Source organism: Streptomyces sp. NPDC005281, from assembly GCF_040607495.1.
Taxonomy (GTDB): domain Bacteria; phylum Actinomycetota; class Actinomycetes; order Streptomycetales; family Streptomycetaceae; genus Streptomyces.
The window spans coordinates 1-45,057 of record NZ_JBEXGX010000047.1; the positions used below are offsets into that span (position 1 = coordinate 1).

Sequence of the window (45,057 nt, forward strand, 5' to 3'; positions counted from 1 at the left end):
TCTCCGGGGGGGGGCGGGGCTGTGCCGGTGCATCAGCCCGTCGCCGTCGGGTGAGGCGTGAGCGTCGGTGGCGACGGGCATCGATGTACCGGCACAGCCCCTCCCGCCGGATCCCGGCTGCGGGTGGACCGTGGCTCGGGTGCGGGTGTGAGTTTCAGCCCCTCCGGCCGGATCCCGGTTGCGGGTACGCCGTGGGAGGGGGCGAAAATCCCCTACACCCGCAGCGCCGCGAGCTGCTCCTCGAAGGGCACCACGTGGAAACCGTCCGCCCGGCCGGAAGCGGGCTGAGCGGGGACCGCGGCCGGAACCGGGGCCGGAGCCGAGGAGGACACCGGTGCCGAAGCCGCCGCCGGCACCTGCACACCCAGGACCGGCATCAGCGCAGCCAACTCCCCCGCCGCCCGCTCGACACGGTCGGCAAGCCCTTCCGCCCCCCAGTCCTCCGAAGCCGCGTACACCCCGGTCGGCACGACCACGGCCCGCAGATACGCGAACAACGGCCGCAGCGCGTGTTCGAGGACCAGCGAATGCCGCCCGGTCCCCCCGGTCGCCGCGACCAGCACGGGCTTGCCCGCCAGCGCGTCCTTGTCGAGCACGTCGAAGAACGACTTGAACAGACCGCTGTAGGAGGCGGAGAAGACAGGGGTCACGACGATCAGACCGTCCGCGGAGGTCACGTCGTCGATCGCGGCGGACAACGCCCGGCCGGGAAACCCGTTGGTGAGGTTGTGCGCGATCTCGACCGCGAGGTCGCGCAGTTCGACGACTCGAAGATCCACCGCATCGGACACCCGGCCGACGGCCGCGGCCGCCAGCCGGTCACCCAGCAGCCGCGTGGACGACGGAACACTCAGCCCCGCCGAGACGACGACGAGCTTCATACGGCGGTCACCTCTTCCTTCGCGGCGGCCACCCGGGCCGCGTGGGTCGGCGCGTCCGGCACGTCGGCCGGACGGTTCTTGGCGAACTCCTCGCGCAGCACCGGCACGACCTGCTCGCCGAGGAGGTCGAGCTGTTCGAGGACGGTCTTGAGCGGCAGCCCGGCATGGTCCAGCAGGAACAGCTGGCGCTGGTAGTCACCGGCGTACTCGCGGAACGCCAGCGTCTTCTCGATGACCTGCTGCGGCGAGCCGACGGTCAGCGGAGTCTGCTCGGTGAATTCCTCCAGCGACGGCCCGTGCCCGTAGACCGGGGCATTGTCGAAGTACGGCCTGAACTCCCGAACGGCGTCCTGCGAGTTGGACCGCATGAAGACCTGGCCGCCGAGGCCGACGATCGCCTGCTCGGCGGTGCCGTGCCCGTAGTGCGCGTACCGCTCGCGGTAGAGCTCGACCATCTTCTTGGTGTGGTCGGCGGGCCAGAAGATGTTGTTGTGGAAGAAGCCGTCGCCGTAGTACGCGGCCTGCTCGGCGATCTCGGGCGAGCGGATGGAGCCGTGCCAGACGAAGGGCGCGACACCGTCCAGCGGGCGCGGGGTCGACGTGAACGACTGGAGCGGCGTACGGAACTTGCCCTCCCACGTCACCACGTCCTCGCGCCAGAGACGGTGCAGCAGCGCGTAGTTCTCGACGGCGAGGTTGATGCCCTGCCGGATGTCCTGACCGAACCAGGGATAGACGGGCCCGGTGTTGCCGCGGCCCATCATCAGGTCGACCCGGCCGTCCGCGAGATGCTGGAGCATCGCGAAGTCCTCGGCGATCTTCACCGGGTCGTTGGTGGTGATCAGCGTCGTGGACGTGGACAGCACGAGCTTCTCGGTGCGTGCCGCGATGTAGCCGAGCATGGTGGTCGGGGACGACGGCACGAACGGCGGGTTGTGGTGCTCGCCGGTCGCGAAGACGTCGAGGCCGACCTCCTCGGCCTTCAGCGCGATGGCGACCATGGCCTTGATGCGCTCGCGCTCGCTCGGCTCCCTGCCCGTGGTGGGGTCCGGTGTCACATCGCCGACGCTGAAGATCCCGAACTGCATGGTCGCTCACCCTCCAAGTTGTTGACGTTTCAACTATACCCTCGAACCATCGCCCCTCCCCAGGTATTCCGCCGCTGTCAGTGGCCCGTCCTACGATCCCGGCATGGCCGCCCCACGCCGCGACACCCGAGGCATCGTCGACGCCGCGGAACTCTTCGCGCACGTCCGCTTCCGCCGCCACGAGCCCGCCGAACCGCTGCGCCCCTATCTGGAGCACTACTGGCTGATCGACTGGGACCTCACCCAGCCGTACGCCTCGCACGTGGTCCCGCACCCGTCGGTCAACGTCGTCTTCCAGCGGTACGCGGGACAAGACCCCTTCGGCGAGGTCGCCGGCATCGGACTCGGCCTGTTCACCCAGAAACTGGAGGGCAGGGGCCGGGTGTGCGGGATCCAGTTCCGCCCGGGAGGCTTCCGCGCCTTCGCGCCGGACCGCCCCCTGTCGTCCCTCACCGGACAGCGGCTCCCCCTCCCCGAGGTCTTCCCCGGCTCCGGAAGCGCCGTCGCGGCCGTCCTCGGCCCGGACGACGAGCGGGCCCGGGTCGCCGCCCTCGACGCCTTCCTCCTGGGCCTCAAACCGCGGCCGGACCCGCAGGTCACCCTGGCGACGGCCCTGGTCGACCGCATCCGCGCCGACCGCACGATCCGCAACGTCGGCACGCTCGCCGAGGCCGAGGGCATGACGGTCCGCGCCCTTCAGCGCCTGTTCTCCGCGTACGTCGGTGTCGGCCCGAAGTGGATCATCCTGCGCTACCGCATCCACGAGGCCCTGGAACGGGCCGAGAGCTCCGAGCAGGTGAACTGGGCCGCCCTGGCCGCCGACCTCGGCTACGCCGACCAGGCCCACCTGATCCGGGACTTCACCGCGACGGTCGGCGTCCCCCCGACGTCGTACGCGGCCGACCACGGACCCGCCTAGACGCCGGGCGAGCGCCTCCCCTCCGGGACTACGACGTGGACCGCGCGGCGGCGACCAGACCGCCCGTCCGGATCACCATCGGCAGCGTGGCCGCGTCGAACAGCCCGTCCCACAGCCTGGTGTCCAGAAGCCTGCCGTCGACCGCCACCGAAGGCGTTCCCGGCACCTTGTCCGCCTCGTAGGCCCGCTCCGACGCGGTCACGAAGTCGCGGTACTTCATGCCCCTGACGGCCGCGTCGAACTCCTTGTCACGCAAACCGGCGACCTCGGAGGCCATCCGCAGCAGGAAGTCGTCCGTGTAGCCGTCGACAACCTCCTCGGGCTGATGCGCGAAGAGCACGTCGTGGTACTCGATGAACCTGCCGCGCTCCAGGGCGGCGCGCAGCGCGTTGGCCGCACGCTCGGAGCCCTTGCCGCCGAGCCGGTCGTCCAGGAACGAGGCGAGCGTGTACTCGGTCCTGACCTCGCCGGACAGCGTCATGCCCCGCAGCGCCCCGCCGCCCCCGTCCTCCTCGAAGTCCTCGCAGACGGGACAGCGCATGTCCTCGTAGAGACGGACGACGGTGGCCGCGCTCTCCGCTCCCACGACGACGGTCGTGCCGTCGCCGGCGAGCCGTTCGGGCAGTTCCCCGGTGCTCCTGTAGGACGTGGTGACCACGTCCTCGCCGACTCCGGCGTCGGCCTTCGCCTGCTCACCGCACCCCGCCACCAGCACACCGGCCAGCGCCGTCCCCACGATCAGCACCGCCGTACGGCGGGTTCCGCCACCCGACATGGATCTCTTCCCTCCCCTGAGCTGGGGAGACCCTATGCGATCGGCGTGCGGGCGGCCTCGCCCGGCCCGGCACGGACGACGCACCGCCGGGCCGGGCGCGGGCACCCCCCACGCAGCCGGCCACCCGCCGGGGCCCTATCTCTCTTGACCGCACCCCACTCCATGCCGCATATTTATCTGCGTGACACAGACACTGCACGACGCAAACGAACCTGAAAGCCGCCCGATCCACTCACTCCACTCACTCCACCCAAGCCACCCTCCCGCCCGCGCCCGCTGGGCGATCCTCGGTGTCGTCCTCGCCGCCGACATCCTCGACCTCCTCGACGGCACCATCACCAACATCGCCGCCCCGACCATCGCCCACGACCTCGGCGGCGGCACCGCCCTCATCCAGTGGCTCGGCGCGTCCTACGCCCTCGCGCTCGGCGTGCTGCTCGTCCTCGGCGGGCGCCTCGGCGACAGATACGGCCGCCGCCGGCTCTTCCTGACCGGCCTCGCGGGCTTCACCGCCGCCTCGGCCGCCTGCGGCCTCGCCCCGACGCCGGGAACCCTCGTCGCCGCACGCCTGATCCAGGGCGCGTTCGGCGCGCTCGTCATCCCGCAGGGCTTCGGGATCCTCGGTGCGACCTGGCCCCGGGACCAGATCGGAAAGGCGTACAGCCTGTTCGGACCGGTGATGGGCCTGTCGGCCGTAGGCGGCCCGGTCCTCGCCGGATTCCTCATCGACGCCGACCTCGCCGGCCTCGGCTGGCGCCCGATGTTCCTCATCAACCTCGTCCTCGGCGGCGCCGCGGTCCTCGCCGCAGCCCGCCTGCTCCCCCACGACACCGGCGACCGCACGACCACCGTCGACCTACGGGGTTCCGCCCTCCTCGGCGCCACCATGCTCGCCCTGCTCACCGGGCTCATCGAAGGCTCGGCCCACGGCTGGAGCGCGCTCCCCGTCCTCCTCCTGCTCGCCGGACTCGCGCTCTTCGCCGGGTTCTGGCACCGCCAGCGCACCGCGCCCAGCCCTCTGATCCGGCCTTCTCTCCTGCACAACCGCGGCTTCACCTCGGGACTGCTCATCGGCGTCGTCTTCTTCGCCGCGGTCGCAGGCCTCCTGTACGTCGTCTCCCTCTTCCTCCAGCAGAGCCTCGGCCGCTCCCCCGCGGCCGCCGCGCTCTCCCTGACGCCCCTGTCCGCGGGCATCGTCATCGCCTCGATCGCCTGCTACCGCCTGATCGCCCGCCTCGGCCGCCGCCTGGTCCTCATCGGCTTCCTCGTCACCCTCGCCGGAACGGCCTACCTCCTCACCCTGATCACCGTCTCCGGCACGGAGACCGGCGGCTGGGCCCTGATCCCCCCGCTGTTCGTCGTCGGCCTCGGCATGGGCGCCTGCTTCGGCTCGCTCTACGACGTCACCATCGGCGACATCGCACCCGCGGAGGCCGGCAGCGCGGGCGGCTCACTCGGCGCCGTCCAGCAGCTCGCCAACGCGATCGGAGCCGCCGCCGTCACCACCGTCTACTTCCGGACCGACGGCGGCGGGACCCACGCCACCACCGTGAGCCTCACCGTCGTCGCCGCCATCACCCTCCTGTGCTGCCCCCTCGTACGCCTGCTCCCGCTCAAGGCACCGGAGCAGCACCACTAGAGGACCCCACCGGGCCGCCGGCCAGGACCTGCCCTAGGGCACGAGGACCAGCCGGCCCCGCAGCCCGCCCTCCGCGAGCCGCGCGTGCGCCTTGACGGCCTCGTCGAGCGCGTACGTCCCGGCGATCCGGGTCGTCAGCGCCCCCTCGTCAACGAGCGCCACGAGCTCCGCGAGCCGGGCCCCGTCGGCGGCGACCTCCACGGCACCGGTCCGCACCCCGCGCACGGACGCCGGATGGGCCCCCGGGATGACCCCCATGAAGGCGCCCCCGTCCCGCACCCACTCCAGGGCGTCCGCCCCCAGGATCGCCGCGTCCAGCACCGCGTCCACGCTCCCCGGCGCCACCCCGCCCGACACGAACCGGTCCGCCCCCAGGGCCCGTACGAGCTCCTCGTCGCCCTCACGGGCCAGCGCGGTCACGCTCACCCCCAGCCGGGCGGCGAGCTGCACGGCGTACCCGCCGACCGCCCCCGCGGCACCAGTGACCAGCAGGTTTTGTCCCGGCTCCAGGCCCAGCCCGTCGAGAGCCTGGGCCGCGGTCAGCGCGTTGAGCGGCAGGCTCGCCGCGTGCGCCGTGTCGACCGTGCGGGGCGCCGCGGCCACCGCACCGGCGTCGACCACCACATGGTCGGCGTGCGTACCGAGCGACTTGGCGGTCCCGTAGGCCAGCGCCACCACCTCGTCGCCCACGTTCCAGCCCGCCGCGACCCCGGCCGCGTCCACGACACCGGCCACGTCCCAGCCGAGCCCCAGCCGCTTCCCTGCGCCCCCGAAGACACCGGCACGCACCCCGGCGTCCACGGGGTTGACCCCCGCGGCCGCCACCTTGATCCGCACCTGCCGGGCCCCGGGCTCCGGCAGCGCCACCTCGACGATCTCGACCGCCTCCGGACCACCGAACGACGTCACAACCGCTGCGCGCATCCCAGCTCACCCCATCAGTAGGTCATCCACGGGTCTCTCACCCGCCACAACAACCCTAGGAAGAGCTACTATCCATTGGTAAGTAGGCACCTGAAGGTGCGTACATCACCCGGAGGTGCGTCATGGCGACCACGACGGCGGCCCAGCGGCGTCACCAGGCCCGCGTCGAGTACGACGCGTTCCTCAAGGGCTGCCCCACCAACCAGCTCCTGGACCGCATCAGCGACAAGTGGGTCAGCCTGATCGTGAGCGCGCTCGCCGACGCGGGCGGACCGATGCGCTACAGCGACCTCGGCCGCAAGATCGCCGGAGTCAGCCCCAAGATGCTGACGCAGACCCTGCGTTCACTGGAGCGCGACGGCATCCTCTCCCGCACGATCACCCCGTCCGTACCGGTCCGCGTCGACTACGAACTCACGCCGCTGGGCACGAACCTGAGCTGCCTGCTCACCGCCGTCAAGGACTGGGCGGAGCACCACATCGAGGAGGTCGCCGACGCCCGCGAGCGCTACGACACCTCGTCCGAGGCGTCCTGAAAGTCCCCGGACCGCAGCCGCGCGACCTGCTCGGCACTGAAGTCGACCGTACGCCGCATGTGCCCGATGATCAGGGCGACCTCGGTGTCGTCGAGCCCGTCGAACAGGCCGTACCACCCGGCGCCCAACCGCTCCCACATCCGCCCGAACTCGGCGATCTTCTCCGGCACGGTCGCCACCAGCACCCGTCGCCGGTCGGCCACGTCGCGCTCCCGCACGACATAGCCGGCCTTCTCCAGCCGGTCCACCAGCCGCGTGGCCGACCCGGTCGTCAGCCCCGTCATCGCGGCGATCCGCCCGGTGGTCACGGGCCCGTCCTCCAGGCTGAGCAGGTTCACGCACTGCACATCCGTCGGGTGCAGGCCGACGTGGTCGGCGAGGGCCTGGTTGAACAGCGCGTACGAGGCCATGTACCGCCGCGAGACGGCCGCCAGCTCCTCCAGCAGACGCCCCCGCGTTTCCCCATCGACAGCCATACGGCCCCCTTCCACCAGCCAAAATCGTACGCCGCACGACCCCGCCCCCCGGAAACCGCCGCTCACCCCAGGCTCCCTTCGCCCCCTCCGCCCCTACCCTCCCCGCCCCTGGCGCTCCACCCCAGCCCCGCTCCTCAAACGCCGGAGGGGCTGAAAATCACGAAATCACGCCCGCCGGGGGCCGCACCCGAACCACCGCGCACCCGCACCCAAAATTCGGCGGGAGGGGCCGTGCCGGTACATCAATGCCCGTCGCCACCGACGGCCACATCCCATCCAACGGCTACGGGCTGATGCACCGGCACGGCCCCGACCCACCACCGGACCGAACCCGGCACAAGCACAAGCACCGGCACCGGCACCGGCGAACCTGAGCCCTGGCAAAGTGACCCCATGCTGATCGCCCGCTCCGCCGCTCTCTTCGTCCTGGCCGCACTCCTGGAGATCGGCGGCGCCTGGCTCGTCTGGCAGGGCGTACGCGAACACCGCGGGTGGCTGTGGATCGGCGCCGGCGTAATGGCCCTCGGCGTGTACGGCTTCGTGGCCACGCTCCAGCCGGACGCCGAGTTCGGCCGCGTCCTGGCCGCGTACGGCGGAGTCTTCGTGGCCGGCTCCCTCGCCTGGGGCGTGGTCGCCGACGGCTACCGCCCCGACCGCTGGGACATCACCGGCGCCCTGATCTGCCTGGCCGGAGCCGCCGTGATCATGTACGCCCCCCGGGGCGGCAACTGACCCGCCACGGCCCCCGGCCACCCCCACCTATCCTGGCCGGAGACACCACAGAGCTCGAAGACACGCCGAAGACACGCAGACCCCGCCAAGGAGCAGCCGTATGACCCCCGCCGCCGCGTCCCGTATCGCCGTCATCACCGGTGCCAGCAGCGGAATCGGCGCCGCGACGGCCCGGCAGCTCGCGGCCGAGGGCTACCGCGTCGTCGTCACGGCCCGCCGCAAGGACCGCATCGAGGCGCTGGCGGAGGAGATCACCGCGGCGGGCGGCCAGGCGACCGCGTACGCCCTGGACATCACCGACCGCACGGCGGTCGACGAGTTCGCGACCGCGTTCAAGAAGATCGGCGTGCTGGTCAACAACGCCGGCGGCGCACTCGGCGCCGACCCGATCGCGACGGGCGACCCGGCCCAGTGGCGCCAGATGTACGAGACGAACGTCATCGGCACCCTGAACATCACCCAGGCCCTGCTCCCCGCGCTCACGGCCAGCGGCGACGGCACGGTCGTCGTCCTGTCGTCCACGGCGGGCCACGGCACGTACGAGGGCGGCGGCGGCTACGTGGCCGCCAAGCACGCCGAACACGTGCTCGCCGAGACCCTGCGCCTGGAGATCGTCGGCACCCCGGTCCGGGTCATCGAGGTGGCCCCCGGCATGGTCAAGACCGAGGAGTTCGCCCTCACCCGCTTCGGCGGCGACACCGAGAAGGCCGCCAAGGTCTACGCGGGCGTCGCCCAGCCCCTCTCCGCCGACGACGTCGCCGAGACGATCACGTGGGCGGTGACCCGCCCCAGCCACGTGAACATCGACCTCCTCGTGGTCCGCCCCCGCGCCCAGGCGTCGAACACGAAGGTCCACCGCGAACTGTGACCACGGACCCGCCCCCACCGAACGGGCCACCCCAGTCGCCCCAACCGCCGCCCCCGGCCGACGAACAGGCCCGCCTGGCCCTGGAGAAGAAGCGCGAACGGTACGTCTGGTACTACCTGGCGTACTTCCTCTTCGGCATCCACATCGTGGCCTTCGTCATGATCTACGCGGTCCTGTCGACGAAGTGACTCCGGAAGCGAACTCGAAGGGCCCGAGCCGTCAACGGCTCGGGCCCTTCGGGTCAGTTCGACGCAGGACAACCCCCGGTGCCGGACGCGTCAACCCTTCACACAGACGACCTGCTTCAGCTTCGCCACGACCTCCACGAGGTCACGCTGCTGCTCGATGACCTGCTCGATCGGCTTGTAGGCGGCCGGGATCTCGTCCACGACGCCGGAGTCCTTGCGGCACTCCACGCCCTGCGTCTGATCCTCCAGGTCCTTCGTCGTGAACCGACGCTTCGCAGCGTTTCGGCTCATACGCCGACCCGCGCCGTGCGAAGCCGAGTTGAAGGCCTTCTCGTTGCCGAGACCCTTCACGATGTACGACCCCGCCCCCATCGAGCCGGGGATGATGCCGAACTCTCCGGACCGCGCGCTGATGGCTCCCTTGCGGGTGACGAGCAGGTCCATGCCTTCGTAGCGCTCGACGTTCACGTAGTTGTGGTGGCAGCTGATCTCCGGCTCGAAGGCCGGCTTCGCCTTCTTGAACTCCTTACGGATCACGTCCTTGAGGAGCGCCATCATGAGCGTGCGGTTGTGCTTCGCGTACTCCTGGGCCCAGAAGAGGTCGTTGCGGTACGCGGCCATCTGGGGCGTGTCAGCCACGAAGACGGCGAGGTCGCGGTCGACCAGGCCCTGGTTGTGCGGAAGCTTCTGCGCGACACCGATGTGGTGCTCGGCCAACTCCTTGCCGATGTTCCGCGAACCGGAGTGCAGCATCAGCCAGACAGAACCGGTCGAATCGGTGCAAACTTCAATAAAATGATTACCCGATCCAAGCGTCCCCATCTGCTTGACCGCCCGCTCCTCGCGGAACTTCACCGCGTCAGCCACCCCGTCGAACCGCCCCCAGAAGTCGTCCCACCCGGCGGTCGCGAGGCCGTGGAAGCCGCCCGGGGTGACCGGGGAGTCGTGCATCCCCCGGCCCACCGGAATCGCCTCCTCGATCTTCGAGCGGAGTCGCGAGAGGTCGCCCGGCAGGTCGTTGGCGGTGAGGGAGGTCTTGACCGCGGACATTCCGCAGCCGATGTCGACACCCACCGCCGCCGGGCACACCGCGTCCTGCATCGCAATCACGGAGCCGACCGTCGCGCCCTTGCCGTAGTGGACGTCCGGCATGACGGCGAGGCCCTTGATCCAGGGCAGCGTGGCCACGTTCTGGAGCTGACGGAGGGCCACATCCTCGACCGAGGCGGGGTCGGCCCACATACGGATGGGAACCTGCGCCCCCGGCACCTCTACGTACGACATATCGTCCTCTATCCCCAGAAACACACCAGAAGTCTTAAATCGCAAAACCGGCGCCTAGGTCGACGTATAGGACAACGGACCGGCGTCCACGGCTGTGCGTGCGATACACATTGTCTCCAGGGGTCGCCCCCGTGCGGCAACCGAATAACCACAGGACACCCGGGCCGAAGCGCCGTCGGGAACCGTCGAGAGGAGCCTGACCGTGCAGCGGAAGGCGTACGTATCTGGCGCCGCCGTGCTCCTCGCGGCAGTGCTGGCGGGCTGCACGAGCGGTGGAGGCGTGGGCGGTTCGCCTCCGGACTCCAAGGGCGGCGACACCGGCACGACGGCCCCCGTGGCCCAGCCGGGCAAGTACCGCACCCTCCCGGAGGCCTGCGGAGCGGCCGACCACGACACGCTCGACACGCTGCTGCCCGGCATCCAGGAGGGCACCGACGAGGCACAGCAGGAGAAGGCGTACGCGGGAGAGGCGACGCTCACGTACGACACGGACCGGCGTGACGGCTGCGACTGGAAGGTGGCGTCCGCCGCCGCCACCGATCACCTCTTCGTCGACTTCGAGCGTGTGGTCTCGTACGACAACACGGTGAGCGACGAGAGCAAGGCCGAGGAGCTGTACGCCGCCAAGCAGACGGCGGCCGATCTCCCCGAGCCCACGGCGTCGACGTCCGCGTCCCCTTCGGCCTCCGCCTCCGCTTCCGGCGGCGCCACTCCGAGTCCTGGCGGCAGCAACACCGGCCCGGCCGACGACAACGCCGGCGGGGACAACGTCGACGCCTCCGGCACCCCGGGCTCCCCCAGCGCCTCCGCCTCGCAGACCCCGGCCGATCTCCAGTCGCGCGTGCTGGAGGACCTCGGCGACGAGGCGTTCCTCGACGACAAGCTGAACACCGGCTCGTCGACGGCCCAGCAGCGCACGGTGACTGTGGTGTTCCGCACGTCCAACGCGATCGTCACGATCGAATACTCCGAGCAGCCGACGTCTTCCGCGAGCGCCCCGGACAGCAAGGAAATGCAGGACAGGGCGCTGAAACTGGCCCAGAAGCTGACCTCCCGGCTCAACGGCTAACGGCCTCACGGCCGATGGGGGCACCGCGGCGCAAACCCCCCGAACGGGAACCGTCCTGGCGCCCCACCGCGTACCGTGGCCCCTCGGACCCGACCGGCCGCACGCTCCATGTGCGGCCGTACCACGAGCGCCACGAGTGAAGGAACCATGCACCGACCAGTACAGCGAGCAGGCCGAGCACAGCGACTCACCCGCATCCTTGTCAGCGCGGCCGCCGTCCCGGTGATGCTCGTCGTCGCGGGCTGTTCCTCGGACTCCGGCTCCGGTGACGACGCGCAGAAGAACGAGAGCGCGGCCCCGGGAGCGACGGTGTCCGAGAGCCCCTCGACCCCCGCCGTCCAGCCCGGCGCGTACTCGACGCTGCCCAAGGCGTGTTCGGTGCTGTCGAAGAAGACGCTGGACGAACTCATACCGAAGGGTTCCACGTCGGGCAAGTCGGGCAAGCTGGACGAACCGAAGGAACGCGGCAACTGCAACTGGAGCAGCCTCGACAACAACGGGGTGAAGGGCTCTCAGTTCCGCTGGCTGAACGTGGCACTGCTGCGTTTCGATTCGGACGCGCGCGGTTCGGGCGAGGATCAGGCCCACGCGTACTTCCAGAAGCAGGCCTCGGGCGCGCAGGCGGTGGAGGGCGCGCTGGACACCAGGTCGGCGCCGGTCACCGGTACGGGCGACGAGGCGACGGCCGTGCGGTACGGCCTGAAGAAGAAGGAAGGCTCCTTCAAGCAGCAGACGATCGTGGCGCGCGTCCAGAACGTGGTCGTGACGCTCGACTACAACGGTGCCGGTCTCGCGGGTGAGAAGACCCCGGACGCGGACACGCTGCTGAAGGCGGCCGAGAAGGCCACGAAGGAAGCGGTGGCCGCCGTGGCCGCCGCGAACGGTGACGGCGGCGCGGCGAGCGCGGGCTCGCCGGATCCGGCCTCTTCGTCGAAGGCCTCGAAGGCTCCGTCCTCCTCCAAGTCACCGTCGGCCTCGCCGTCCAGGAGCGCCTCCGGGGGCACGTCCAAGGCCGGCTCCAAGAGTGCCTCGCCGTCGCAGTCGGCGGCCAAGAAGAGCTGACCCGGCCATGACCGGATCCGGGGCTCGACCCGGCTCTCCGGCAGGCCTGTCACGGGGCCCGGTTCACTTCGTAACCGGGCTCCGTCCATACCGCGCATCCGCACGCCACACACATGTGCCACTCTGTTGCGCGCAACAACACGCAAGGGGAGGGGAGTACAGGTGGCCGCGCCCATACAGCTGACACGGATGCACAAGATTCTCATCGGCATCGTCGTCGCCGGTGCGCTCGTCATCGCCGGAATCGGCTTCGCCGGTTCGTACACGGCGGTCCGTGAGCTGGCGCTCAAGAAGGGGTTCGGGAACTTCTCGTACGTCTTCCCGATCGGCATCGACGCGGGTATCGGCGTCCTGCTGGCCCTGGACCTGCTGCTGACCTGGATCCGCATCCCGTTCCCGATGCTGCGCCAGACGGCGTGGCTGCTGACGGTGGCGACGATCGCCTTCAACGGCGCGGCGGCCTGGCCGGACCCGCTGGGTGTGGGCATGCACGCGGTCATCCCGGTGCTGTTCGTGGTCTCGGTCGAGGCGGCCCGGCACGCGGTCGGCCGAATAGCCGACATCACGGCCGACAAGCACATGGAGGGCGTGCGCCTCACCCGCTGGCTGCTCTCCCCGATCCCCACCTTCCTGCTGTGGCGCCGGATGAAGCTGTGGGAGCTGCGTTCCTACGAACAGGTCATCAGGCTGGAGCAGGACCGCTTGGTCTACCAGGCCCGTCTGCACTCCCGCTTCGGCCGCGCCTGGCGCCGCAAGGCCCCGGTCGAGTCGCTGATGCCGCTGCGCCTCGCGCGCTACGGCGTCCCCCTCGCGGAGACGGCCCCCGCGGGTCTCGCCGCGGCCGGCATCGAGCCGGCGCTGCTGCCTCCGGCGCCCGCGCCCGCGCCGGTTCAGGCGTCGGTCCCGGCCGCCGCCGCGGCGGCGCCCGAGCCGTTGGAGCTGGAGTCGAACGGGGCCGGCGGCCGGCAGCCGCAGGCCGAGTACGTTCAGCAGGGCCAAGGTCAGGGGCAGGGGCAGGGTCAGGTCCAGGGCGGGGGTCCGGCGCAGTACCAGGGGCAGTACCAGGGCCAGGGGCAGTACCAAGGCCAGTACCAGGGTCAGGCGGCGGAGCCGGATCTGAACCCGTGGTTCGCCACCCCCGATCCCCAGGAGCTCGCGTACGACGGTGGTTACGACCCGGCGTTCGGGCAGGAGGCGCAGTACCAGCAGTGGTTCGCCGAGCAGCAGGCCCAGGCCTACGAGCCCGGCCCGGAGGAGACGGGTACCTTCCCCATCCCGGCGGGCCCCGGCCGTACGCGGCAGCTGGGTGAGGGCGGCGGTCCCGAGCAGCTGCCGATCCCCGCTCCGCGGGAGGAGCAGTCGCCGGTCCTGGACCAGAAGAGCCAGGACGAGGCGTACTACCAGGTGTTCCGCCAGTCGATAGACGGCAGCTTCCCGACGCCGCGGGTGCTTGGCGACAACATAGAGGCCACGTACGGAACGACGCTCACGAGCACGGCGCTGAAGAACCTCACAGAGCGTTTCCAGAACCGTTTCACCGCGGAGCTGGAGGAGGACCACATCGCGTAGGCAGGTCGGCACGCGAGCGTGTCGACTTGTACGAGGAAGGGGCTCCCGGTGATCACCGGGAGCCCCTTCCTCGTACGGTCCTGCCGTGCCTGGTTACGCGCTGAGCAGCTTGCGCACCCGGTCCTGGCCCACGGCGAGCAGCAGCGTGGGCAGGCGCGGCCCGGTGTCGCGGCCGACGAGCAGGTGGTAGAGCAGGGCGAAGAAGGTGCGCTGGGCGACCTTGATCTCGGCGGGGAGTTCCTTGGCGGTGGCGTCGACGGGGAAGCCCGCCTGGACCTTGGGAACGCCGTAGACGAGGTGGGTGAGGCCGTCCAGGGACCAGTTCGCCTCCAGTCCGTCGAGGAGCAGGCGCAGTGACTCGCGGCCCTGGTCGTCGAGGGACTTCAGCAGGTCGGCGTCGGGTTCGTCGCGGACGACGGTGCGCTCCTCGGCGGGGACCTGGGTGTTGATCCAGGTTTCCGCCTTGTCGAGGCGGGGCCTGACCTCGTCGAGGGAGGTGAGCGGGTTCTCGGGGTCGAGTTCGCTCAGGATGCGCAGGGTCTGGTCCTCGGCGCCGGCGGTGATGTCGGCGACGGAGGCGAGGGTGCGGTACGCCATCGGGCGGGGGGTCCTGGGCAGTTCCCCGGCGGCGGTGCCGACGGCACGGGAGTACGCGGCGGCGTCGGCCGGGAGGACGGAGCCGTCGGCGACCTTGGCGGCGAGCTTGTCCCACTCGTCGTAGAGCCGCTGGATCTCCTGGTCGAAGGCGATCTTGAAGGACTGGTTGGGGCGGCGGCGGGCGTACAGCCAGCGCAGCAGCTGCGGTTCCATGATCTGGAGCGCGTCGGCGGCGGTGGGGACCCCGCCCTTGCTGCTGGACATCTTGGCCATGCCGGAGATGCCGACGAAGGCGTACATCGGTCCGATGGGCTGCTCGGCGCCGAAGATGCCGACGATCTGGCCGCCGACCTGGAAGGAGGATCCCGGGGAGGAGTGGTCGACGCCGCTCGGCTCGAAGATGACGCCTTCGTAGGCCCAGCGCATGGGCCAGTCGACCTTCCAGACCAGCTTGCCGCGGTTGAACTCGCTGAGCAGGACGGTCTCGGCGTGGCCGCAGGCGGAGCAGGTGTACGACAGTTCGGTCGTCGTGTCGTCGTAGGCCGTGACGGTGGTCAGGTCCTTCTCGCACTGCCCGCAGTAGGGCTTGTACGGGTAGTACCCGGAGACGGAGCTGCCGTCGTCCTCGGCGGCGGCGCCGGATCCCTCGGCGGCTTCGAGTTCGGCCTCGTCAACCGGCTTCTGGCCCTGCTGCTTCTTGGCGGGGGCCTTCTTGGTGCGGTACTGGTCGAGGATCGCGTCGATGTCGCCGCGGTGCTTCATCGCGAACAGGACCTGCTCGCGGTAGGTGCCCGCGGTGTACTGCTCGGTCTGGCTGATGCCGTCGTACTCGACGCCGAGCTCGGCCAGGGCCTCGGTCATGGCGGCCTTGAAGTGCTCGGCCCAGTTCGGGTACGCCGAGCCGGCGGGGGCGGGGACGGAGGTCAGCGGCTTGCCGATGTGCTCGGCCCACGACTCGTCGATGCCCGCGATGCCGGCCGGGACCTTGCGGTAGCGGTCGTAGTCGTCCCAGGAGATCAGGTGGCGCACGGTGTGGCCGCGGCGGCGGATCTCGTCGGCGACCAGGTGCGGGGTCATGACCTCGCGGAGGTTGCCGAGGTGGATCGGACCGGACGGGGAGAGTCCGGACGCGACGACGACAGGTTTGCCCGGGGCCCGACGCTCCGACTCCTCGATGACCTCATCCGCGAAACGGGAGACCCAGTCGGTGGTCTCGGTGCTCGGAGCCACGATCGGCACGTCCTTCTTCCTCAAACGCGAGTACGGCTGACGCGACCATTCTCCCAGCTCGGGCCTCAACCGCGAAAACGGCTTTTCACCGCGTGGGATACTGGCTTTCCTTGTACTCAGAGTCTGTGTCCTCAGAGTCTGCGGAACCCGAGCAGAAACGGCAGCCACTCCATGGCCTCGGTCACGTCCCTCACCGCTTCCGTCCATCAGCGCCTCGCGGACGCCCTCTCGGCAGCTCTGCCGGAGGCCGGTTCCGCGGACCCGCTGCTGCGCCGAAGCGACCGGGCCGACTTCCAGGCCAACGGGATCCTGGCCCTCGCCAAGAAGGCGAAGACGAACCCGCGCGAGCTGGCGACCGAGGTGGTGGCCCGGGTCGAGTCGGGTGACGTGATCAAGGACATCGAGGTCTCCGGGCCCGGCTTCCTGAACATCACGATCACCGACCGGGCGATCGTGGCGAACCTGGCGGACCGGTACGCGGACGGCGCGCGGCTCGGGGTGCCCCTCGCGGCGGACCCGGGTACGACGGTGATCGACTACGCGCAGCCGAACGTGGCCAAGGAGATGCACGTCGGTCATCTGCGGTCCGCGGTGATCGGTGACGCGGTCGTGCAGATCCTGGAGTTCACCGGCGAGTCCGTCGTGCGGCGGCACCACATCGGCGACTGGGGCACGCAGTTCGGCATGCTCATCCAGTATCTGATCGAGCACCCGCACGAGCTGGACCACAAGGGCGAGGCGGAGGTCTCCGGCGAGGAGGCCATGTCGAACCTGAACCGGCTCTACAAGGCGGCGCGGACGCTCTTCGACTCCGACGAGGAGTTCAAGACGCGGGCGCGGCGCCGGGTGGTGGACCTCCAGGCGGGTGAACCCGGAACGCTGGCCATGTGGCAGAAGTTCGTGGACGAGTCGAAGATCTACTTCTACTCGGTCTTCGACAAGCTGGACATGGAGATCCGGGACCCGGACGTGGTCGGCGAGTCCGGCTACAACGACATGCTGGACGAGACGTGCCGGCTCCTGGAGGAGTCGGGCGTCGCGGTCCGCTCCGAGGGCGCCCTGTGCGTCTTCTTCGACGATGTGAAGGGCCCGGACGGCAATCCGGTGCCGCTGATCGTGAAGAAGTCGGACGGCGGCTACGGCTACGCGGCCACCGACCTGTCGGCGATCCGTGACCGGGTCTTCGGCCTGAAGGCCGACAGCCTGATCTACGTCGTGGACGCCCGGCAGTCCCTGCACTTCAAGATGGTGTTCGAGACCGCGCGCAGGGCCGGCTGGCTGAACGACGACGTCAAGGCCCACCAGCTCGCGTTCGGCACGGTGCTGGGCAAGGACGGCAAGCCGTTCAAGACGCGTGAGGGCGAGACGGTGCGGCTGGTCGACCTCCTGGACGAGGCGATCGACCGGGCGACGGCCGTCGTGCGGGAGAAGGCCGAGAAGGTGGGCCTGAGCGAGCCGGAGATCGAGGAGAACGGCCGGTACGTCGGCATCGGCGCCGTGAAGTACGCGGACCTGTCGACCTCGGCCGTGCGGGACTACAAGTTCGACCTGGACCAGATGGTCTCGCTGAACGGTGACACGTCCGTGTACCTCCAGTACGCGTACGCCCGTATCCGGTCGATCTTCGGCAAGGCGGGCGAGCGGGCGCCGCTGGCGCACCCGGAGCTCGAACTGGCCCCGGCGGAGCGGGCGCTGGGTCTGCACCTGGACCGGTTCGGGGAGACGCTGGACGAGGTCGCCGCCGAGTACGCCCCGCACAAGCTGGCCGCGTACCTGTACCAACTGGCCTCGCTCTACACGACGTTCTACGACCAGTGCCCGGTAATCAAGCCGGCCCCGGCCCAGGAGGTCGCGGAGAACCGCCTGTTCCTCTGCGACCTGACGGCCCGCACCCTGCACCAGGGCATGTCCCTGCTGGGCATCAGGACGCCTGAGCGGCTCTGACCCTGTCGGCGGGACACGGCTTCGCGGCCCCGGCGGAACGGTGATCACCGTTCCGCCGGGGCCGTCCCTCTGTCAGGCGTAGTAGTGGATGGTGCCCCGCAGCGCGGGAGTGGCGCCCTCGCAGTGCTGGACGAAGGTCGCGGCGAACGCCTTCACGGTGCCGGCGTCGTCGAACGCCAGCTTGGTGACGGTGAATTCGCCTGTACTGGCGTTGCAGCCGCGTCCGTCGCCGCCCATGTCGAGCTCGCCGACGCCCGGTCCGCGGAAGCGCTGCGTGGTGTAGGTCGTCCCGGCGCTGAACCGCTGCCCCTCGGGCGGCGCGATGGACGCCGACCAGTTCTCCCGCCGGCCCGAGACGCCGTACCGGATGCCGTCGGCGCTCCCGGTGATCGAGAACGTGCTGGTGGAGCCGGTGTGGGTCCGGCTCAGGCCCTGCCCGATCCAGTCCCCCGCGTCACTGGTGTACGTGTACGACAGCGGGTACGCACGGTACTTGACGACACCCTTGAGGGCCGGGGCCGTGGCGCTCTCGCAGTGCTGGGTGTAGGTGGCGTCCAGCAGGGTGATGGTGCCGTCGGCGTCCGTCTCGATCTGGTCGACCGAGAACTGGCCGTACACCTCGTTGCAGCCGCGCCCGTCGCCGGAGACGTCGAGACCCGGCGAACGGCCGGTGCGGAACGCGGCACGCTCGGCGTTGCGGTAGACCCCGGGGTGGAGTCGTTCCCCCTGCGGCGCGGCGAGTTCGACGTCCCACCAGGTGTCGCCGGTCGACACCCGAAAACGTGCGTACTCCGCGGAGCCACCCGCGGTGATCGTGGCCGTCTTCGGGGTGTACGAGGCGGTGGCACCTTGCCCGATGTAGTCCCCGGGCTGACTGGTGTGGCTGTATCTGGTCACCGCCACCGGTGCGGTGGTGGCTGCCGTGGCGGGTGCGGCCAGGGCCGTGGTGAGACCGACCGTCGCGGTCAGACCCGCGAGGACACCGGTGAGTACGCGTCTCCATCCTGTACTTCTGGGCACGGATGCATCCCCCTCCAGGAGAACGGGCGCCCCGTACGAGCGCCCACGCCCCTCACGTAAGCAGGGCACGCTCCCGGCAGTCGAGCCATTTCCTTTGCCATCAACTCCTTTCAGCCGAAGGCGAGTTGGGACCTTCCGTCGACCGGTCACGGCAGGACGGGAGGGCCTCGGGCAGTGTCCGGGCCGCGTTCGCCGCGACAGGGTGAGAGGCCCGGGACGCGTTGTCAGTGCCTGCCCCTACAGTCACCGGCATGGCGACTCTTCCCAATCCGCTTCCGCGGCTTACGGCAGACCCGGGCGGGCGCGCGCTCGGGCTCGAACTCCCGCCCGGGAGACTGATCGACGCTGGGGGTACCTCCCACGCCCTCGATGCAGTGGGGGAGATCGACGGCCCGTGGCACGAGCCGCTGCTGTGGCACGCCGAGGAACCGGCGGTTCCCGGGGGCTGGGCGGCCCTGTCCTCCGCCCGGAATTCGGGTCTGCTGCCGGTGCTGCTCGACGTGGGCGGCCCGCAGAACGGCCCCGAGGACTGGGAGTTGTCGCCGGACGAGATGTCGTATCCCGGGGATCACGACGCCGAAGAGGTGCTCGCGGAGTTCTGGGAGGACTACGCGGCGGACGAACCCGACCCGGACGCGGACCACCCCGGCAAGGAGAAGGTCGTCGAGGTCTTCGGGGAGCAGCCTGCCTTCGGCGAGACGATCGCCCCGTACGGGCCGCTCTGGCCGGGCCTCGCCGTCGCCGCCCCGCTCGACGCGGACCCGGACGCGCGCGCCGCCGAGATCGCCGACTCCCTCGCGCGGAACGGCTCCTGGCTGAAGCAGCCCCGGCTCGCCCTGGTCCCGGCTCGCCGCAGCTCCGACATCCCGGCGGCGATCGGCTGGTCGGGCCCGTTGAACCACGAGAACGACGTGGCGCGTCTGTGCGCCGTGCTCCGCTCGTGGGAGGACCGCTTCGGCATACGCGTGGTGGCCCTCACCTACGACCAGTTGGTGCTCTCCGTGGCGGCCCCGCCGACGACCGTGTCCGAGGCCGAGGCGGTCGCCGCCGAGCACTTCGCGTTCTGCCCGGACAACATCACCCAGGGCCACCACGACACGCTCCGGGAGTACGCCGAGCACGAGGTGCTGGGCGAGCGGGTGTGGTCCTTCTGGTGGGACTGAGCCCCTCTTCCTACACCCGCAGGCCCTTACCCAGGCGTCGCAGGCCTTCCGCGATCTCGGCCGGGGTCTGGGTGACGAAGCACAGGCGCAGGGTCGACGGGTCCGGGGTGCCCGCGTAGAAGGGGGCGCCGGGGACGTACGCCACGCCCTGGTCCACCACTTGGCGGAGCAGGGCCGTGGTGTCGTACTGCTCGGGGAGGCGGGCCCAGAGGAACATGCCGCCTTCCGGGCGGGTCCAGGTGGATCCGGCCGGGAGGGCGGCGCCGATGCCCGCGAGCATGGCGTCCCGCCGTTCGCGGTAGACGGCCGCGACCTGGGCCACGTGGGAGTCCAGGTCGCGGTCCGCCAAGTAGCGGGCGGCGGCCAGCTGGTTGACGGTCGGGGTGTGCAGGTCGGCGGCCTGCTTGGCGACGGCGCACGCGCGGCGCAGTGCCGCCGGTGCCCGCAGCCAGCCCAGCCGCAGGCCGGGTGCCATCACCTTGGAGAAGGAGCCGAGGAGGACCGTCCGGTCTTCGGCACCGTCGTGGGAGGCGATCCACGGGACCCGCTCGCCCTCGAATCGCAGCTCTCCGTACGGGTCGTCCTCGACGATCCACAGCCCGCGCTCGGCGGCGACCCGGGCGACTGCGGCCCGGCGTTCGGCCGGCAGAGTCCGCCCGGTCGGGTTCTGGAAGGTGGGCACGGTGTAGAGCAGCTTCGGGCGCTCCCTGGTGACCAGCTCGCCGAGGGCTTCGGGGTCGAGGCCGTCGTCGTCGCCCGGCACGGCCAGTACGCGCGCCCCGGCGAAGGCGAAGGCCTGAAGTGCCGCCAGATAGCAGGGGCTTTCGACCAGGACGGTGTCGCCGGGTTCGAGCAGCGCGGTGGCGAGCAGCGACAGTGCCTGCTGCGAGCCGGTGGTGACGAGGACGTCGTCGGGCGCGGTCGGCAGCCCGCGTGCGCTCATGCGGTCGGCGAGGGCTGTCCGCAGCGTCGGTTCGCCCTCGGTCGTCGAGTACTGGAGGGCGCGTCCGGGTTCCTCGACGAGGACGTCCCGGTAGGCGGCCGCGATGCCGTCCGCGTCGAACAGTTCCGGGGCGGGCAGGCCACCCGCGAAGTTGATGACCTCCGGGCGTGCCGTCACCGCGAGGATCTCCCGTACCGGCGAACCGCCGATCGCGGTGGTCCTGGCGGCGAGCGGAGGCACGGGGGCGGTCGTGGTCGTGCGGTCGGTGACGGTCACGATGACGGCTCCTTGGTCCTTGCGGGCGGTGTCCTGGACGTCCTTGCGGGCGGGGCCTGTGCCTGAGTCGTCGCGAGCGGCGCCCGAGTCTGCGTCCTGGCGGGGCGGCACCCGCGTCGGCGGGTCCTTGCGGCCGGGTGGCCCCGTCGTGCCAAGGCCCCCTGCCCGTACCTTAGGCCGGTGTATGGCCTCTACACCTGTCGATTTCGGGATGCGGACGGTCGGCAACCCGGCGACGGCGTCCAGGGTTTGACGTCCGTCGCCACGTACACGTTGCTGTCCGCGTGCGTGACGTCGTCGATCGAGGTGGCGCCCTCGTCATTCGGTGGGAGCCGGTACCCATTCGCTGCCGCCGAGCGGATGGTCGTACGCCGGCCGTCCCACGTTCCCGCTCGTACGGAACGGCTTTCCGTGGTCGTCGACGCGCACCGTGCCGCTCCTGGACCCGCTGGACCAGTCGATTTCCAGGTACCAGCTCACGTCGTGCGCCCGCGCGTCGGCGAACACGTAGAAGACCTCGGGGTCGGACTCGCTGACCTTGTACGGGAAGTCCCGCTGTCCGCCCTTGAGCGCGGTCGCGGGGCGCCCCGCGTCGAGGTCCACGGTGAAGGACTTCGTCTCCACACCGCCGCCGCAGCCGACGCCCATCGCGTAGTCGTTCCAGGCGAGCGGCGCGCCCTTCTGCACCACCCGGACGTGCAGCGCCTCCAGGACGACGGTGGCTCTGCCGGTGCCCTGGACCGTCAGCGCGATCATCTGCTCGCCGCTCGCGACCCCGCCGAGCGCGGTGACCCAGCCGCGGGCGTCCGGCTCGTTCGGGGGCGGGGGCACCTGCGGTGCGTTCCGGTTCACCAAGTAGTGCTGGCTGCACGGGTCGTCCCACTTGTACGCGTTCGCGACGACGGTCGGCGCGGCGGCCCCTTCCCCGCTCCTGCCGGCCGCGTCGTCCTTCGCCGTGCCAGGGTCGTCGACGGCCCCGGCGATCGTCGAACCGGTGGGCCGGGGACGGGCGCCGCGCGACGGGGAGGCCGAGGCGGACCCGTGTCGGGTGCCGGGTGTCGCACCGGTCCCGGGCGTGCGCGGGGCGGACGGGACGCCGAGGGCGACGGCCTTCCCCTTGGTGTCGTCCTCACCGCCGGATCCGAACCGCGCGGTCAGGGCGGTGGACACGACCGCGGCCGCCACGACGGCCCCGGCACCGGCGAGCACCACGGTCCGGCGGCTCCACCGCACCGGCGCCGAACCGGCGGCGTCCCGCCCCGGCTTCCGCCCGACACCGGCCTCGTCCGTGACCGGGCCCCGGGGGCTGTCCCCGGGCCCGTCCACCTGCCGGTTGCCGGAATCGGAGCCGGGCCCGTTCCCCCGTCCGCTCCCGGACTCGGAACCGGGGCCGCTCCCCTGCCCGTTGCCGGACTCGGCCTGCGGTGCGGACCTCGGCGCGTCCGCCGCGCTGCCGTCCTGCCCGTCGACAGCCCCGGAGGAACCACCCGAAGTCCCGTCCACCACAGCCCTGTTCGGCCCAGCCCTGCCCGCCTCGACTCCGCTCGCCTCAGCCCTGTTCGGTTCGGCCCTGTTCGCCTGTCCCCGCAGCACGTCCGCGAGGACCCATCGTCGGTGCAGCTCCACGAGCTCCTCGGGGGTGGCCCGGCACGCACGCGCGAGCCGCTCCACGGGCGCGTAATCCGTCGGTACGGCATCCCCGTTGACGTACCGGTGCAACGTGGACGTACTCACATGCAGCCGTTTGGCGAGCACCCCGTAGCTGAGCCCGGACCGCTCCTTCAGCTCGCCGAGCAAGCCCGCGAACTCGTTCCCCGCCACCCGTTCCTCCATCCCCCGTGTTCCGGACCGGCGTTCCAGGGGCATGCCATTCCCCCAGGTCAGACCTATTGCCGGCGTTCCGGCGTCCCGTATTCCCCGCCGGTTGTGGCGGTCGGGACGGATCACCGCCCAAGCTGTGGCCATCCAAGCACGCCGCCCTCCCCGACCGGCCGGGCGGCCGTTCCATCAAGCCACTCACACCCACAGCGATATCAACCGGGGGATCACACATGTCCGCACGCACCACCCGCACCCGACTTCTCGCCGCCACGACGGTCGCGCTCGCGGCGCTCGCCCTCTCGGCGTGCGACAACGGCAAGGGCGTACGCAGTGAGGGTCCGAGCGGGGGCTCGTCCGCCTCGTCCGGGTCCTCGGCAGGGCAGAGCGCACCGGCGACGGGCGGAGGAACGACGGCGAAGCCCGCGGCCACCGGCACAGGGACCGGCACCGCCGGCTCGAGAGGCGGCACGAACGCGAAGGGGAGCGGCTCCACGGGCGGTTCCACCGCGGGTTCCACCGGGGGTTCCACGGGCGGCTCCGCCGGAAAGAGCGGCACCGGTTCCAAGGGCGGTTCGCCGGCCAAGACGGGTACGAGGAACGTGGCCTGCGACGGTTCCGACACCAGGACCACCGCGACCGTCGTGTCCCGTCCGCTCAACCATCTGCTGCTCACCGTCACCAACACGGGTACGCGCAACTGCGACCTGACGGGTTATCCGATGCCCCGCTTCGGTGAGGCCCAGGCCGTTCCGCCGGTCGCGGAGGAGACGCACCCGCAGGCGGTCGTCACGCTCGCTCCCGGCGAGTCGGGCTACGCCGGTGTGCTGCTGTCGTCCGCCGACGGCAGCGGGGGCAACGGCTACACGGCCAAGACCCTGGAGATCAACTTCGACCGGGGCCGCTCCACTGCCGCGGCCCTGCCCGCGAAGGGCGTCTACGTCGACGACCGGCTCACGGTGACGTACTGGCAGCAGACCCTGGACGCCGCGCTCGGGTACTGAGCGAACTCGGCCCCGGCGGAGACCCGCCCGGGTACTGAGCGAACTCGGCCCCGGCGGAGACGCGCCCGGACACCGAGCGGGTGCGGTTCCGGTGGAGACCGCCGGAACCGGCCCGGTGTCAGCGCAGGTTCCGGGCCACCTCGGTCGCCCAGTAAGTGAGGATGTTCTGCGCGCCGGCGCGCTTGATGCCGGTGAGGGATTCCAGGATCGCCCGCTCGCGGTCGATCCAGCCCTTCTCCGCGGCGGCCTCGATCATCGAGTACTCGCCGGAGATCTGGTAGGCGACGACCGGCACGTCGGACGCGTCGGCGACGCGGGCGAGGATGTCGAGGTAGGGCCCGGCGGGCTTCACCATCACCATGTCGGCGCCCTCCTCCAGGTCCAGCGCCAGCTCCCGCAGGGACTCCCGCGCGTTCGCCGGGTCCTGCTGGTACGTCTTGCGGTCGCCCCTCAGGGACGAGCCGACGGCCTCCCGGAACGGACCGTAGAAGGCGGAGGCGTACTTGACGGTGTAGGCGAGGACGGCGACGTCCTCGCGGCCGATCTGGTCGAGGGCGTCCCGGATGACACCGATCTGCCCGTCCATCATCCCGCTGGGGCCCACGACATGGGCGCCAGCGTCGGCCTGCACCTGGGCCATCTCGGCGTACCGCTCCAGGGTGGCGTCGTTGTCGACCCGGCCCTGGTCGTCGAGGACACCGCAGTGGCCGTGGTCGGTGGTCTCGTCGAGGCACAGGTCGGACATCACGAGCAGTTCGTCGCCGACCTCGGCGCGGACATCTCGCAGGGCGACCTGGAGGATCCCGTCCGGGTCGGTGCCCGGCGTCCCGACGGCGTCCTTCTTCGCGTCCTCGGGAACCCCGAAGAGCATGATCCCGGAGACCCCGGCCTCCAGCGCCTCGACGGCAGCCTTCTTCAGGCTGTCCCGCGTGTGCTGCACGACCCCGGGCATCGAGGAGATCGGCACCGGCTCGCTCACTCCCTCGCGGACGAACGCGGGGAGGATGAAGTCGGCCGGGTGCAGCCGGGTCTCGGCGACCATCCGGCGCATGACGGGCGTGGTGCGCAGCCGCCGGGGACGCGTACCGGGGAAGGATCCGTACTTCGTCATGACATCTACGCTACGCCCGTCACGGAGGCCCCTTTACCGACTCGGCGTCGGAGCCCAGGAGGCCCCGGGGCGGGTCGGGAAGCTCAGGCGAGGACCGGAACGGCCGTCGGAGCCACGGGAGCCATTTCGGGCCGGGCGGCGCGGCAGTCGCGGCACCACGCTCCCCGGAACGGCGCTCTGAAGACCCTGTCGCAGCCGCCCTCGCAGTCCTCCATGCCGGGTGGACAGGGCAGCTGCCGACTCGGGAGCACCTCGCCCTCACCGGCTACGGGAAGGGGTGGCAGCGTCGGTGGAAGAAGGTCCAGCAGACGGTTACGGAGGAAGCCGGCCGGGTTCCGCACCTGGGGAGGAAGGTCGTTGGTCAGGGCGTAGATCACCGACGCCCTGCCGAGACCGTTCTCGAACCAGGCCACGACCAGGGGCGCCAGTCGTCGCACCTCCCGCCCGGACAGCGTCAGCCGGATGTCGGTCCGACGCAGCCCGGCGAGCAGCACTTCGGCTCTGTCACGGTCCTCGCCGCGCGGCGGCCCCGACTCGTAGAGCCGGGAGGGCAGCAACGGCTCGGAGGGCTGACGGGGCTCGGCCCGGGTGGCCGATTCGCCGACCTGTACGGCGTCACAGGCCGTGAACGGCTCGGGCACGGTGTCGGAGGGCGGACGGTGAGAGGGCGAATCGCCCGAGGTAAGGATGAGGTCCAGGACCGCAAGGTCCGGTACCGGCGCGACCGTGACCGGCCGAGCCGTGCTCGTCGGGGACGCCTGAGGTACCTGGGCCGCCGGGGCGGTGACCGGCTCCGGTTCTGCCTCCCGCCGGGCCCGGGTCGGCGCCGGGGCGTGGTACGCGAACGTACGCGTGACCATCCGCCCGGAAGGGAGCCGTTCCCGCACCCGCTCGACATAGCCGCGCGCCTCCAACTCCCGCAGCGCGCAGGCGATCCGGGTACGGCCCTCGGGGAACCACTCGGCGAGGCTGCGGATGTCGACCCGCGCGCCCTCGGGCAGCGACAGGATGTGCACGGCGATGCCGATCGCGGTCGCGGAGAGCCCCCGGTGCTGGGCGAGGTGGTTGCCGACGATCGTGTACCGGTCGGGCTGGTACTCCCGTACGTGTGTGACACCGGAGTGGGTGGCGTTGCGCCGTACTCCCTGACTCGGGCGCAGGGCATCGATAAGCTTGGTCACAGCCATGGGGAAGGGTCTTGCCTTCTCTTTTGGTCAGGCCCTCGCACTGGGATTGCCGTCCCGGCGGGGGCCGAAGCATGTGTGGGATATGAAGTTGTGGATGTTGTCTGCGGCGAGCGTGCACGTCCGGACCGCCCACGCGCCAGCCACAGCAGCCGAGTTCACCCGCCCGTGTGACGTGGGCGGGTTTGGTCGGTGGGTGGGTTCTCTCCCCGGATTCTTTGGTCTCTTATCGCCCGCCGCACCGGCCCGCACGCCACCGAAGGACGCTTCACCGGGCTTCGGTACGGGCATCACAGGCAGGGCCCGAGATCGAGTTCCGCCCACACCGTCTTGCACGGCACCGGCCCCGACTGCGTCGAAGTGGCCGTCTGTCCGGACCGCATCCTCGTCCGGGACTCCAAGGACCCGGACGGCCCCCGTCTCGGCATCACCCCGGCCGCCTGGGCGGGCTTCCTGCCGAGGCGTTGACCGGGCGCACAACGAAACACGCCCCGCCTTCTCCCGTAGGAGACGGCGGGGCGTGTTCACCTGTGTCAGGTGTCAGGTCGTCCGGCGCCTGCGTGAGCCCGGACGGCGCTCGCTCGGCCGGGTCACCGGGTCGCCCGCGTCCAGTGCGGCGGCGCGGCGGCGCAGGCCGAAGTCGGCCAGTGCCTCCGCCAGCTTGTGCACGGAGGGCTCCGGAGCCATGACGTCGACCCGCAGCCCGTGCTCCTCGGCCGTCTTGGCCGTCGCGGGGCCGATGCAGGCGATCACCGTCACGTTGTGCGGCTTTCCTGCGATGCCGACCAGGTTCCGCACGGTCGACGACGAGGTGAAGAGCACCGCGTCGAAGCCGCCGCCCTTGATCGCCTCACGGGTGTCGGCCGGCGGCGGCGACGCGCGCACGGTGCGGTACGCCGTGACGTCGTCGACCTCCCAGCCCAGCTCGATGAGCCCGGCGACAAGCGTCTCCGTGGCGATGTCGGCGCGGGGCAGGAAGACACGGTCGATCGGGTCGAAGACCGGGTCGTAGGGCGGCCAGTCCTCCAGGAGACCCGCGGCGGACTGCTCACCGCTGGGCACCAGGTCCGGCTTCACGCCGAAGGCGATGAGCGCCGTCGCGGTCGACTCGCCGACCGCCGCGACCTTGATGCCCGCGAAGGCACGCGCGTCGAGCCCGTACTCCTCGAACTTCTCGCGGACCGCCTTGACGGCGTTGACCGAGGTGAAGGCGATCCACTCGTAGCGGCCCGTCACCAGGCCCTTGACCGCGCGCTCCATCTGCTGGGGCGTGCGCGGAGGCTCGACCGCGATGGTCGGCACCTCGTAGGGCACGGCCCCGTACGACCGCAGCTGGTCGGAGAGCGACGCCGCCTGCTCCTTCGTACGCGGCACGAGCACCTTCCAGCCGAACAGCGGCTTGGACTCGAACCACGACAGCCGGTCGCGCTGGGCGGCGGCGGAACGCTCACCGACCACGGCTATGACCGGGCGGCCACCGTCCGGGGACGGCAGCACCTTCGCCTGCTTCAGCGTCTGCGCGATCGTGCCGAGGGTGGCCGACCAGGTGCGCTGGCGGGTCGTCGTACCGGCGATCGTCACGGACATCGGGGTGTCGGGCTTGCGGCCGGAGGCCACCAGCTCGCCGGCGGCCGCGGCCACGGAGTCGAGCGTCGCCGACACCACGACGGTGCCGTCGGAGGCGCCGACCTCGGTCCAGCAGCGGTTCGAAGCGGTGCGCGCGTCGACGAAACGTACGTCCGCACCCTGCGCGTCCCGCAGCGGAACACCCGCGTAGGCGGGCACACCGACGGCGGCCGCGATACCGGGCACCACCTCGAAGGGCACGCCCGCGGCGACGCAGGCCAGCATCTCCTCGGCGGCGTACGCGTCGAGGCCGGGGTCACCGGACACCGCACGCACGACCCGCTTGCCGCCCCGCGCGGCCGTCATGACAAGATTGGCAGCGTCCCTCGACGCGGGGTCACCGACGGTTGTTGACGCACTGTCAACAACCTTCAGCTGAGGCGTGCCTGTGCCCTGGTACGGAACCGGCGAAGTGTCCGGATCCGTGTTCAGAACGGCGACGCCTTGTCTGGCATGAACACGCACCACGTCGAGCACATCGTGCTCGGCGACGAGGACGTCCGCGTTCGCCAGCGCCTCCACGGCGCGCAGTGTCAGCAGCCCTGGATCTCCGGGTCCGGCACCCAGGAAGGTGACGTGCCCGTGGACCGGACCGGCGGGAAGGTTGGTGGGGCTCAAAGTGCTCGCTCCCCCATCAGACCGGCCGCGCCCTTGGCAAGCATCTCGGCGGCGAGTTCACGGCCGAGCGACATCGCCTGGTCGTGTGTCTCGGGCACGGGACCGGTGGTGGACAGCTGCACCAGCGTCGAGCCGTCGGTCATGCCGACGACGCCGCGCAGGCGCATCTCCTTGACAATCTGCCCGTCGGCCAGAAGGTCGGCGTACGCGCCCACGGGAGCGCTGCAGCCGGCCTCGAGGGCGGCGAGCAGGGATCGCTCGGCGGTCACGGCGGCCCGGGTGAACGGGTCGTCGAGCTCGGCGAGCGCGGCGATGAGGTCCGCGTGATCCGCGGCGCACTCGATCGCCAGGGCCCCCTGGCCGGGGGCGGGCAGAACGGTGTCGACCGACAGGAAGTCGGTGACCTCGTCGATCCGGCCGATCCGGTTGAGTCCGGCGGCGGCGAGCACGACTGCGTCGAGCTCCCCGGCGTGCACGTACCCGATCCGGGTGTCGACGTTGCCCCGGATGGCGACCGTCTCGATCGTCATGCCGTGGCTGCGCGCGTACGCGTTCAGCTGGGCCATGCGGCGCAGCGAACCGGTTCCGACGCGCGCGCCGTCCGGCAGCTGCTCGAAGGTCAGTCCGTCGCGGGCCACGAGCACGTCACGGACGTCCTCGCGCACCGGCACGGCGGCCAGCGCGAGGTCCTCGGGCTGCGCGGTCGGAAGATCCTTGAGGGAGTGCACGGCGAAGTCGACCTCCCCGCGCGCCAGGGCCTCCCGCAGCGCGGTCACGAAGACTCCCGTGCCGCCGATCTGCGCGAGGTTCTCGCGGGAAACGTCGCCGTACGTCGTGATCTCAACGAGCTCGACGGGCCGTCCGGTCACCTTGCTCACGGCATCCGCCACCTGCCCGGACTGGGCCATGGCGAGTTTGCTGCGCCTGGTCCCGAGCCTCAAAGCCTGCTCACTCATGCTCGCCCTCGGTTCTTGGCGTTCTCGGTGTTGTTCTCGGCCCGCGAGACGGCGGCGACCGTCTCCGGGTCCAGGTCGAACAGGGTCCGCAGCGCGTCCGCGTACCCGGCACCGCCGGGCTCGGCGGCGAGTTGCTTGACCCGTACGGTCGGCGCGTGCAGAAGCTTGTCCACGACGCGCCGCACGGTCTGGGTGATCTCGCCGCGCTGCTTGTCGTCGAGGTCCGGCAGCCGTCCGTCAAGCCGGGTGATCTCGTTCGCGACGACGTCGGCGGCCATGGCACGCAGCGCCACGACGGTGGGGGTGATGTGCGCGGCCCGCTGGGCGGCGCCGAACGCGGCCACCTCGTCGGAGACGATCCGGCGCACCTGGTCCACGTCGGCGGCCATCGGCGCGTCCGCGGAGGCCTCGGCCAGCGTCTCAAGGTCGACGAAGCTCACGCCGAGCAGCCGGTGCACGGCCGCGTCGATGTCGCGGGGCATGGCGAGGTCGAGCAGCGCGAGCACCGGCGCGGGGCGGGGGGCCTCGGCGACGGGTTCGGGCCTGCGGCGCTCGGGGATGCGGCCGGCGGTGGCGGCCGTGGCTGCCAGAGCGGCGATGAGTCCGGCGTCTGCCTCGGCGTCCTCGCCGGGCGTACGACGGCTGTCGCGGCGCTCGACGGTTCCGGTGCCCTTGTCCACCCAGACCGCGTGCTGCTCCAGGGTGGCGGCGTCCATACCGGCGACGGCCGCCTCGCCCATGACGGAGAAACCGGTGGCGCCCTGTACGGCGGACAGGTCCAGCGGGCAGGCGTCCTCGGTGCCCGCGTCGGCGGGCGCGAGGTGACCGGCGGGGCCGGCCGCGGTCTCGCGCAGTGCCGCGGGCGTTCCCGTACGTCCTTCGACGGCGGCCGCCACGGTCTCGGCCGTCAGGACGAGCCCGGTCGCCCCGGTGCACGAGACAGCGATGTCGGCACGTGTCAGCTCGACCGGCACCGAGTCCATCGGTACCGCGCGGGCCAGCACGTCCGTGTCGTCGCCGCCGGTGAGGATCTCGGCGAGGCGCTCGGCGCGGTCGGGGGTGCGGTTGGCGATCACGATCTCGCCGACGCCGACGCGCGCGAGCGTCGCGGCGGCCAGCGAGGACATCGAGCCCGCGCCGATGACGAGGGCCTTCTTGCCCTTGGCCCAGGCCTCGACCGCCCGCCCGGCGGACAGCTGCTCCAGGCCGAAGGTGACCAGGGACTGTCCGGCGCGGTCGATGCCGGTCTCGGAGTGCGCGCGCTTGCCGACCCGCAGGGCCTGCTGGAACAGGTCGTTCAGAAGGCGGCCCGCGGTGTGCAGCTCCTGCGCGGTGGCGAGCCCGTCCTTGATCTGGCCGAGGATCTGGCCCTCACCGACGACCATCGAGTCCAGGCCGCAGGCCACCGAGAAGAGGTGGTGGACGGCCCGGTCCTCGTAGTGCACGTACAGGTGGGGGGTGAGCTCCTCCAGGCCGACGCCGCTGTGCTGGGCGAGCAGCGTGGACAGCTCGGCGACGCCCGCGTGGAACTTGTCCACGTCGGCGTACAGCTCGATGCGGTTGCAGGTGGCGAGCACCGCGCCCTCGGTGGCGGGCTCGGTGGCGAGGGTGTCCTGGAGCAGCTTGACCTGGGCGTCCGCGGACAGCGCGGCCCGTTCGAGGACGCTGACCGGAGCGCTGCGGTGGCTCAGTCCGACGACGAGGAGACTCATGCCGGCATCACGGCGGGAACGTCCCCGTCGGGCCCTTTGTCGTTGTTCTCCCGCTTGGGCGGGGCGGCGGCACTGGCCTTCGCCTCGGCCTCCTCGCCGGCCTTGCGCTGCTCGTGGAACGCGAGGATCTGAAGCTCGATGGAGAGATCGACCTTGCGCACGTCGACGCCGTCAGGGACGGTCAGGACGGTCGGCGCGAAGTTCAGGATGGAGGTGACTCCGGCGGCCACCAGGCGGTCGCAGACCGGCTGGGCGGCTCCTGCCGGGGTGGCGATGACACCGATCGAGACACCGTTCTCGTCGATGATCTTTTCCAGCTCGTCCGTGTGCTGCACCGGGATCCCGGCGACAGGCTTCCCGGCCATCGCGGGATCGGCGTCGATGAGCGCCGCCACGCGGAATCCGCGGGAGGCGAACCCTCCGTAATTGGCCAGTGCCGCGCCGAGGTTGCCGATGCCGACGATCACAACCGGCCAGTCCTGGGTGAGCCCCAGTTCACGGGAGATCTGGTACACGAGATACTCGACGTCGTACCCCACACCACGGGTCCCGTAGGAGCCGAGGTAGGAGAAGTCCTTGCGCAGCTTCGCGGAGTTGACCCCCGCGGCGGCCGCGAGCTCCTCGGAGGAGACCGTGGGCACCGAGCGCTCCGACAGTGCGGTGAGTGCTCGGAGGTACAGCGGAAGCCGGGCGACGGTGGCCTCGGGAATTCCTCGGCTGCGGGTCGCCGGTCGGTGAGTTCGGCCAGTTGCCACGGTGCTCCTGCGGGTAGCGCGGGGCTGTAGGCGGTCACACGTACCTAGACCGCCCCGTCGAATGCAGGCTATGTCTTTGTGAACGCGTGCACAAAGATGATGTCCGATTTGCCCGGCCAACGTGACCGGGGTCACGCACGCCCGGCGCGCCCGTATGGAACCGGCGCGTGGACCACGTCGTTCCGCACCTGAAGGGGGCAAAACCGCACACGCTCCTCAACGAATCCCGCCCCCGAGACCAATCGCGGTCGATCCTAGGCGACTTTCCGGACGCCTTGGACTGCTCGGTCAGGTCACAGTCGGGGTACATCACGGGCGCGGTCGGCGCCGTCGCTCACAGCTCACCCCGCCAGGGCTTTGCGAAGGCGTTCCTCGTTCACACGCCAGAAGGTGTGCTGGGCGCCGTCCACCAGTACGACCGGGATCTGCTCCCAGTAGCGGCGGTGCAGCTCCTCGTCCTCGGTGATGTCCTTCCCCTCCCAGGGGACCCCGAGATCGGCGCACACCTTCTCGATCACTTCCTGCGCGTCATCACACAGATGACACCCGGGCTTCCTGATCAGCGTGACCAGGTGCTCCGCGGGCGCCTTGCTCTCCGTACGGCGGTCGCTGCGCCGGAACATGGGGCTCATACGCGCCATTCTCCCGCCCCCGGCGCCGTGGCGGGCACGCTCGGCGAGTTCCGCGGCGGCGGGCTCCCGCGGGGCCGGCCTCCATGTCGGCGCCGGGCCCGCACAAGGGCCGGGCTCGCACAGGGGCCGGGCTCGCACAAGGGCCGACTCGCCGCGCCGGGGTGAATCGGAACGGCCGTTTAACGGCATGGCCGCGGAGAGTTCACAGCGCCGAATCCTCGCGACTCCGGAAGCACCGAACAGACTGGCTATGCTCACGACATGGCCGCTCTCGGATGGCTCACTCCCCGTAGGCGCTCCGCCACCGCGCGGAGCGTGTTGGCAGGCGAGGCCTCGGCGGAGGCAGCGCGCAAGTCCTCGCAGGAACTGGAAGAACTGGAAGAACTGGCACCACCGGACGCCGTGGAGGAACCCGACTTCCCGGTGCTCGGCGACGACCGGGCCGCCGCGTTCTTCGATCTCGACAACACCGTGATGCAAGGTGCTGCCCTCTTCCACTTCGGACGCGGGCTGTACAAGCGGAAGTTCTTCGAGACCCGCGACCTCGCGAAGTTCGCCTGGCAGCAGGCGTGGTTCCGGCTGGCCGGCGTCGAGGACCCCGAGCACATGCAGGAAGCGCGCGACTCCGCGCTGTCGATCGTCAAGGGTCACCGTGTCTCCGAGCTGATGTCGATCGGCGAGGAGATCTACGACGAGTACATGGCCGAGCGGATCTGGCCCGGGACCCGCGCGCTCGCCCAGGCGCACCTGGACGCCGGCCAGAAGGTGTGGCTCGTCACGGCGGCGCCGGTGGAGATCGCCACGGTGATCGCACGGCGGCTCGGTCTCACGGGCGCGCTGGGCACGGTCGCGGAATCGGTGGACGGGATCTACACCGGCAAACTGGTCGGGGAACCCCTGCACGGGCCGGCGAAGGCGGAGGCCGTACGGGCGCTCGCGTCCGCGGAGAACCTGGACCTGTCCCGCTGCGCGGCGTACAGCGACTCGCACAACGACATTCCGATGCTCTCGCTGGTCGGACACCCGTACGCGATCAACCCCGACTCGAAACTGCGCAGGCACGCGCGGGACTTCGACTGGCGGCTGCGGGACTATCGCACCGCGCGCAAGGCCGCGAAGGTCGGGATTCCCGCCGCGGCCGGGGTCGGTGCGGTGGCCGGCGGCACGGCGGCCGCGATCGCGCTGCACCGGCGTCGTCGGTAGCTCGACTCTGGCGTTTGCCGGTTCCGTGAGGGCTCGTGGTGGGTCGGGGCCGTGCCGGTGCATCAGCCCGTCGCCGTTGGATGAGATGTGGCCGTCGGTGGCGACGGGCATTGATGTACCGGCACGGCCCCTCCCGCCGAATTCCGGCTGCGGGTGCGCGGTGGTTCGGGTGCGGCCCCTGGCGGGCGTGATTTCGTTATTTTCAGCCCCTCCGGCGTTTGAGGAGCGGGGGCTGGGGCGGAGCCCCGGGTAAGGGACGGGTAGGGGCTGCGGGGGCGAAAACCTGTCCGGACCTGGGGTGGGAGCGTCGCGTCGCCAGGCAATCACATCGTCCTACCCATGCCAGGGGCGACTCAGTCGCGCTCTGCTCAGGCGGGCACAACACGCTCTGCACTCAGACGGAACACGAACCGATCCGATCAACAATCGGTCATCGACCAGCACTTGAACAGGCACCGATCCGTGCCAAAAGCGTCGTAATCGATGATTTTAGCAACTGGGTGTAGTGCTGCCTGTACGAAGCGTTATTCTCCTCAGACGCAAACCGGTACCCCTCCGTCGTCACGACGGGTGAAAGGGCCCGCACTGCACGTGATGGAAGCTCTGCCTCTGGGAGTCCCGTGTACTCACACGTCGGGGTTGACGCCTCGGGCCTGGCTACGCTGCGCGCAACGGTCCTGGACCGTCTGCGCGGCTTCGTCCCCACCGCGTACGCCGTCCCCGCCTTCGCCCTCGCCGCGCCCGTCGGACCTTGCTACGCCCTGGCCGACGGTAACGCGACGGTAGGCCGGCGGGGCCGCTCGAGCTCGGCCACCACCGCACGCCGTCCGGCCGCGGACAGTGACAGCGCCCGGATGATGGATCTCGTCGAGCGCGCCCAGGCCGGCGAGGCCGACGCCTTCGGACGGCTCTACGACCAGTACAGCGACACCGTGTACCGCTACATCTACTACCGGGTGGGAGGTAAAGCGACAGCCGAGGACCTCACGAGCGAGACCTTTCTGCGCGCGCTTCGGCGCATCGGCACCTTCACCTGGCAGGGCCGCGACTTCGGCGCCTGGCTCGTGACCATCGCCCGGAATCTGGTGGCCGACCACTTCAAGTCCAGCCGTTTCCGGCTGGAAGTGACCACCGGCGAGATGCTCGACGCCAACGAGGTCGAGCGCTCACCGGAGGACTCCGTCCTGGAGTCCCTGTCGAACGCCGCGCTGCTCGACGCCGTACGACGGCTCAACCCGCAGCAGCAGGAGTGCGTGACACTCCGTTTCCTCCAGGGGCTCTCGGTCGCCGAGACCGCCCGGGTGATGGGCAAGAACGAGGGTGCCATCAAGACCCTCCAGTACCGGGCCGTCCGCACGCTGGCCCGACTCCTGCCCGAAGACGTCCGATGAGCCCGCTTTCGGCCACAGCGGGCCGACACGCTCAGCGACGTCCAACTCACCTTCTGTAAAAGTCTGTTGACTTCGCGGTCCATACGTCCGTCGTCCGTAACCAAGGTGCCGTGACGCTCGTTGTGCGGGATACAGGCTCCCTGTGGTCACGCCTTGGCCAGCGCCGATCACCCGATCGTGTGGACACGGCCAGGGGGTGCAACCCTCAGAACCCCCTGGGGAGTCGACCGTCATGACGAGAGGAGGTGCCGCCAGTGATCGCGAACGTATCGGCACACCGGCGGGCGAACGCCTTCGCCCAGGCCCTGGAGGAGATCGACCAGGGCACGGCGGCCGAGCAGCCCGATGGGTCGGCACCGTCCCGGGCTGCTGCGGAACAGACCGAGCAAGGGCTGCTGCTGGCCCTCGCCAACGGTCTCGGCGAGCTGCCCGAACCGGAGCTGGACCCCGAGGTCAAGATCGTGCAGCGAGCCCAGCTCGTCGCCGCGATGGAGGCCATGCTGCTGGAGGGCACCGCCGCCGGAGGCGAGGGTCCGGACCGTGCTCTGCCCGAGCAGCGGTCGCATCGGGCCAAGGGCACGCACCGGGCGAACGGGCTGGGGAAGCTGCGGCCCCGGTCCCGGCTGTCCAAAGGGCTCGCAGCGGGCGGGCTCACCGTCGGCGTGGCCGCCGGAGCCTTCGGCGGCGTGGCCGCCGCGAGCGCCGACGCCCTGCCCGGCGACTCGCTCTACGGGCTCAAACGCGGCATGGAGGACATCAAGCTGGACCTCGCCCACGGCGACAGCGACCGCGGCGAGCTCTACCTCGACCAGGCCTCGAACCGCCTGAGCGAGGCCCGCCGGCTGATGGAGCGGGGCCGCTCCGGACATCTCGACCACGAGTCCCTGGGCGAGGTCCGCCGCGCCCTGTCCGGCATGCAGCACGACGCCACCGAGGGCCACCGGCTGCTGCACGAGGCGTACGAACGGGACGGCTCACTGGGCCCCATCCAGGCCCTGTCCGCCTTCTCCCGGTCGCACCGCCAAGCGTGGGGCGCACTGCGTGACCGGCTGCCCGTGCAGCTCGGTGACGTCAGTGACCAGGTCTCGTCGGTCTTCGAGGCCATAGACGAAGAGGTCGGCCCGCTGCGCTCCCTGCTGCCCAAGACGCCCGCCCCCGAGGGCACCGGCCGTCACCGGGGCAGGAGCGAGGAGTCCACCCGCTCCTCGGGTACGGACACCCCGGCGCCCAGCGTCGGCAGCGGCTCCGCGGGCGCAAGCCACAGCAGTGGCAAGCCCAAGCCGTCGAGTTCGAGCAGCACCGGCGAAGGCCTGCTCGGCGGCAGCACCGGCGGCCTGCTCGACCCGCCGCAGGACGACACCAGCTCCTCCCCGTCGTCCAGCGCCGGCAGCAAGGGCAGCGCCACGGGCGCGCCCGACGTCACCCTGCCGCCGCTGCTCCCCGGCCTCCTGCCGGGCCTCGGCATCGACACGCAGAACAGCGGCTGACCGGGCCACCGCGGGTACGTCGATGGGGGCGCCCTCCTCGGGAAGGGCGCCCCCATCGGCGTACAGGCATATCAGGACATGATCAACAGAATCGTAACTGCATGATCAGAAGAAAACGGACCTGCGCTGCACGAGCAGCTTGTACAGGGTGTGCTGGATCTGCTCCCTGACCTGGTCGGTCAGGTTGAACATCAGCATCGGGTCGTCGGCCGCCTCCGGCGGATAGCCGTCCGTACGGATCGGCTCGCCGAACTGGATCGTCCACTTGGTGGGCAGCGGGATCGCGCCGAGCGGGCCCAGCCACGGGAAGGTCGGCGTGATCGGGAAGTACGGGAATCCCAGCAGCCGCGCGAGCGTCTTCGAGTTGCCGATCATCGGGTAGATCTCCTCCGCCCCGACGATCGAGCACGGAATGATCGGGGTGCCCGCGCGCAGCGCCGTCGAGACGAAACCGCCCCGGCCGAACCGCTGGAGCTTGTAGCGCTCGCTGAAGGGCTTGCCGATGCCCTTGAAGCCCTCCGGCATCACACCGACCAGTTCACCGCGCTCCAGCAGCCGCTCGGCGTCCTCAGAGCAGGCCAGGGTGTGACCGGCCTTGCGGGCCAGCTCGTTGACGACGGGCAGCATGAAGACCAGGTCGGCGGCGAGCAGGCGGAGATGACGGTTCGCGGGATGGTTGTCGTGGACGGCGACCTGCATCATCAGGCCGTCCAGCGGAAGGGTGCCCGAGTGGTTGGCGACGATCAGGGCGCCCCCCTTCTCGGGGATGTTCTCGATGCCCTTCACCTCGACGCGGAAGTACTTCTCGTACACCGGCCGGATCAGCGACATCAGGACCTGGTCGGTCAGCTCCTGGTCGTACCCGAACTCGTCGATCTCGTAGTCGCCGGTGAGCCTGCGGCGCAGGAAGGACAGGCCCCCCGCGATCCGCCGCTCCAGGCTCGTACCGCCCTCCTGGGGCTGCCGGGGCTGCTGTTCCTCCTGTGTCACGGGAACATCATCCTGCGGGAGGACCCGTCCGGGCATGGGCTGGACCTCGCGGACGACCACGGGCTCACCCTTGCGCCGGCTCCCCGCGGCCCGGCGCCTCGCCGGGCGCTGCACCGCAGCCCCGCGCGAGCGGTCGTCGTCGAACGGAATGACCTTGGCGTCCGCCATCGTTGATGCGCTCCTCAGTTGGCGCTCTGCGTCGGGGGGTGGCCGCCGCCCGGAACGGACAGCGCGGCGATCTTGTCCACGGCCCCCGCAAGGACCTCCGGGGGCAGGAGTCCTGGACCCCTGCTCTGGGCGAAGTCCGCGAAGGTCTCCGCCGTCGTGTACTTCGGCTGGTAGCCCAGGGTTTCGCGCATCTGGACCGTCGCGACCACCCTGCCGTGCGTGAGCAGCCGCAGCTGCTCCGGCGAGAAGTCCGTCACCCCCAGGGTACGCACGGCCGTACCGGCCCAGCTGAGGGCCGGCAGCAGCAGCGGGACCGTGGGCCGGCCGAGGCGCCGCGCGCACTGCGAGAGCAGCAGGACGCCGTCGCCGGCGATGTTGAACGTGCCGCTGTTGAGCGTGCCCCGCCGCGGCTCGTGCGCGGCGAGCCGCAGGACCTCGATGACGTCGCTCTCGTGGACGAACTGGAGCCGGGGGTCGTAGCCGAACACCGTCGGCAGCACCGGCAGCGAGAAGTACGAGGCGAGCGGCGAATCCGCGCTCGGGCCGAGGATGTTGGCGAACCGCAGCACGCAGACGGCGACGTCGGGCCTGCGGCGCGCGAAGCCGCGTACGTAGCCCTCGACCTCGGTCGTGTCCTTGGCGAAGCCGCCGCTGGGCAGCGACTTGGGCGAGGTGGTCTCGGTGAAGACGGCGGGGTCGCGGGGCGCCGAGCCGTAGACGTTCGTGCTGGACTTCACGACGAGCCGCTTGACCGTCGGGGACTTCTGGCAGGCACCGAGCAGCTGCATGGTGCCGATGACGTTGGTCTCCTTGACCGTGGTCCGGCTGCCCGAGCCCAGCGCCGTGCCGGTCACGTCCATGTGGACGACCGTGTCGACGGAGTACTCGGCGAGCACCCGGGCGATGGTGGGCTGGCGGATGTCGGCCTGCACGAAGTCGGCTCCGCCGATGTGATGCTCGGGCGGCACCGCGTCCACGGCGATCACCCGGTCCACCTGCGGGTCACGCTGGATCCGTCGTACGAAGCGGCCCCCCAGCTGCCGGGCCACCCCGGTCACGAGCACGACCTTCCCCAAGATCAGCGCCTTCCTTCCAGAACTGGACGTAGCTTCGCTCGTACTGCCGAGTTCCCCGTGTGCGGCCAACTTAGCGGGTTGATGTTGCGCTGTGATGACCGCCCGATGCACGAAGTGACGACAGCCATGGACGTGCGACCAGACCCAGCCATTCGGCCCACAGACCTGGGCGGTCCACATGGCCGAAGACGTTCGACGGTCGAGCGGTCTTTCGGGGTTCCGACTCCCGGCCACCGCCGCGAAGAGCGGCCTTGCGGGCGCGGGAGGGGCGGCCGGGTATGCCTGTGGCCCCCCACCAGCCGGTGAGAGGCCACAGCGCGCGTTTCCGCGGCGTCGCTTACTTCTTGTTACGACGCTGAACGCGAGTGCGCTTGAGCAGCTTGCGGTGCTTCTTCTTCGCCATCCGCTTGCGCCGCTTCTTGATAACAGAGCCCACGACTACCCTCGCTCACTTCTCTTTACTCGGTGCTGGGCTGCATGGGCCCACACGACCTATGAGGGGCCAGCCTACCCGTCCGAGAGCCGAGGTCGTAATCGAGGTGTTTTCCGGGAGACCGCGAACGGTCTCCCGGAACGCCGTCAGGCGGTCTCCACCCCCACATAGCTCTCGCGGAGGTACTCGTGAACCGCTTGCTCCGGCACCCGGAAGGACCTCCCCACCCGGATCGCCGGCAGATGACCGCTGTGCACCAAGCGGTACACGGTCATCTTCGACACTCGCATCACCGAGGCGACTTCCGCCACGGTAAGGAACTGAACCTCGTTCAGAGGCCTCTCGCCTGCAGCCATGTCACACCTGAACCTTCCGCACTCGACGGCCACCGGCTTCCCCTTCCGGTGACTCTTCGTCGTTGCGCACTCACTCCCCAATGTAGGGGCGGGTGATGCGAGTGGGGAAGAGGGGATGCCGTCGGCCGCCTACTGTGACAGACACGCTCGATTGAGTACATAGCGAGTAAGCGGTCGGTAGTAATCAGACCGCACAGCGTCATCAAGCGGAACGACGACGGACACCCGCCCCTCTGCCTCACCGACGAACAGCGCGGGATCGTCCGTATCGGCCAGACCGATGGCCTCGAACCCCAGCTGACCTGCCCCGCAGACCCATCCGTGGTCCCCGATGACGAGCTCCGGGAGGGGGTCTCCGCGCTCCGCGGCGGCCGCCAGAACGGTCCGAACCGGGAGTGGTGAATGGGTGTGTGCGCCGGTCGCACGCCCGGTGGCCCCCGCCTCCGGTTCGCGCACCAGCGCGACACCTTGTACGTAGTCGAGGTTGTACGTGCGTAGACCGAACCGGGTCGTTATGTCGATAGAGCTACCCTGCGCGGGGGTGAGGACGGTACATCCAGCCGCCGACAAGGCGTCCGCGAGAGCGGCGTAGAAATGGATCAGCCGGTGCGGATGACCGGTACCGAGAAGCACGGGGTGACGGCGGCGGGCGGCTTCGGCGAGCCGTTCCGCGAAGGCGTCGAGAGCCGCCAGGGTCCGCTCCGGGTCGATCACATCATGCCCCGAAGTGTGCGACGGATCAGCCGAGACTCCGCATTTGTCGGCCATCAACTCGATCAGATCCCGCTGACACCAAGTCCATTCGGGGTCGAGTCCGAGCATCAGACGAGGGTCACGGGCCGCGAAGAGCCGGTAGCTGCGCAGGCTCTCCTCGCGCGACGTGGCCACGGGGCCGGCCAGCCGGGCGGCCAGCAGATGTGCACGCAAAGCTCCGGTGCTCAACACGTCAACATGCTGACGCATCCCCAAGTGCCTTATGGGCAAAATGAGGAATATGCCCCACAGTTGGGCTAATAGTCCGCTGTGGGGCGGGGGGAACCCGAGGCCGGGGTCGGGAGCCGGGGGCCGGGGTCGGGAGCCGGGGGCCGGTCGGGAGCCGGAGGCGGGAGCCAGAAGCTGGGGGCCGGGTCGGGAGCCAGAAGCCGGGGCCGAGGCGGGAGCCCGACGCCAGGGGCCGCAGACCTCAGGCCAGGGGCCTACGGGAGCATCCCTCGCAGGGGGAACACGGCCTTGCGTGTCGCCACGATCGCCTGGTCGAGACGGTCCGCCGGGTCGTACCCCGACTCCCAGTCCTTCCAGGACACCGGCGACCGTCCGTCCGTCATCCGCATCGGCGCCAACTGCCTTGTGCGGGCGAAGACCTCCTGCCGCCAGCTCTCCGGGATCATCGTCTCGGGCTCGACGGGACGGCCCGCGGCCACGGCCACGAGATGCGTCCACGAGCGCGGCACCACCTCCACCACCGCGTAGCCGCCGCCCCCCAGCGCGACCCAGCGCCCGTCGGCGTACGAGTGCGCCAGGTCGTGACAGGCGACCTGCACCGCCCGCTGCGCGTCGAGCGAGACGGCGAGGTGCGCGAGCGGGTCCTCGAAGTGGGTGTCCGCGCCGTGCTGGGTGACCAGAACCTGCGGCCGGAAGTCGGCGATCAGCTCGGGCACCACGGAGTGGAAGGCACGCAGCCACCCCTCGTCCCCGGTGCCCGCCGGCAGCGCCACATTGACGGCCGTGCCCTCCGCGCCGTCCGCCCCGGTCTCCTCGGGCCATCCCGTCTGCGGGAACAGCGTCCGCGGATGCTCGTGCAGCGAGATCGTCAGGACCCGCGGGTCCTCCCAGAAGGCCGCCTGGACGCCGTCACCGTGGTGCACGTCGACATCGACGTACGCGACCCGCTCGGCGCCCAGCTCCAGCAGCCGGGCGATGGCGAGAGCGGCGTCGTTGTAGACGCAGAACCCCGAGGCGGCACCGGGCATCGCGTGATGCAGGCCGCCCGCGAAGTTCACCGCGTGCAGCGCCTCCCCGCGCCACACGGCCTCCGCCGCCCCCACGGACTGCCCGGCGATCATCGCGGACACCTCGTGCATCCCGGCGAACGCGGGATCGTCCATGGTCCCGAGGCCGTACGACGGATCGGCCGAGGCGGGATCGGCGGACGCGGCCCTGACCGCCGCCACATAGTCCTCGCGGTGCACCAGCCGCAGGGTCGAGTCGCCCGCGGGCTTCGCCGCCACGACGTCGACGGCCCGGTCGAGACCGAAGGCGTCGACGAGTCCCCGGGTCAGCCGGAGCCGCACCGGATCCATCGGGTGGTCCGGCCCGAAGTCATACCCCGTTACTGCCTGGTCCCACATCAACTGTGCGCGGCCGCTCATGCACGTCACCGTATCGGTCCGGTTGAGGATCGAACGAGCGGGCGTACCCCAGGGTCGCCAGGACCAGCACCATCGGTACGAGCATGGCCCCCCGGTAGTTCCACGCGTCACCCAGCGCGCCCACCAGCGGGGACCCGACCAGGAATCCGACGTAGTTGAAGATGTTCAGCCGCGCGATCGCCGTGTCCGACGCACCGGGGAAGAGCCTCCCGGCGGCCGCGAAGGTCTGCGGCACGATCACGCACAGCCCGAGCCCCAGCAGGGTGAACCCCAGCATGCCCACCCCGGCCCCCGGCGCGATCGCGACCACACCGAACCCGAGCGCGGCGACCACGGCACCCAGCCGCACCACCGCCACGGCCCCGAACCGCCGCACACCGAAGTCCCCGACGGCGCGCCCCACCAGCGTCATCACCATGTAGACGTTGTACGGAACGGTCGCCATCTGCTCCGAACTGCCCAGCACGTCCTTCAGGTACTTCGCGCTCCAGTTGGAGACCGTCGAGTCCCCGATGTAGGCGAACGTCATCACCAGGCACAACGGCAGCAGCAGCTTGAAGACGAGCGGACCGGTACCGGCACCGGCCTCCGTGTCCGCCTTGCCGTCCGCGCCCGCCTTGCCGTCCGCACCAGCGCCTCCGTCGACGTACCACCGGCTCCCCACCAGAGCGAGCGGCAGCAGCACCAGCACGACCGGCAGATACGACACGAAGAGCGACAGGTGCCAGTGCGCCCCGGCCCACGCTAGCGAGGCGCCCACGATCCCGCCCAGGCTGTACGCGGCATGGAAGCCGAGCATGATGCTGCGCCCGTACGACCGCTGGAGGCTCACCCCGAGCATGTTCATCGAGGCGTCGAGACCGCCGACCGCGAGGCCGAAGGCGCCGAGGGCGACCGCCACCTCGGCGAGCTGGTCACCGGCGCCGACACCGAGCAGGGCCAGCAGCACGACGGGCTGCGACCACCGCAGGATGCGGCTGGGACGTATCCGCTTGACCAGATGCTCGGTGGTGACGCTGCCCAGCCCGGCGAGGACCGGGACGGCCGCCAGGAACAGCGGCAGGAGCGCGTCGGAGATCCCGTAGCGGTCCTGGATGGCCGGGATACGCGTCACGAGCAGCGCGAAGGCGGCACCCTGAGCGAAGAAACTGAACGCCAAAGAGGCCCTACCGCGCCGCAGCACATCTGTCATGGCGGCGAGCGTAGGGCCCCGGCTTACCGGTGGGTAGATCAAGCCGAAGATGAATTTTGCTCAGCTCTTCGGGAAGGGACTGTCGAGGTCCTCGTGGCGAACCCGTCCGGGTCCCGGTCCGGGACCCTCTAGATCCTCGTGACGGAACCGTGCGGGTCCCGGTTTCGGGGCGGTTCAGCTGTGCGTCCGGGCCCCGCCGGCCAGTTCCTGCTCCAGCATCTTCTCCATCGGGACGACCGCCAGGCGGCCGCTGATCAGGAAGGCGAGGACCATCGAGGCGATCATGACGACCGTGCCGAGCCAGACCATCGTGTCGATCGGCAGCGTGTAGGCACCCACGACCCGCGCGACGCACTCACCGAGCAGGACGGTGCCCCACACCAGCGAGAAGGCCCGCTCGGCCTTCCGGAACCGCTCGGAGCCGGCCGCCAGCCGGTCCCAGGCGGCGGCCCGCGCCGCGTCACCCTTCACCAGGAACGGCTTCATCCCCGCCGTCATCATCGGCCGCCCGAACCTCACGGACAGCAGGACGGAGATCCCGATCACGCTGCTGACCCCGCTGTCCTTCGCCAGCATCAGCCGCGGGCCGCCGGCGACCAGGCTGAGCGCGAGCCCCACCACGTTCACGCACAGGATCAGCGCGGCCAGGGCGTTGGCCTTGCGCTCCTTCACCACGCTCCACACGGTCCGCACGGCCGGCACCACACTGCTCCAGCCGAGGGCGGCCATCGTGCTCATCCCGAACCCGTTCTTGAGCAGGTAGTACGACCCGACGGGCACCGCCACGTCCACGATCAGCGGCAGGAAGCTCGGCCGGGGGCCGGCGGTCTCCCGGGTGGTGGCCGTGCCCACTCGAGCGGCGCGAGCGGTCTCTCCGGTGCTGATCTCGGTGGCGGTGATGCTCATGATCGGGTCCCTCCGTCGTCGCTGTGCACGTCCCGTTTCGATGTACTCACCTTCGCGGTCCGGCCCCGCCCTCCGACAGAATCGATCGTCCGGAGCTCGGCATGACAAATGTCAGCGCCGGACGATGGGTGCCGTCATTTCAGCAGGTCAGCCAACTCCCCCATGTCGGAGAAGAGTTGAGTGGCATCGGCGAGCCTTGTGGCCGACGTCATGGCGGTGAACCCGTACACGTCCATCCCGGCCGCGTTGGCCGCCTGGACGCCCAGCGGACTGTCCTCGACGACGGCACACCGCTCGGGCCGTACGCCCATGCGTTCGGCGGCGTGGAGGAACAGATCGGGGGCCGGCTTGCCCCGCCCGACGTCCTGCGAGCTGAAGACGCGTCCCTCGTCGAACCACCGGTCGAGCCCTGTCGTCCGGTGCCCGACCCGGATGCGCTCATGGCTCCCGGAGGAGGCCACGCAGTAGGGCACTCCGTCGGCGGCCAGCTTCTCCAGCACCTGACCGGCACCGGGCACGGGCTTCAGCTCTCGTTCGAACGCGGCGAAGACCCGCGCGTGGAACACGTCGTCGAAGTCGTCCGGAAGCCGCCGGCCGGTGCGCTCCAGGACCAGGTCGTGGATGCGGTGCATCGCGGAGCCCATGTAGTCGCGCAGGGAGTCCTCGTAGGAGGTGGGGTGTCCCAGTTCCGTGAGATAGGCGGCCAGCAAGGTGTTGGAGATCGGCTCGCTGTCCACGAGGACGCCGTCGTTGTCGAAAATAATGAGGTCGTAGCGCATAACAAAGACCCTAAACGCAGAAAACCCCCGTACCGGTATCCCCGGTACGGGGGTTTTCTTCAAAATTTGTTCGGCGGCGTCCTACTCTCCCACAGGGTCCCCCCTGCA

General features: G+C 70.6%; 42 protein-coding genes. 16 read left to right on the top strand and 26 right to left on the bottom strand.

Going from position 1 to position 45,057, the window contains the following annotated elements; translation table 11 throughout:
• Positions 1–212 precede the first annotated feature (212 nt).
• Both ABZV42_RS38450 and ABZV42_RS38455 read right to left on the bottom strand, forming a co-directional pair.
• Entirely contained in the window at positions 213–881 is a 669-nt protein-coding gene (locus tag ABZV42_RS38450) for an FMN reductase (RefSeq protein ID WP_355991672.1), read from the bottom strand.
• Positions 878–1,969: an LLM class flavin-dependent oxidoreductase gene (locus ABZV42_RS38455; RefSeq protein ID WP_355991670.1), complete on the bottom strand. Its 1,092-nt coding sequence runs from the start codon at positions 1,967–1,969 to the stop codon at positions 878–880. Before ABZV42_RS38455 ends, ABZV42_RS38450 begins: the two co-directional genes overlap by 4 nt.
• Before the next feature lie 103 nt (positions 1,970–2,072).
• Between ABZV42_RS38455 and ABZV42_RS38460 the strand changes: the two genes are divergently transcribed.
• Entirely contained in the window at positions 2,073–2,888 is an 816-nt protein-coding gene (locus ABZV42_RS38460; RefSeq protein ID WP_356056212.1) for a helix-turn-helix domain-containing protein, read from the top strand.
• 28 nt (positions 2,889–2,916) lie between these two features.
• On the opposite strand, the gene ABZV42_RS38465 is transcribed toward ABZV42_RS38460, so the two are convergent.
• Entirely contained in the window at positions 2,917–3,663 is a 747-nt protein-coding gene (locus ABZV42_RS38465; RefSeq protein ID WP_356056214.1) for a thioredoxin domain-containing protein, read from the bottom strand.
• A 181-nt stretch (positions 3,664–3,844) separates the two neighbouring features.
• Between ABZV42_RS38465 and ABZV42_RS38470 the strand changes: the two genes are divergently transcribed.
• On the top strand, positions 3,845–5,302 hold the full coding sequence (locus ABZV42_RS38470; RefSeq protein ID WP_356056217.1) for an MFS transporter: 1,458 nt from the start codon (positions 3,845–3,847) through the stop codon (positions 5,300–5,302).
• 33 nt (positions 5,303–5,335) lie between these two features.
• Here ABZV42_RS38470 and ABZV42_RS38475 read toward each other — a convergent pair whose 3' ends face one another.
• Complete coding sequence (locus ABZV42_RS38475; RefSeq protein WP_355991664.1) at positions 5,336–6,226, bottom strand: NADP-dependent oxidoreductase; 891 nt, start codon at positions 6,224–6,226, stop codon at positions 5,336–5,338.
• A gap of 122 nt (positions 6,227–6,348) precedes the next feature.
• On the opposite strand from ABZV42_RS38475, the gene ABZV42_RS38480 reads away from it, so the two are divergent.
• Entirely contained in the window at positions 6,349–6,762 is a 414-nt protein-coding gene (locus ABZV42_RS38480; RefSeq protein ID WP_356056219.1) for a helix-turn-helix domain-containing protein, read from the top strand.
• Here ABZV42_RS38480 and ABZV42_RS38485 read toward each other — a convergent pair.
• Positions 6,735–7,238: a MarR family winged helix-turn-helix transcriptional regulator gene (locus ABZV42_RS38485; protein ID WP_355991660.1), complete on the bottom strand. Its 504-nt coding sequence runs from the start codon at positions 7,236–7,238 to the stop codon at positions 6,735–6,737. The genes ABZV42_RS38480 and ABZV42_RS38485 overlap by 28 nt on opposite strands.
• Positions 7,239–7,631: 393 nt before the next feature.
• Here ABZV42_RS38485 and ABZV42_RS38490 point away from each other — a divergent pair, with 393 nt between their 5' ends.
• The 3 genes from ABZV42_RS38490 to ABZV42_RS38500 all read left to right on the top strand — a co-directional run bounded on the left by ABZV42_RS38490 (position 7,632) and on the right by ABZV42_RS38500 (position 9,026).
• Complete coding sequence (locus tag ABZV42_RS38490; protein ID WP_355991828.1) at positions 7,632–7,970, top strand: YnfA family protein; 339 nt, start codon at positions 7,632–7,634, stop codon at positions 7,968–7,970.
• Positions 7,971–8,070: 100 nt separating this feature from the next.
• Positions 8,071–8,838 (top strand): SDR family oxidoreductase, encoded by a 768-nt coding sequence (locus tag ABZV42_RS38495; protein ID WP_355991831.1) that lies wholly within the window; start codon positions 8,071–8,073, stop codon positions 8,836–8,838.
• Positions 8,835–9,026, top strand: coding sequence for a hypothetical protein (locus tag ABZV42_RS38500; protein WP_355991834.1), 192 nt, complete (start codon positions 8,835–8,837; stop codon positions 9,024–9,026). Before ABZV42_RS38495 ends, ABZV42_RS38500 begins: the two co-directional genes overlap by 4 nt.
• Before the next feature lie 90 nt (positions 9,027–9,116).
• On the opposite strand, the gene ABZV42_RS38505 is transcribed toward ABZV42_RS38500, so the two are convergent.
• Entirely contained in the window at positions 9,117–10,310 is a 1,194-nt protein-coding gene (locus ABZV42_RS38505; protein ID WP_355991837.1) for an RtcB family protein, read from the bottom strand.
• 202 nt (positions 10,311–10,512) lie between these two features.
• On the opposite strand from ABZV42_RS38505, the gene ABZV42_RS38510 reads away from it, so the two are divergent.
• The 3 genes from ABZV42_RS38510 to ABZV42_RS38520 all read left to right on the top strand — a co-directional run bounded on the left by ABZV42_RS38510 (position 10,513) and on the right by ABZV42_RS38520 (position 14,010).
• Complete coding sequence (locus ABZV42_RS38510) at positions 10,513–11,379, top strand: DUF3558 domain-containing protein (protein ID WP_356056221.1); 867 nt, start codon at positions 10,513–10,515, stop codon at positions 11,377–11,379.
• A gap of 147 nt (positions 11,380–11,526) precedes the next feature.
• On the top strand, positions 11,527–12,441 hold the full coding sequence (locus ABZV42_RS38515) for a DUF3558 domain-containing protein (RefSeq protein WP_356056223.1): 915 nt from the start codon (positions 11,527–11,529) through the stop codon (positions 12,439–12,441).
• Between the two features lie 162 nt (positions 12,442–12,603).
• Positions 12,604–14,010, top strand: a complete 1,407-nt coding sequence (locus ABZV42_RS38520) for a DUF2637 domain-containing protein (protein ID WP_356056225.1) — start codon at positions 12,604–12,606, stop codon at positions 14,008–14,010.
• Positions 14,011–14,103: 93 nt separating this feature from the next.
• Here ABZV42_RS38520 and lysS read toward each other — a convergent pair whose 3' ends face one another.
• Positions 14,104–15,846 (bottom strand): lysine--tRNA ligase, encoded by a 1,743-nt coding sequence (gene lysS / locus ABZV42_RS38525; protein ID WP_355991886.1) that lies wholly within the window; start codon positions 15,844–15,846, stop codon positions 14,104–14,106.
• 162 nt (positions 15,847–16,008) lie between these two features.
• Between lysS and argS the strand changes: the two genes are divergently transcribed.
• A complete protein-coding gene (gene argS / locus ABZV42_RS38530; RefSeq protein ID WP_355991884.1) occupies positions 16,009–17,781 on the top strand; it encodes an arginine--tRNA ligase in 1,773 nt (590 codons plus the stop codon).
• Positions 17,782–17,853: 72 nt separating this feature from the next.
• On the opposite strand, the gene ABZV42_RS38535 is transcribed toward argS, so the two are convergent.
• Complete coding sequence (locus ABZV42_RS38535) at positions 17,854–18,801, bottom strand: hypothetical protein (RefSeq protein WP_355990937.1); 948 nt, start codon at positions 18,799–18,801, stop codon at positions 17,854–17,856.
• Positions 18,802–19,052: 251 nt separating this feature from the next.
• Here ABZV42_RS38535 and ABZV42_RS38540 point away from each other — a divergent pair, with 251 nt between their 5' ends.
• Positions 19,053–19,964 (top strand): DUF4253 domain-containing protein, encoded by a 912-nt coding sequence (locus tag ABZV42_RS38540; protein WP_356056227.1) that lies wholly within the window; start codon positions 19,053–19,055, stop codon positions 19,962–19,964.
• Between the two features lie 10 nt (positions 19,965–19,974).
• On the opposite strand, the gene ABZV42_RS38545 is transcribed toward ABZV42_RS38540, so the two are convergent.
• Both ABZV42_RS38545 and ABZV42_RS38550 read right to left on the bottom strand, forming a co-directional pair.
• The gene (locus ABZV42_RS38545) at positions 19,975–21,183 is read right to left on the bottom strand and encodes a PLP-dependent aminotransferase family protein (RefSeq protein ID WP_356056229.1); all 1,209 of its coding nucleotides are present in this window, start codon (positions 21,181–21,183) and stop codon (positions 19,975–19,977) included.
• 318 nt (positions 21,184–21,501) lie between these two features.
• A complete protein-coding gene (locus ABZV42_RS38550; RefSeq protein WP_356056231.1) occupies positions 21,502–23,016 on the bottom strand; it encodes a helix-turn-helix domain-containing protein in 1,515 nt (504 codons plus the stop codon).
• Positions 23,017–23,234: 218 nt separating this feature from the next.
• Here ABZV42_RS38550 and ABZV42_RS38555 point away from each other — a divergent pair, with 218 nt between their 5' ends.
• Positions 23,235–24,005, top strand: a complete 771-nt coding sequence (locus ABZV42_RS38555; RefSeq protein ID WP_356056233.1) for a DUF4232 domain-containing protein — start codon at positions 23,235–23,237, stop codon at positions 24,003–24,005.
• A 118-nt stretch (positions 24,006–24,123) separates the two neighbouring features.
• Here the strand turns inward: ABZV42_RS38555 and hemB are convergent, their stop codons facing one another.
• Positions 24,124–25,116 carry a porphobilinogen synthase gene (gene hemB / locus ABZV42_RS38560; protein WP_356056235.1) on the bottom strand — a complete coding sequence of 331 codons (993 nt, stop codon included), beginning with the start codon at positions 25,114–25,116 and terminating at the stop codon, positions 24,124–24,126.
• Between the two features lie 83 nt (positions 25,117–25,199).
• Positions 25,200–26,303, bottom strand: coding sequence for a helix-turn-helix domain-containing protein (locus tag ABZV42_RS38565; protein ID WP_355990952.1), 1,104 nt, complete (start codon positions 26,301–26,303; stop codon positions 25,200–25,202).
• A 327-nt stretch (positions 26,304–26,630) separates the two neighbouring features.
• On the opposite strand from ABZV42_RS38565, the gene ABZV42_RS38570 reads away from it, so the two are divergent.
• On the top strand, positions 26,631–26,768 hold the full coding sequence (locus ABZV42_RS38570; RefSeq protein WP_355990955.1) for a DUF397 domain-containing protein: 138 nt from the start codon (positions 26,631–26,633) through the stop codon (positions 26,766–26,768).
• Positions 26,769–26,840: 72 nt separating this feature from the next.
• Here ABZV42_RS38570 and ABZV42_RS38575 read toward each other — a convergent pair whose 3' ends face one another.
• From ABZV42_RS38575 to ABZV42_RS38595, 5 genes are all read right to left on the bottom strand, one after another.
• On the bottom strand, positions 26,841–28,544 hold the full coding sequence (locus tag ABZV42_RS38575; RefSeq protein WP_355990957.1) for a bifunctional uroporphyrinogen-III C-methyltransferase/uroporphyrinogen-III synthase: 1,704 nt from the start codon (positions 28,542–28,544) through the stop codon (positions 26,841–26,843).
• Positions 28,541–29,500 (bottom strand): hydroxymethylbilane synthase, encoded by a 960-nt coding sequence (gene hemC / locus ABZV42_RS38580; protein WP_355990959.1) that lies wholly within the window; start codon positions 29,498–29,500, stop codon positions 28,541–28,543. Before hemC ends, ABZV42_RS38575 begins: the two co-directional genes overlap by 4 nt.
• Positions 29,497–31,212, bottom strand: a complete 1,716-nt coding sequence (locus ABZV42_RS38585) for a glutamyl-tRNA reductase (protein ID WP_356056242.1) — start codon at positions 31,210–31,212, stop codon at positions 29,497–29,499. The genes hemC and ABZV42_RS38585 overlap by 4 nt, the downstream gene beginning before the upstream one ends.
• Complete coding sequence (locus ABZV42_RS38590) at positions 31,209–31,967, bottom strand: redox-sensing transcriptional repressor Rex (protein ID WP_356056244.1); 759 nt, start codon at positions 31,965–31,967, stop codon at positions 31,209–31,211. Before ABZV42_RS38590 ends, ABZV42_RS38585 begins: the two co-directional genes overlap by 4 nt.
• Positions 31,968–32,308: 341 nt before the next feature.
• Positions 32,309–32,608 (bottom strand): glutaredoxin family protein, encoded by a 300-nt coding sequence (locus ABZV42_RS38595; RefSeq protein WP_355990965.1) that lies wholly within the window; start codon positions 32,606–32,608, stop codon positions 32,309–32,311.
• 252 nt (positions 32,609–32,860) lie between these two features.
• Between ABZV42_RS38595 and ABZV42_RS38600 the strand changes: the two genes are divergently transcribed.
• From ABZV42_RS38600 to ABZV42_RS38610, 3 genes are all read left to right on the top strand, one after another.
• On the top strand, positions 32,861–33,802 hold the full coding sequence (locus ABZV42_RS38600; protein ID WP_355990967.1) for an HAD-IB family hydrolase: 942 nt from the start codon (positions 32,861–32,863) through the stop codon (positions 33,800–33,802).
• Positions 33,803–34,422: 620 nt separating this feature from the next.
• Positions 34,423–35,193, top strand: coding sequence for an ECF subfamily RNA polymerase sigma factor, BldN family (locus ABZV42_RS38605; protein WP_355991274.1), 771 nt, complete (start codon positions 34,423–34,425; stop codon positions 35,191–35,193).
• 254 nt (positions 35,194–35,447) lie between these two features.
• A complete protein-coding gene (locus ABZV42_RS38610) occupies positions 35,448–36,680 on the top strand; it encodes a DUF5667 domain-containing protein (RefSeq protein WP_355991276.1) in 1,233 nt (410 codons plus the stop codon).
• A gap of 105 nt (positions 36,681–36,785) precedes the next feature.
• Here the strand turns inward: ABZV42_RS38610 and ABZV42_RS38615 are convergent, their stop codons facing one another.
• The 9 genes from ABZV42_RS38615 to ABZV42_RS38655 form a co-directional block, all read right to left on the bottom strand.
• Entirely contained in the window at positions 36,786–37,838 is a 1,053-nt protein-coding gene (locus ABZV42_RS38615) for a lysophospholipid acyltransferase family protein (RefSeq protein WP_356056246.1), read from the bottom strand.
• 14 nt (positions 37,839–37,852) lie between these two features.
• Positions 37,853–38,914 carry an NAD-dependent epimerase/dehydratase family protein gene (locus ABZV42_RS38620; RefSeq protein ID WP_355991280.1) on the bottom strand — a complete coding sequence of 354 codons (1,062 nt, stop codon included), beginning with the start codon at positions 38,912–38,914 and terminating at the stop codon, positions 37,853–37,855.
• A gap of 337 nt (positions 38,915–39,251) precedes the next feature.
• Positions 39,252–39,350, bottom strand: a complete 99-nt coding sequence (locus tag ABZV42_RS38625) for an AURKAIP1/COX24 domain-containing protein (protein WP_003948845.1) — start codon at positions 39,348–39,350, stop codon at positions 39,252–39,254.
• 143 nt (positions 39,351–39,493) lie between these two features.
• Positions 39,494–39,703, bottom strand: a complete 210-nt coding sequence (locus tag ABZV42_RS38630; RefSeq protein ID WP_093781815.1) for a helix-turn-helix domain-containing protein — start codon at positions 39,701–39,703, stop codon at positions 39,494–39,496.
• A gap of 129 nt (positions 39,704–39,832) precedes the next feature.
• Positions 39,833–40,648, bottom strand: a complete 816-nt coding sequence (locus tag ABZV42_RS38635; RefSeq protein ID WP_355991294.1) for a phosphatase — start codon at positions 40,646–40,648, stop codon at positions 39,833–39,835.
• Between the two features lie 251 nt (positions 40,649–40,899).
• Positions 40,900–42,072: an acetoin utilization protein AcuC gene (locus ABZV42_RS38640; protein WP_355991283.1), complete on the bottom strand. Its 1,173-nt coding sequence runs from the start codon at positions 42,070–42,072 to the stop codon at positions 40,900–40,902.
• A complete protein-coding gene (locus ABZV42_RS38645) occupies positions 42,023–43,264 on the bottom strand; it encodes an MFS transporter (RefSeq protein WP_355991286.1) in 1,242 nt (413 codons plus the stop codon). Before ABZV42_RS38645 ends, ABZV42_RS38640 begins: the two co-directional genes overlap by 50 nt.
• Positions 43,265–43,438: 174 nt before the next feature.
• Positions 43,439–44,170, bottom strand: coding sequence for a VC0807 family protein (locus ABZV42_RS38650; protein ID WP_356056248.1), 732 nt, complete (start codon positions 44,168–44,170; stop codon positions 43,439–43,441).
• A gap of 134 nt (positions 44,171–44,304) precedes the next feature.
• Positions 44,305–44,949 (bottom strand): HAD family hydrolase, encoded by a 645-nt coding sequence (locus ABZV42_RS38655; protein ID WP_356056251.1) that lies wholly within the window; start codon positions 44,947–44,949, stop codon positions 44,305–44,307.
• Between the last annotated feature and the right edge of the window lie 108 nt (positions 44,950–45,057).

Coding starts and splice junctions, on each gene's coding strand:
- ABZV42_RS38480 (WP_356056219.1), top strand. CDS start 6,349: ATGGCGACCACGACGGCGGCCCAGCGGCGTCACCAGGCCCGCGTCGAG.
- hemB (WP_356056235.1), bottom strand. CDS start 25,116: ATGACGAAGTACGGATCCTTCCCCGGTACGCGTCCCCGGCGGCTGCGC.
- ABZV42_RS38655 (WP_356056251.1), bottom strand. CDS start 44,949: ATGCGCTACGACCTCATTATTTTCGACAACGACGGCGTCCTCGTGGAC.
- ABZV42_RS38640 (WP_355991283.1), bottom strand. CDS start 42,072: ATGAGCGGCCGCGCACAGTTGATGTGGGACCAGGCAGTAACGGGGTAT.
- ABZV42_RS38475 (WP_355991664.1), bottom strand. CDS start 6,226: ATGCGCGCAGCGGTTGTGACGTCGTTCGGTGGTCCGGAGGCGGTCGAG.
- hemC (WP_355990959.1), bottom strand. CDS start 29,500: ATGAGTGAGCAGGCTTTGAGGCTCGGGACCAGGCGCAGCAAACTCGCC.
- ABZV42_RS38600 (WP_355990967.1), top strand. CDS start 32,861: ATGGCCGCTCTCGGATGGCTCACTCCCCGTAGGCGCTCCGCCACCGCG.
- ABZV42_RS38555 (WP_356056233.1), top strand. CDS start 23,235: ATGTCCGCACGCACCACCCGCACCCGACTTCTCGCCGCCACGACGGTC.
- ABZV42_RS38550 (WP_356056231.1), bottom strand. CDS start 23,016: ATGGAGGAACGGGTGGCGGGGAACGAGTTCGCGGGCTTGCTCGGCGAG.
- ABZV42_RS38630 (WP_093781815.1), bottom strand. CDS start 39,703: ATGGCTGCAGGCGAGAGGCCTCTGAACGAGGTTCAGTTCCTTACCGTG.
- ABZV42_RS38650 (WP_356056248.1), bottom strand. CDS start 44,170: ATGAGCATCACCGCCACCGAGATCAGCACCGGAGAGACCGCTCGCGCC.
- ABZV42_RS38615 (WP_356056246.1), bottom strand. CDS start 37,838: ATGGCGGACGCCAAGGTCATTCCGTTCGACGACGACCGCTCGCGCGGG.
- ABZV42_RS38565 (WP_355990952.1), bottom strand. CDS start 26,303: ATGGCTGTGACCAAGCTTATCGATGCCCTGCGCCCGAGTCAGGGAGTA.
- ABZV42_RS38450 (WP_355991672.1), bottom strand. CDS start 881: ATGAAGCTCGTCGTCGTCTCGGCGGGGCTGAGTGTTCCGTCGTCCACG.
- ABZV42_RS38490 (WP_355991828.1), top strand. CDS start 7,632: ATGCTGATCGCCCGCTCCGCCGCTCTCTTCGTCCTGGCCGCACTCCTG.
- ABZV42_RS38455 (WP_355991670.1), bottom strand. CDS start 1,969: ATGCAGTTCGGGATCTTCAGCGTCGGCGATGTGACACCGGACCCCACC.
- ABZV42_RS38515 (WP_356056223.1), top strand. CDS start 11,527: ATGCACCGACCAGTACAGCGAGCAGGCCGAGCACAGCGACTCACCCGC.
- ABZV42_RS38495 (WP_355991831.1), top strand. CDS start 8,071: ATGACCCCCGCCGCCGCGTCCCGTATCGCCGTCATCACCGGTGCCAGC.
- ABZV42_RS38645 (WP_355991286.1), bottom strand. CDS start 43,264: ATGACAGATGTGCTGCGGCGCGGTAGGGCCTCTTTGGCGTTCAGTTTC.
- ABZV42_RS38465 (WP_356056214.1), bottom strand. CDS start 3,663: ATGTCGGGTGGCGGAACCCGCCGTACGGCGGTGCTGATCGTGGGGACG.
- ABZV42_RS38505 (WP_355991837.1), bottom strand. CDS start 10,310: ATGTCGTACGTAGAGGTGCCGGGGGCGCAGGTTCCCATCCGTATGTGG.
- ABZV42_RS38460 (WP_356056212.1), top strand. CDS start 2,073: ATGGCCGCCCCACGCCGCGACACCCGAGGCATCGTCGACGCCGCGGAA.
- ABZV42_RS38485 (WP_355991660.1), bottom strand. CDS start 7,238: ATGGCTGTCGATGGGGAAACGCGGGGGCGTCTGCTGGAGGAGCTGGCG.
- ABZV42_RS38540 (WP_356056227.1), top strand. CDS start 19,053: ATGGCGACTCTTCCCAATCCGCTTCCGCGGCTTACGGCAGACCCGGGC.
- ABZV42_RS38585 (WP_356056242.1), bottom strand. CDS start 31,212: ATGAGTCTCCTCGTCGTCGGACTGAGCCACCGCAGCGCTCCGGTCAGC.
- argS (WP_355991884.1), top strand. CDS start 16,009: ATGGCCTCGGTCACGTCCCTCACCGCTTCCGTCCATCAGCGCCTCGCG.
- ABZV42_RS38595 (WP_355990965.1), bottom strand. CDS start 32,608: ATGGCGCGTATGAGCCCCATGTTCCGGCGCAGCGACCGCCGTACGGAG.